This window comes from Achromobacter sp. (assembly GCF_032102605.1).
Classification (GTDB): Bacteria; Pseudomonadota; Gammaproteobacteria; order Burkholderiales; family Burkholderiaceae_B; genus Achromobacter.
The window spans coordinates 51,846-107,011 of sequence record NZ_DAMDGT010000001.1 but is presented as its reverse complement, the minus strand read 5'-3'; the positions used below and the strand labels follow the sequence as shown (position 1 = coordinate 107,011).

Annotated in this window: 61 protein-coding genes and 2 tRNA genes (1 of these 63 only partly in view); 34 read left to right on the top strand and 29 right to left on the bottom strand. The window is 64.0% G+C overall.

Going from position 1 to position 55,166, the window contains the following annotated elements:
* The 3 genes from RT614_RS00515 to RT614_RS00505 form a co-directional block, all read right to left on the bottom strand.
* Positions 1-744, bottom strand: the beginning of a protein-coding gene (locus tag RT614_RS00515) for a DNA cytosine methyltransferase (RefSeq protein ID WP_313619524.1). It extends 1,077 nt beyond the left edge of the window; 744 of the gene's 1,821 nt are visible here — the first part of the coding sequence; the start codon lies at positions 742-744; the stop codon falls past the left edge of the window.
* Positions 745-748: 4 nt separating this feature from the next.
* Positions 749-979: a hypothetical protein gene (locus tag RT614_RS00510; protein ID WP_313619522.1), complete on the bottom strand. Its 231-nt coding sequence runs from the start codon at positions 977-979 to the stop codon at positions 749-751.
* Positions 980-1,283: 304 nt separating this feature from the next.
* Positions 1,284-1,544 (bottom strand): hypothetical protein, encoded by a 261-nt coding sequence (locus RT614_RS00505; protein ID WP_313619520.1) that lies wholly within the window; start codon positions 1,542-1,544, stop codon positions 1,284-1,286.
* A gap of 74 nt (positions 1,545-1,618) precedes the next feature.
* Here RT614_RS00505 and RT614_RS00500 point away from each other — a divergent pair, with 74 nt between their 5' ends.
* From RT614_RS00500 to RT614_RS00475, 6 genes are all read left to right on the top strand, one after another.
* Complete coding sequence (locus RT614_RS00500; protein ID WP_313619518.1) at positions 1,619-2,050, top strand: helix-turn-helix transcriptional regulator; 432 nt, start codon at positions 1,619-1,621, stop codon at positions 2,048-2,050.
* Between the two features lie 64 nt (positions 2,051-2,114).
* Positions 2,115-2,534 (top strand): hypothetical protein, encoded by a 420-nt coding sequence (locus RT614_RS00495; RefSeq protein ID WP_313619516.1) that lies wholly within the window; start codon positions 2,115-2,117, stop codon positions 2,532-2,534.
* Positions 2,535-2,553: 19 nt separating this feature from the next.
* Complete coding sequence (locus tag RT614_RS00490) at positions 2,554-3,171, top strand: DUF3251 domain-containing protein (protein ID WP_313619514.1); 618 nt, start codon at positions 2,554-2,556, stop codon at positions 3,169-3,171.
* Between the two features lie 130 nt (positions 3,172-3,301).
* Positions 3,302-3,649, top strand: a complete 348-nt coding sequence (locus RT614_RS00485; protein ID WP_313619512.1) for a hypothetical protein — start codon at positions 3,302-3,304, stop codon at positions 3,647-3,649.
* A gap of 100 nt (positions 3,650-3,749) precedes the next feature.
* On the top strand, positions 3,750-3,953 hold the full coding sequence (locus tag RT614_RS00480; protein ID WP_313619510.1) for a hypothetical protein: 204 nt from the start codon (positions 3,750-3,752) through the stop codon (positions 3,951-3,953).
* Complete coding sequence (locus RT614_RS00475) at positions 3,950-4,234, top strand: hypothetical protein (protein ID WP_313619508.1); 285 nt, start codon at positions 3,950-3,952, stop codon at positions 4,232-4,234. Before RT614_RS00480 ends, RT614_RS00475 begins: the two co-directional genes overlap by 4 nt.
* Here RT614_RS00475 and RT614_RS00470 read toward each other — a convergent pair.
* Positions 4,216-4,386, bottom strand: coding sequence for a hypothetical protein (locus tag RT614_RS00470; RefSeq protein WP_313619506.1), 171 nt, complete (start codon positions 4,384-4,386; stop codon positions 4,216-4,218). The genes RT614_RS00475 and RT614_RS00470 overlap by 19 nt on opposite strands.
* A 46-nt stretch (positions 4,387-4,432) precedes the next feature.
* Between RT614_RS00470 and RT614_RS00465 the strand changes: the two genes are divergently transcribed.
* From RT614_RS00465 to RT614_RS00435, 7 genes are read left to right on the top strand one after another with little or no spacing between them, the layout of a single operon-like run.
* Positions 4,433-5,236, top strand: a complete 804-nt coding sequence (locus tag RT614_RS00465; RefSeq protein WP_313619504.1) for a PD-(D/E)XK nuclease family protein — start codon at positions 4,433-4,435, stop codon at positions 5,234-5,236.
* Positions 5,237-5,251: 15 nt separating this feature from the next.
* Positions 5,252-5,473: a hypothetical protein gene (locus RT614_RS00460; protein WP_313619502.1), complete on the top strand. Its 222-nt coding sequence runs from the start codon at positions 5,252-5,254 to the stop codon at positions 5,471-5,473.
* 2 nt (positions 5,474-5,475) lie between these two features.
* Positions 5,476-6,672 (top strand): hypothetical protein, encoded by a 1,197-nt coding sequence (locus tag RT614_RS00455; protein ID WP_313619500.1) that lies wholly within the window; start codon positions 5,476-5,478, stop codon positions 6,670-6,672.
* Between the two features lie 15 nt (positions 6,673-6,687).
* Positions 6,688-7,845: a recombination-associated protein RdgC gene (rdgC, locus tag RT614_RS00450; RefSeq protein ID WP_313619498.1), complete on the top strand. Its 1,158-nt coding sequence runs from the start codon at positions 6,688-6,690 to the stop codon at positions 7,843-7,845.
* 9 nt (positions 7,846-7,854) lie between these two features.
* Entirely contained in the window at positions 7,855-9,636 is a 1,782-nt protein-coding gene (locus tag RT614_RS00445) for an AAA family ATPase (protein WP_313619496.1), read from the top strand.
* Positions 9,637-9,651: 15 nt separating this feature from the next.
* Complete coding sequence (locus RT614_RS00440) at positions 9,652-10,266, top strand: 3'-5' exonuclease (RefSeq protein WP_313619494.1); 615 nt, start codon at positions 9,652-9,654, stop codon at positions 10,264-10,266.
* A 2-nt stretch (positions 10,267-10,268) separates the two neighbouring features.
* Entirely contained in the window at positions 10,269-10,763 is a 495-nt protein-coding gene (locus tag RT614_RS00435; RefSeq protein WP_313619493.1) for a hypothetical protein, read from the top strand.
* A 104-nt stretch (positions 10,764-10,867) separates the two neighbouring features.
* Here the strand turns inward: RT614_RS00435 and RT614_RS00430 are convergent, their stop codons facing one another.
* Positions 10,868-11,161 carry a hypothetical protein gene (locus RT614_RS00430; RefSeq protein ID WP_313619491.1) on the bottom strand — a complete coding sequence of 98 codons (294 nt, stop codon included), beginning with the start codon at positions 11,159-11,161 and terminating at the stop codon, positions 10,868-10,870.
* A 405-nt stretch (positions 11,162-11,566) separates the two neighbouring features.
* On the opposite strand from RT614_RS00430, the gene RT614_RS00425 reads away from it, so the two are divergent.
* Positions 11,567-12,715, top strand: coding sequence for a tyrosine-type recombinase/integrase (locus RT614_RS00425; RefSeq protein WP_313619489.1), 1,149 nt, complete (start codon positions 11,567-11,569; stop codon positions 12,713-12,715).
* Positions 12,716-12,809: 94 nt separating this feature from the next.
* On the opposite strand, the gene RT614_RS00420 is transcribed toward RT614_RS00425, so the two are convergent.
* Positions 12,810-12,886: transfer RNA gene (locus RT614_RS00420), tRNA-Pro, on the bottom strand.
* A gap of 29 nt (positions 12,887-12,915) precedes the next feature.
* Here RT614_RS00420 and RT614_RS00415 point away from each other — a divergent pair.
* Complete coding sequence (locus tag RT614_RS00415) at positions 12,916-13,128, top strand: hypothetical protein (protein ID WP_313619487.1); 213 nt, start codon at positions 12,916-12,918, stop codon at positions 13,126-13,128.
* A gap of 1 nt (position 13,129) precedes the next feature.
* On the opposite strand, the gene RT614_RS00410 is transcribed toward RT614_RS00415, so the two are convergent.
* The 8 genes from RT614_RS00410 to RT614_RS00375 form a co-directional block, all read right to left on the bottom strand.
* Complete coding sequence (locus RT614_RS00410; protein WP_313619485.1) at positions 13,130-13,564, bottom strand: MerR family transcriptional regulator; 435 nt, start codon at positions 13,562-13,564, stop codon at positions 13,130-13,132.
* Between the two features lie 58 nt (positions 13,565-13,622).
* Positions 13,623-13,949 (bottom strand): integration host factor subunit alpha, encoded by a 327-nt coding sequence (locus RT614_RS00405; RefSeq protein WP_008159916.1) that lies wholly within the window; start codon positions 13,947-13,949, stop codon positions 13,623-13,625.
* Positions 13,950-13,964: 15 nt separating this feature from the next.
* The gene (pheT, locus tag RT614_RS00400) at positions 13,965-16,382 is read right to left on the bottom strand and encodes a phenylalanine--tRNA ligase subunit beta (protein WP_313619483.1); all 2,418 of its coding nucleotides are present in this window, start codon (positions 16,380-16,382) and stop codon (positions 13,965-13,967) included.
* Positions 16,383-16,395: 13 nt separating this feature from the next.
* The gene (gene pheS, locus RT614_RS00395) at positions 16,396-17,418 is read right to left on the bottom strand and encodes a phenylalanine--tRNA ligase subunit alpha (protein WP_175124022.1); all 1,023 of its coding nucleotides are present in this window, start codon (positions 17,416-17,418) and stop codon (positions 16,396-16,398) included.
* 77 nt (positions 17,419-17,495) lie between these two features.
* A complete protein-coding gene (gene rplT, locus RT614_RS00390; protein WP_006218741.1) occupies positions 17,496-17,855 on the bottom strand; it encodes a 50S ribosomal protein L20 in 360 nt (119 codons plus the stop codon).
* 17 nt (positions 17,856-17,872) lie between these two features.
* The gene (gene rpmI / locus RT614_RS00385; RefSeq protein ID WP_008159912.1) at positions 17,873-18,070 is read right to left on the bottom strand and encodes a 50S ribosomal protein L35; all 198 of its coding nucleotides are present in this window, start codon (positions 18,068-18,070) and stop codon (positions 17,873-17,875) included.
* 363 nt (positions 18,071-18,433) lie between these two features.
* Positions 18,434-19,960, bottom strand: coding sequence for a YifB family Mg chelatase-like AAA ATPase (locus RT614_RS00380; protein WP_313619481.1), 1,527 nt, complete (start codon positions 19,958-19,960; stop codon positions 18,434-18,436).
* A 175-nt stretch (positions 19,961-20,135) separates the two neighbouring features.
* Positions 20,136-20,387, bottom strand: a complete 252-nt coding sequence (locus RT614_RS00375; RefSeq protein WP_313619480.1) for an accessory factor UbiK family protein — start codon at positions 20,385-20,387, stop codon at positions 20,136-20,138.
* Positions 20,388-21,059: 672 nt separating this feature from the next.
* On the opposite strand from RT614_RS00375, the gene RT614_RS00370 reads away from it, so the two are divergent.
* A complete protein-coding gene (locus RT614_RS00370; RefSeq protein ID WP_006218735.1) occupies positions 21,060-21,398 on the top strand; it encodes a P-II family nitrogen regulator in 339 nt (112 codons plus the stop codon).
* Positions 21,399-21,426: 28 nt separating this feature from the next.
* Positions 21,427-22,665: an ammonium transporter gene (gene amt / locus RT614_RS00365; RefSeq protein ID WP_313619479.1), complete on the top strand. Its 1,239-nt coding sequence runs from the start codon at positions 21,427-21,429 to the stop codon at positions 22,663-22,665.
* Between the two features lie 181 nt (positions 22,666-22,846).
* On the opposite strand, the gene ptsP is transcribed toward amt, so the two are convergent.
* The 6 genes from ptsP to thrS form a co-directional block, all read right to left on the bottom strand.
* A complete protein-coding gene (ptsP, locus tag RT614_RS00360; protein ID WP_313620617.1) occupies positions 22,847-24,556 on the bottom strand; it encodes a phosphoenolpyruvate--protein phosphotransferase in 1,710 nt (569 codons plus the stop codon).
* Positions 24,557-24,659: 103 nt separating this feature from the next.
* Positions 24,660-24,929 (bottom strand): HPr family phosphocarrier protein, encoded by a 270-nt coding sequence (locus RT614_RS00355; RefSeq protein ID WP_313619477.1) that lies wholly within the window; start codon positions 24,927-24,929, stop codon positions 24,660-24,662.
* 108 nt (positions 24,930-25,037) lie between these two features.
* Positions 25,038-25,439 carry a PTS mannose transporter subunit IIA gene (locus RT614_RS00350; protein WP_313619475.1) on the bottom strand — a complete coding sequence of 134 codons (402 nt, stop codon included), beginning with the start codon at positions 25,437-25,439 and terminating at the stop codon, positions 25,038-25,040.
* A 19-nt stretch (positions 25,440-25,458) separates the two neighbouring features.
* The gene (gene gshB / locus RT614_RS00345; protein ID WP_313619473.1) at positions 25,459-26,445 is read right to left on the bottom strand and encodes a glutathione synthase; all 987 of its coding nucleotides are present in this window, start codon (positions 26,443-26,445) and stop codon (positions 25,459-25,461) included.
* A gap of 163 nt (positions 26,446-26,608) precedes the next feature.
* A complete protein-coding gene (infC, locus tag RT614_RS00340) occupies positions 26,609-27,160 on the bottom strand; it encodes a translation initiation factor IF-3 (RefSeq protein WP_076812461.1) in 552 nt (183 codons plus the stop codon).
* Between the two features lie 20 nt (positions 27,161-27,180).
* Positions 27,181-29,133 carry a threonine--tRNA ligase gene (gene thrS, locus RT614_RS00335; RefSeq protein WP_313619471.1) on the bottom strand — a complete coding sequence of 651 codons (1,953 nt, stop codon included), beginning with the start codon at positions 29,131-29,133 and terminating at the stop codon, positions 27,181-27,183.
* Positions 29,134-29,721: 588 nt separating this feature from the next.
* Here thrS and RT614_RS00330 point away from each other — a divergent pair.
* Positions 29,722-30,459 (top strand): response regulator transcription factor, encoded by a 738-nt coding sequence (locus tag RT614_RS00330; RefSeq protein WP_313619470.1) that lies wholly within the window; start codon positions 29,722-29,724, stop codon positions 30,457-30,459.
* 58 nt (positions 30,460-30,517) lie between these two features.
* Here the strand turns inward: RT614_RS00330 and hemN are convergent, their stop codons facing one another.
* The gene (hemN, locus tag RT614_RS00325) at positions 30,518-31,948 is read right to left on the bottom strand and encodes an oxygen-independent coproporphyrinogen III oxidase (RefSeq protein ID WP_313619468.1); all 1,431 of its coding nucleotides are present in this window, start codon (positions 31,946-31,948) and stop codon (positions 30,518-30,520) included.
* 162 nt (positions 31,949-32,110) lie between these two features.
* Between hemN and RT614_RS00320 the strand changes: the two genes are divergently transcribed.
* The 11 genes from RT614_RS00320 to RT614_RS00270 all read left to right on the top strand — a co-directional run bounded on the left by RT614_RS00320 (position 32,111) and on the right by RT614_RS00270 (position 43,797).
* Positions 32,111-32,377 carry a hypothetical protein gene (locus RT614_RS00320; protein ID WP_313619467.1) on the top strand — a complete coding sequence of 89 codons (267 nt, stop codon included), beginning with the start codon at positions 32,111-32,113 and terminating at the stop codon, positions 32,375-32,377.
* Between the two features lie 180 nt (positions 32,378-32,557).
* Complete coding sequence (locus tag RT614_RS00315) at positions 32,558-33,295, top strand: FadR/GntR family transcriptional regulator (RefSeq protein WP_313619466.1); 738 nt, start codon at positions 32,558-32,560, stop codon at positions 33,293-33,295.
* On the top strand, positions 33,292-34,536 hold the full coding sequence (locus RT614_RS00310) for a Zn-dependent hydrolase (RefSeq protein ID WP_313619465.1): 1,245 nt from the start codon (positions 33,292-33,294) through the stop codon (positions 34,534-34,536). The genes RT614_RS00315 and RT614_RS00310 overlap by 4 nt, the downstream gene beginning before the upstream one ends.
* A 22-nt stretch (positions 34,537-34,558) precedes the next feature.
* On the top strand, positions 34,559-36,058 hold the full coding sequence (locus RT614_RS00305) for an aldehyde dehydrogenase (RefSeq protein WP_313619463.1): 1,500 nt from the start codon (positions 34,559-34,561) through the stop codon (positions 36,056-36,058).
* Between the two features lie 239 nt (positions 36,059-36,297).
* Complete coding sequence (locus tag RT614_RS00300) at positions 36,298-37,872, top strand: ABC transporter substrate-binding protein (RefSeq protein ID WP_313619462.1); 1,575 nt, start codon at positions 36,298-36,300, stop codon at positions 37,870-37,872.
* Between the two features lie 83 nt (positions 37,873-37,955).
* Positions 37,956-38,963 (top strand): ABC transporter permease, encoded by a 1,008-nt coding sequence (locus RT614_RS00295; protein ID WP_313619461.1) that lies wholly within the window; start codon positions 37,956-37,958, stop codon positions 38,961-38,963.
* Positions 38,960-39,799: an ABC transporter permease gene (locus RT614_RS00290; RefSeq protein ID WP_313619459.1), complete on the top strand. Its 840-nt coding sequence runs from the start codon at positions 38,960-38,962 to the stop codon at positions 39,797-39,799. Before RT614_RS00295 ends, RT614_RS00290 begins: the two co-directional genes overlap by 4 nt.
* A 9-nt stretch (positions 39,800-39,808) precedes the next feature.
* A complete protein-coding gene (locus RT614_RS00285; RefSeq protein WP_313619457.1) occupies positions 39,809-41,440 on the top strand; it encodes an ABC transporter ATP-binding protein in 1,632 nt (543 codons plus the stop codon).
* Positions 41,441-41,478: 38 nt separating this feature from the next.
* Positions 41,479-41,775: a cupin domain-containing protein gene (locus RT614_RS00280; protein WP_313619456.1), complete on the top strand. Its 297-nt coding sequence runs from the start codon at positions 41,479-41,481 to the stop codon at positions 41,773-41,775.
* A gap of 54 nt (positions 41,776-41,829) precedes the next feature.
* A complete protein-coding gene (locus RT614_RS00275; protein WP_313619454.1) occupies positions 41,830-42,894 on the top strand; it encodes a histone deacetylase family protein in 1,065 nt (354 codons plus the stop codon).
* A 15-nt stretch (positions 42,895-42,909) separates the two neighbouring features.
* The gene (locus tag RT614_RS00270; RefSeq protein ID WP_313619452.1) at positions 42,910-43,797 is read left to right on the top strand and encodes a DMT family transporter; all 888 of its coding nucleotides are present in this window, start codon (positions 42,910-42,912) and stop codon (positions 43,795-43,797) included.
* Between the two features lie 22 nt (positions 43,798-43,819).
* On the opposite strand, the gene RT614_RS00265 is transcribed toward RT614_RS00270, so the two are convergent.
* Positions 43,820-44,845, bottom strand: a complete 1,026-nt coding sequence (locus RT614_RS00265; protein ID WP_313619451.1) for a LacI family DNA-binding transcriptional regulator — start codon at positions 44,843-44,845, stop codon at positions 43,820-43,822.
* A gap of 128 nt (positions 44,846-44,973) precedes the next feature.
* Between RT614_RS00265 and RT614_RS00260 the strand changes: the two genes are divergently transcribed.
* The 4 genes from RT614_RS00260 (at position 44,974) to RT614_RS00245 (ending at position 49,782) form a co-directional block, all read left to right on the top strand.
* The gene (locus RT614_RS00260) at positions 44,974-45,531 is read left to right on the top strand and encodes a TRAP transporter small permease (protein ID WP_313619450.1); all 558 of its coding nucleotides are present in this window, start codon (positions 44,974-44,976) and stop codon (positions 45,529-45,531) included.
* Between the two features lie 46 nt (positions 45,532-45,577).
* Positions 45,578-46,858, top strand: a complete 1,281-nt coding sequence (locus RT614_RS00255) for a TRAP transporter large permease subunit (protein ID WP_313619449.1) — start codon at positions 45,578-45,580, stop codon at positions 46,856-46,858.
* 31 nt (positions 46,859-46,889) lie between these two features.
* Positions 46,890-47,906: a TRAP transporter substrate-binding protein gene (locus tag RT614_RS00250; protein WP_313619448.1), complete on the top strand. Its 1,017-nt coding sequence runs from the start codon at positions 46,890-46,892 to the stop codon at positions 47,904-47,906.
* Between the two features lie 94 nt (positions 47,907-48,000).
* Positions 48,001-49,782: an IlvD/Edd family dehydratase gene (locus RT614_RS00245; RefSeq protein WP_313619447.1), complete on the top strand. Its 1,782-nt coding sequence runs from the start codon at positions 48,001-48,003 to the stop codon at positions 49,780-49,782.
* A gap of 93 nt (positions 49,783-49,875) precedes the next feature.
* Here RT614_RS00245 and RT614_RS00240 read toward each other — a convergent pair whose 3' ends face one another.
* Both RT614_RS00240 and RT614_RS00235 read right to left on the bottom strand, forming a co-directional pair.
* Positions 49,876-50,271 carry a YbaN family protein gene (locus RT614_RS00240; RefSeq protein ID WP_313619446.1) on the bottom strand — a complete coding sequence of 132 codons (396 nt, stop codon included), beginning with the start codon at positions 50,269-50,271 and terminating at the stop codon, positions 49,876-49,878.
* 65 nt (positions 50,272-50,336) lie between these two features.
* Positions 50,337-51,050 (bottom strand): hypothetical protein, encoded by a 714-nt coding sequence (locus tag RT614_RS00235; RefSeq protein WP_313619445.1) that lies wholly within the window; start codon positions 51,048-51,050, stop codon positions 50,337-50,339.
* Here RT614_RS00235 and RT614_RS00230 point away from each other — a divergent pair.
* Positions 51,028-51,441, top strand: a complete 414-nt coding sequence (locus RT614_RS00230) for a hypothetical protein (protein ID WP_313619444.1) — start codon at positions 51,028-51,030, stop codon at positions 51,439-51,441. The two genes, RT614_RS00235 and RT614_RS00230, sit on opposite strands and share 23 nt — an antisense overlap.
* Here RT614_RS00230 and RT614_RS00225 read toward each other — a convergent pair.
* The 5 genes from RT614_RS00225 to RT614_RS00205 all read right to left on the bottom strand — a co-directional run bounded on the left by RT614_RS00225 (position 51,436) and on the right by RT614_RS00205 (position 54,769).
* Positions 51,436-51,512, bottom strand: a tRNA-Val gene (locus RT614_RS00225). The two genes, RT614_RS00230 and RT614_RS00225, sit on opposite strands and share 6 nt — an antisense overlap.
* Positions 51,513-51,702: 190 nt before the next feature.
* The gene (locus RT614_RS00220; protein WP_313619442.1) at positions 51,703-52,380 is read right to left on the bottom strand and encodes a phosphoribosylanthranilate isomerase; all 678 of its coding nucleotides are present in this window, start codon (positions 52,378-52,380) and stop codon (positions 51,703-51,705) included.
* A gap of 55 nt (positions 52,381-52,435) precedes the next feature.
* Entirely contained in the window at positions 52,436-53,656 is a 1,221-nt protein-coding gene (locus RT614_RS00215; protein ID WP_409558413.1) for a TRAP transporter substrate-binding protein, read from the bottom strand.
* A gap of 51 nt (positions 53,657-53,707) precedes the next feature.
* Positions 53,708-54,517 carry a tRNA pseudouridine(38-40) synthase TruA gene (gene truA / locus RT614_RS00210; RefSeq protein WP_313619441.1) on the bottom strand — a complete coding sequence of 270 codons (810 nt, stop codon included), beginning with the start codon at positions 54,515-54,517 and terminating at the stop codon, positions 53,708-53,710.
* A 3-nt stretch (positions 54,518-54,520) separates the two neighbouring features.
* On the bottom strand, positions 54,521-54,769 hold the full coding sequence (locus RT614_RS00205) for a hypothetical protein (RefSeq protein WP_313619440.1): 249 nt from the start codon (positions 54,767-54,769) through the stop codon (positions 54,521-54,523).
* Positions 54,770-55,166 lie beyond the last annotated feature (397 nt).

Genomic DNA, 55,166 nt, shown 5'->3' with positions numbered 1-55,166 from the left:
AATTCGGTGCATCGGGCCCGCGCGCAGGTCGCCCGGCAGGTGCATGCGGCCCAGAATCTCGCCAACCGCGCGCAGCGGACGTTTGGGCGGCTCGTAGATGAACGCCGGCACCTTATCCGCGTGGCGCGCGACCATGAGGAAGCGCTTGCGGCTCTGCGCCAGGCCGCCCAGCTCGCCGCAGTCGTGGGTCGTCTCGCGCACCACGTAGCCGTAATGGCGCAACAGCTGGACGATCTGATCCAGGAAGTGACGACCGCGCGAGGCGATGCGCGGCACATTCTCGAACAAGATCACCTCGACGGGGTCGTCCTTCCAAGCCTCCAGCGCCAGCCAGATGCCGCGCAGCGTCAGCTCGTTGAGCGCCTGATACTTGGCGGTCAGGCTGCGCGAATGCGACAACAGACCGGAAAAGCCTTTGCACGGCGCCGACAGGAAAAGAATGTGCGGACGGCGGCCGCCTGCAGCTGCCCGGATATCGTCCGGCATGGCCTCGGCCCAACCGTCCGGGGGCTGCTGCCCATGGAATGCGGTGTACTGCTGGCGACTGAACAGGTCGCGCACCGTGCAACGTACGCCGGTGAAGCGAAAGAAGTCCGCGGCGCCGGCGGCGTCCACGTCAATCCCGCCCAAGCAGACCATGCGCCCGGACAGTCCCGGGATCTCCGGCCGCGCGTCTTGCATGCCTGCCGCGCCAACGCCCGCGCCGGAAAACAGGTGGAAATGGTTGATGTCAGAGAGGGCCATAGCGTCACGCCACCGGATTGGCGCGTGCGCGCACGTAGCCCAGCGCGCCAAACGCATGCTGCTCGAGCACCGCGCGGGCGTATTCGGCCTTGTTCTTGCCGCTGACCGTGGCCAGCGCCGCGATCGCGTCGTACAGGTCGCTGGTGCAGGGAATATCCAGGCGCTCAGTGCATTTGCCGGCCGCGGAGGTTTCGGCGGGCCGCGATTCGAGAGAGTGCAGGACGGGGTTGGTCATGGGATTCCTATCGGAAGTTGTTCGGCTTGGCCCCGCTCGGCGCGGTGGGCAGAATGCCGACATGGACATAGATCAAGGGGAAAGATCCAAACGGTTGGGCATGAAACCAACGCGTCTGCTTTCGTCGACGTTTCGCACGGCGATCACCGCCAAATCCGGTGTGCCGGCCAAGTCGGCGCCAGGCCAGGCCGGTACGGAGCACGACGCGCGGGCGCGGGCGAATGCGAAACGGCTAGCGGCCACAGGCGCCATTTCCATAGCGCCGAGCATCTGTCGCCTGGAAGCAATGGCCGGCACCGAAAACTCAGGCATGGCCCGGAACTTGCTCCGCGCGGGTCAACTCACGTTGGTCGGACTGCTCCGCCGCAGCAGTGTTGTCCTTACGTTCGAAGTAGTCGTACAGGGCTTGAACAGTTTGGATACGAGGGTTCTTCACTTCCCCGTATCGAAGCTTGCGCACCGTGCTCTCAGGAACGCCGGAGCCCTCAGCGACGTTGTGCAGATCGGGAAATCGAACGGCGCTCAGGCGTGCGAGGACCGCAGCAAGGAATGTCGGATGGTTCATGCGCCGCATTTTCAACCCATATTTGGGTTGCGTCAACCCGCAAATGGTCTGCCTGCCGGGGCATAGTTCCATTTATGGGTAAAAAATCCGCAGCCGAAATCGTTGGCGAAAATCTCGATCGCTTGATGACCGATGCTGGTCTTTCCAACGTCACGTTGGAAAACCGGCTTTCTCGCCGTGTCACGAAATCGACCATTGGTCGCATACGAAATGCAGAGAGCAGCGCGGGAATTGGGAATATTGAAGAGATTGCGCGAGCGTTTGGTCTAGACGCGTGGCAATTCCTCATCCCGGATGTCTCGACCCACAGCAAGCCTCGGCTGGCGAGCTCTGCAGCCCCCGCCAACACTGCGGGTCCGAGCGCGGCTGACGCCGAATTGTTGGCCCTCTTTCACCAGTTGGATGACACCTATAAAGCTTTGCTGCTTGCAGACGCTAAGAAGTACATGCAGGTGCAGCAGCCAGCGGTCAAAAGTGCCAATCCCAAGAGGGCTAATGCGTCCTAGCATTCGTCTCGTGTGGTCCGACGGGAAAAAAATTTGGCCGCGATGAAACAAAATTAGTCAAAACATGAGAAAAATCAAATTCCTTTTATGTTTGGTTTTGGTCGTGTGGGTTACGACTGCATGTACTTCCCCTTCGCCCGCCGACCGTAAATTTGAGGCGCTTTCGATCTGGAGAGCGGACGCATCGGCCCGCGAAGCCCGCGGGGAGCTAACGAAAATCGACAAGCTAAAGGAGCTTTACGCGCTACTGGCCACGGACCCGGTCTCCAGTTCGGATGCGGCAGGCATGCGGTGGGCTAGCACCGACATCGATACGCTGGAAGCTTTGCATGCAGGCAAGATCGACAGATCGCAAGCGGAGAGCCGTTTACGCCAAAGCGAGACCGCTTGGCGCGCCGAAAGCGCTGCGCGGGATGCGGCCTCCAAGCCCATCAATACACGGTGCATCACGTGGCAGGGATTTACCCAATGTGGGACACAATAAAAAGGAGTGTTTGCAAACCATGAAACGAATCACTGCGGCAGCTGCTTTGGTGAGCATCACTGCAGTCCTTGCCGGCTGTAAACCCGATGCTGAAACCGTAGCGGAATTGCAGTCGCTGCGAAACATAGCCACCGACCAAGGGAAAGCGCTCAATCAACTTGAGGCAGCGCGAGCCAAATTGGCGGCTGATCTTGAGAAGCTGCAGAGCGAGGTGCTGAACCTCCAAATCGAAAATGCTCTAAACAATAGCGCCGGCAAAACCGCGACCCTTTCGGTGACCGAAAAGGGCTATAGCGTCGCGCAAATGGACATTGGCAGCATCACACTCGCGGTCAAGGACGTTGCGCCCTATGCGAACGGCGTCAAGGTTAAGCTCAACATCGGCAACCCAACGTCAGCCACCTTCCCGGGTTTGAAGTTAAATGTGGTTTGGGCGAACGCGGCGCCGGGCACCAAGAACTACGATCCAAGCACGCGTCAGTCGAAAGAGATCAATATCCCGGGTGAGATCAAACCGGGAATGTGGAACACGGAAGAGATCGTGCTCGCGCCGGCCAAACCTGATCAGATCGACTACCTGACCATCAAACCATCTGCGCCCAGCGTGATTCTTAGAACGCCCGCCGAGAGGAAGTAGGAACAAATCGCCCCATGCTCGGGGCGAACTTTTGCGCGGGACAACCCATTTTCGGGTTGACTAACCCGTTTTCGGGTTGTAAATTCCTTTTGTCGACCCATTTATGGGTCACTCACGACGATAGGAAGCCATGCTATCCCTCAATCCGGCAAACACGCCGACAAGCCCTCAACTCCAGGCGGCGACCGAAGAGGCCGTGATTCGCGTAGGCCAGCCCGAGTTCACCGACGCAGACATCCTCAGTGTCCTCTGCGACCTGTTCGCAGGTCGCGCGGCCCGCGCCTTCGGCGAGCCCATCGATTGGTGGACCGAAACGCTGCAGTGCGACTTGACGCCAACGGCGGCCGCCGGCGTCGCACTGACCGCCATCAGCAAGTGGCAGTTCGACCGCGACGCCGGCGCCGCCGGTGTGAAGCAACTGCAGGACGAACTGGTCCTGCGCGCCCGGCAGATCCTCGGCAAGGGCGGCCAGCCGTGATTACCGCCGCCCTCCTCCTCCTTCCCATCGCGTTCTGCATGGCTCGCGCCATCGACGCGTACGCGGCCCATCGCCGCCACACCGATCCGTGGGGACGCGCATGACCGCCGCCACGCTCTGGGTCCTGCTGGCCCTCCTGCCCGCTGATCACGACCGTCAGCCCGCCATGGTGATCGAGCGCTTCCGCACCCAGGCCGAATGCCTGGACCTCCTCGCCACCTTCCCGCCCACCGCTCGCGTCACCTTCGAGTGCCTGCCCTCGCTGCGGATCGACGCGCGCATGCTCCTGGAGCCTTCGCAATGATGCACATCCGAAAACTGATCCGCGCTGACGGCGCTGAAACCCTGCTGCACGGGCCCCACGCCATCCAGGACGTCTGCCAGATGATCGGCGCCGAAGCCTTGGACACGGTCAGCCTGGCCGACCGCCTGCACGTCATGCTGGTTGATGACGAAGGTATCTCGAAGAACCTGCCGGTCAATCCTGCTGCGACGCGCCTGTACCAAGACGCCCGCGGCATCCCCTACCAGATCCGCGGCGACGTGGTGATCGTGCCCGACTCCGACTACGCGAGGGATGCGTGAGCGCTCGTCAGATCGTCGCGCTCTGGCGCCGAGTGCGCCGCTCCGGTCGGGATCTGGACTTGGCCGGATATGCCGCGGTAGCCGCTGGCGCGGTGATGTTGATCGCGACCGGCATTGTTGGCCCAACGCTTGACGCGCAGCAGCACCGCCATGCGGACGCCGAGCGCCACGCCGCCCGCTGATGGGAGCCAAGACACAATGCAACCCAACATCTTCACCGTCCGCGCCTCAAGCTGGGGCCGCCTGTTCGACTGCGCGCACGCCTGGGAGGGCACGCACATCCTGGGCATGAAGAAGCCCTCGGGCACGCGCGCGCTCCTCGGAACGGCTGTGCACGCAGGCACTGCCGCCTACGACCTCGCGCGCCTGGAAGGAAAACCCTGCACGCCGGACGAGGCCGCCGACGTTCTGGTCGACGAATTGCATAACCCCGCCTACGAGGTCGACCATGCGCAGGACGGCCTGCCGCTCGCCAAAGCCGAGCAGATCGCCTTGACCATCCTGGTCAAGTACTGCGCGGACGTGGCCCCGCAGTTCTCGTACATCGACGTCGAAACGAAGCTGGACCCGCTGGACATCGACTGCGGCAACGGCATGACCGTGCGCCTGACGGGCACGATGGACCGAGCGCGCGTCGCGGAAACCGAGGGCGGCATCGTCGTGCCCGACGTGAAGACTGGCGCCCGCGTCGTGCAGGACGGCAAGGCAGTCACGCAAGGCCGCGCCGCGCAGACCGGCACCTATCAGCTCATGTACGAGCACACCAAGAAGGTGCGCACGGTCGGCTCCCAGATCATCGCCCTATCCACCAGCGGCAGCGCGGCCACGGCCGTAAGCCCCGTTTTCGACGCCCGCCGCGTCATGGTCGGCGAGCCCGACCAGCCCGGCCTGCTCGAGCACGCGGCCGCCATGTTCCGCACCGGCCTATTCCCTCCGAATCCCTCCAGCGTTCTTTGCAGCCAGAAGTACTGCGCGCGCTGGTCCTACTGCCTTTTCCGATAACCAGAGGAGCCCCGCATGTCCCTCCACCCCGTCAGCCGCGACGTGTTCGTCCGGCGCACCGACAAGGCCGGCAAATCGGTCGTCACCCAGCACCTGGCCTGGGACCCGGCCGAATTTCTGGTCAGCCAGGTCAAGCAGTACGACAAGGACGCCAAGCCCGACGAGCGCCAGACCGTCGCTATGGCCACGGCCACCGAGTACCACTCCTATCGCGCCCAACAGAAGAAAGGAAACTGATCATGAACCAAAACACGACCGTCCAGAGCCTGCGCGCGGCGCCCGAATCGCAAATGCCGATGGTGGCGCCTGGCTTCGGCAGCCTGCAGGGGTTCGAACTCATGCAGCGCGCGGCGCGCCTGCTGTCGAGCAGCACCCTGGTGCCCGTCGCTTACCGCCAGACGATCGAGAAGCTGGACCGCTACGGCAACGTCAAAGAGTCGCGCGAGAATCCCAACGCGCTGGCGAACTCCGTGGTCGCGCTGAACATGGCCCAGCGCATGGGCGCCGACCCGCTGATGGTCATGCAGAACCTGTACATCGTGGAGGGGCGACCTTCGTGGTCGTCGCAGTGGATCATCGCCGCGATCAACGGCTGCGGCCGGTTCTCTCCCTTGCGCTTCGACATCCAGGACCTGGGCGACAAGGAGGTTTCCTACACGACCACCAGCTGGAACAACGGCCAGCGCGAAACCAGCAGCCGCACGGTCAAAATCCGCGACAAGGTTTGCGTAGCATGGGCCGTCGAGAAGGAGACGGGGGAGCGCCTGGAGTCTCCCAAGGTCACCATTGAAATGGCCGTCAAGGAAGGCTGGTACACGAAGTCGGGTAGCAAGTGGCAGACCATGGAAGAAGTCATGCTGCGCTACCGCACGGCGAGCTTCTTCGGCAAGTTGTACGCGCCCGAGCTGTTGATGGGCCTGCAATCGGTCGAGGAGGCGCAGGACATTATTGAAGCCACCACCGGGCCGGACGGCACCATCAGCGTCAATGTGGACGAGTTGCGCTCCGCCGCTCAGCCGAGCCAGCGCCAGCCAACGGCCGCGCAGGCGGATGCGACGGACCTGGAAGCACGCGACGCCGCCACCAACGACGACACGCCCGCCGCGAAGGCCCAAGCCGAGGCCAGTAACCCGGCGCAGGGCGCGGCAGCGGCCGCCCGTGCCTCTGAAGAGGATCCGGCCGACGAGACGCAAGACAACCTGCCCGGCGTCGACGAAGACTCCGGCTTGGATCCTGCTGCGGTGGAACACCAGATCGTCAGCGCCAAGTCCCTGGATGTCCTGGACCTGGCCAGCGATTCGATCGAAGGGGTCAGCGACTTGGCTGAGCGTGCGCGACTGCACAAGCTGTATCAGTCGCGCCGTGTCTCCATGACCGCAGAGCAGCAACGCGCGCCGGCTTCAACGTCGCGTCGTCGCATGGCCGCACCCGAATAAAGCCCGGGGACCGACATGGTGTTTTTCCGCAACCTCTCGGTCTACTCCCTGCCCGCTGGGTGGGTGGTGACCCTCGCGCGCCTGACCAGCATGCTCGAGCGTTTCTTGTTCGTGCCCACTACGGACCTGCAGGCCGAGTCTACAGGGTGGGCGCAGGTGCATGAGGGCTTCGGCGTGGTGCATGCCGTGCAAGGCCACCTGTTGCTGCGCATGCGTACGGAATCGCGAGTGATGCCTGCCAAGGCAATCGAACTGCAACTACAGGAACTCGCCGAAAAGGTGGAAAAGTCCCAGGGCTTCAAGCCTGGGAAGAAGCAGCGCAAGGAGATTCGCGAGCAGGTGATCATGCAGATGCTGCCCGCGGCGTTCCGGCAGCAGGATGACGTCCTGATATGGATCGACACGCACGCTGGCCGCCTTTGCATCGACAGCGCTGCGAGTGGCCCGCGGGATACCGCTATCAGTCTACTGTGCAAGAGCATCGACAACTTCGTCCTGGAACGCCTGACCGTCAAGACCGCTGCGGCTGGCGCAATGACGGGCTGGCTTGCCGAAGACGAAGCGCCGGAAGGCTTCACCATCGACACGACGGCAGACCTGCGCGCCGCGGGTCAGGGCGCGGGCGCTGTGCAGTACGTCAACCGTCCGCTGGAGGCCGACGAGATCCGCCGCCACCTTCAGAACGGCATGCAATGCACGCGCCTGGGCCTTACCTGGAACGACAAGGTGTCGTTTCTGCTGGACGACGAGCTGGTGCTGAAACGCGTCCTGCCCTGCGAGGCCCTGCACAAGGACGTGGAGCGCGTGGCAAAGACCGATGCCGAGACGTTCGAAGCCGATTTCTTCCTGATGGCCAGCACGTTGCGCCCGCTGATCGCCGACCTCGTCGACGTCCTGGGTGGCGAATGCGTTGACGACCGCCAAGCCGACATGTTCCGCCCAGCTACGGGCCCGGCGCTCGTCACTGGCGACGACGAGGCCAATTTCGATCCGCTTCTGGCGCAGGCGCGCAGCATCGTCGTCCAAAACGGCCGCGCCTCTATTTCTCTCGTTCAACGCCATCTTCGCATCGGCTACAACCGCGCCGCGTCGCTCCTGGAATCCCTGGAGCAATTCGGCGTCGTTACGGCGATGCGCCCTGATGGCTCTCGCGAAGTGGTTTTCCCAATCTGAGGAGCGATCATGCGAATCAACCGTATCACCATCGAAAATTTCCAAGGCGCTCGCGCCGTTGATCTTGAGCTGGGCACGCCCGTTGCCTTGATCGCCGGTCCCAATGGTGCCGGCAAATCCAGCATCGCCGAGGCAGTGCGCCTGGCAATGCTGGGCAGCCCGGAGCGCGTCGGCCTCAAGAAGGAGTTTGCCGCCCTCGTCACCGATGGCGCGAAGCTTGGCGCCGTTACCCTGGATCTGGACGAAGGCGCAATCGGTATCAGCTTGCCCAAGGGCACGCAGTCTGGCGAGGCACTGGTGCCGTCATCACCGGCCCTCCCGTACGTTTTGGCGCCCGAGCGGTTCGCCGCCGCCAAGCCGGATGATCGCCGCACTTTGCTGTTCACGCTCATGGGCACGAAGATCAAACCGGACGACATCGAACGCCGCTTGGTGGAGCGCGGCTGCGATGCGGCGCTGGTGACGCAGATCAAGCCAATCCTGCGCAGTGGCTTTGCCGCCGGCGCCGAGCACGCCAAGCAAGAGGCGACTCAAGCCAAGGGCGCTTGGAAGACCGCGACCGGCGAGCAGTGGGGAAGCCAGAAGGCAGAAGGATGGGCCGCGGAGATTCCGCCGTTTGACCAGGCCGCGCTGGTCGGCGAGCGAGCCGCTCTTGCCGGCGTGGATGCGAAGCTGGAGCAGCACACTAAAGCCCTGGGTGCCCTGGAACAGAAGGCGCAAGCCTACACCGCCGCCCGCGATCAGTTGGCCGCGCGCCAGGGGTTGGCGGCCAAACTGCCGGCCCTGCGCCAGAAGCTCGAATTCGATCAGACCCAGCACGCTGAACTGGCCGAGCGCGTCGCCGCGCTGGAGGCAAAAGCCGGCACCGGGCCGCGCTTGGGACTGGTACATGATCTGGCGCTCTGCCTTTCGCAACTTTGGAAATCCGAAGCATCGAAGAATGTCGCCTTTGGCATCGGCCTGGATATCAAGGAAGTGCTGGCGGCATACGAGCGCCAATACGGCAAGATCGGCGCCACGGGCGACGCCGAAGCCGCAGCCGCGCTACCCAAGGCCATCGAAGCCCGCGACTTGATGGCGCGCAGCGTCGAAAACGACCGCCGCGACATCGCGGCAGCCGAAGCGGCGGCTGCCCAACTGCAGGACGAGGACGCGCCCGAGGCCATTCAGCCCGCCGACGTCGAAGCCGCCCGCGCCAAGGTGACGGCGGTGCGCGCTGAGCGCAAGGCCATCGACGAACGCGTCCAGGCGCTGTTGAACGCCAAGCAGGCCGCCGCCAGCGCCGCCGAGCGCACCGAGAACGCTGCGCGCTACCACGGCGAGGTGCTGGCCTGGCTGGCAATCGGCGATGCGCTGTCGCCCGACGGCATCCCCGGCGAGATCCTGGCCGAAGCGTTGCAGCCTTTCAACGACAAGCTGTCCGAACTGGCCGGGTTGGCCGGGTGGCATGTGCCCGCGATTGGCGCCGACATAGGCATCACCTGGGCAGGTCGACAGTATCGGCTGCTTTCCGAGTCCGAACGCTGGCGCGTCGACGCTCTCATTGGCGCCGCGCTGGCCGAGGTTTCTGGTTTGGGCTGCCTGATCCTGGACCGTTTCGACTGCCTGGACATGCCCGGCCGCGGCGATGCGCTGGGCTTGGTCGACGCGCTGGCAGCCGACGGCCACCTGCACACCATCCTGGTGCTGGGCACGCTCAAGACCGCACCCGCAGCCCCTTCTGACGTCTTTACCACCTTCTGGATTGAAAACGGCACGACCGAGCAGCCCAAGCTGCGCGCCGCCGCCTGACACAAGGACTACGACATGCAAAACCTGGGATTTTTCTACGACACCGAGACGACCGGCCTGCCGCAGTTCGGCCAGCCGTCCGAGCACCCCGACCAGCCCCATATCGTGCAGCTGGCCGCCGCGCTGGTCGACCTGGACACCCGCGAGACGGTTGCCAGCCTGGACGTCGTCGTGCGTCCGGACGGCTGGACCATCCCCGACGAGGTCGCGGCTGTGCACGGCATCACGACGGAGCATGCGGCCGCCGTCGACGTGCCCGAGTCGCTGGCGCTCTCGCTGTTCCTGGAGCTGTGGGGCCGCAGGACCCGCATCGCGCACAACGAACAATTCGACGCCCGAATCATCCGCATCGCCCAGCACCGCGCGGGCGAGCTCGAGCGGGAGCTTGACGCATGGAAGGCGGGAATTGCCCAGTGCACGGCGCGCATGGCCACGCCCATCGTCAAATGCCCGCCGACGGCCAAGATGATCGCGGCCGGCCGCAAGCACTACAAGACGGCCAACCTGGGCGAGGCCGTGCAGTTCTTCACGGGCAAGCCCTTGGAGAATGCCCACAGCGCGATGGCGGATGTCAAAGGCTGCATGGACGTCTACTTCGCCATCCAGGACATGCAACGCCCGGAGGCCTGACCATGCATCCCTACATGAACCGAAAGGATCGCCGGCTGGTACAGCGCATCGAAAGCCGTCGCCGTAGCCGCACGCGCCGCGAGGAGCGGCCCAAGGTTGCACACATGATGGTCGGCGCTGAGATCGTCATGCGCCCGCTCGAGCAGCTGTTCGACGAACTGGACCGCACGGGCAAAGTGTCTGTCAATGCGCGCGGCTACCCGGATTTCCTCGCGTGCGACGGCTATCGGTACGAGGCAGCCCCCGCGATCGAGGGCCTGATATGGCATTTCGAAATGTGGGAGACGCGCCACGGGAAGCAACTGCCGTTGCAACCGTTGCGCGACCTCCACGTCGCCCTGCACTACCTGGTACCGATTCAGGAGCGCACCGTAGAAGCTCTCCGCCAGGCGCTTCCCGTGCTGCGTAATGTGATGGCCACCGGCAAGCCCGAGGATCAGATCGACCTGCTTCAGCAAACCCGCATCAAGGCGGCGTTGGAGGGCCCGCGCGTATGACGACGACTACATGGCGCCTGGTGCCAGCCAAATCCGATCAGGCTCCGACCGTTGCATTTGCCGCGCGCGGCCCGCGCATCGGCGGCGCGGCCAGGAACGCGCTGTTATTGGCCGCGCACCGATTGCGCCCGTCTCCAGGCGACGAACAGGGCAAAGGCCTTGTGCCGCACTTGTTGCGACAGGGCCTTGTTGTCCGACGCAGCTTCAAGAAGACCCGCAATTTCCACATCGATCGGAAATCCTTCTTCCAACCAGGCAATGGCGAGAGAGGGCCAATAGTCCGAAAACCCATGCGGGCCCAAGCCTTCCACGACCATCAACCGGTCTGCTTTACCGGCATCTTGCGCAACGGCGAGCGGGCTTTCAAGGCCAGTTACAAGCGAGGGGGTCCTATCCATGGTGCCCGTCCATTCTGAAACCAGCATCCTATCCGAATGGGCCAGGTCACGGCCGCGCGTCACGCGCCGGGAGCTGAAGGGGGAAGTAGACAGCGCCTACGCGCGGGTCCCCAACCATAGGACGCAGTTCAAGAGGATCAGATAAATGTCCGACATTCCTCCGCGATTCATCCGAGTAGGCAAGGCACCCGCCTACCTAGGCATGTGCCGCCGCGTATTCGACCAGGCGGCACGGCCTTTTCTTCGAGAAATCAGCATTGGAAAACAAGGAATCGCCTTCGATCGCAAGGAGCTCGACCGCTTTGCGGACGAGTATGCGGAGCGGATGGCGATTGACAAGGACGCACCTGCGGGCAACGATTCCCACCGCAGCGAGCGCCCACGTAGCAACGGAGCATCAAGTCTATGGGGCAAAAAACAATCACCGGGCTCACGCTCAAAGACGGCATCTGGCACATCGACAAACTCGTCCGCGGCTACGGACGAATTCGAGGCAGCACTGGCACAAGCGTTCGCGCGGAAGCCGAACAGGTCCTCCTCGAGCGAATCGTCCAAGCCGGCGCGGAGCGGAAGGAGCGCGCCCACTGGCGCCCGACTTTCCGCACCGCGGCAACCCGCTACCTAAAGGAGTACGCGCAACAACCATCCATTTGGCTGACGGCCACCTATCTCAAGCAGCTGGATCCGTACATTGGCGACTTGCATCTGGATGAGGTCGACAACGAAGCGCTGCAGGCCTATGTCGATGATCGCCTCGAGGCCGGCCGCGCCCCTCGCACAGTCAACATTGCGCTGCAGCGCGTCGTCCGCGTCCTGAACGTCGCCTCTCGCAAGTGGCGCGACGACAACCGAAAGCCCTGGCTCGCTGTGGTGCCAATGATCGAAATGCTGAGCGAGAAGTCGCGGCGCCAGCCCTATCCCCTCTCATGGGAGGAACAGGCGGCGCTGTTCAAGGAGTTGCCGGAACACCTACAGATCATGGCGCTTTACAAGGTGAATACCGGCTGCCGCGAGCAGGAAGTCTGCAAGCTGAAATGGCAGTGGGAGATCGAAGTTGAGGGGCTCGGAACCAGCGTGTTCCTCATCCCAGCAGAGTTCGGCGGCCGGTTCGATGATTCCGGCGTGAAAAACCGGGAGGAGCGGCTTGTTGTGCTCAACGAAGTCGCCCGGTCCATCATCCGCAAGCAACGGGGACAGCATCCCGAATGGGTCTTTCCGTATGAGGGCCGCGCCCTGCACCGGATGAACGACACCGCTTGGCGGAATGCGAGAAAGCGAGCCGCCGCGCAGTGGAAGAAGACCCACGGCACGGCGCCGCACCCGGGGTTCGCAAGCCTGCGTGTGCACGATTTGAAACACACGTATGGTAGGCGACTGCGGGCGGCCGACGTGCCAGAGGAGGATCGCAAGGCATTATTGGGACACACGGACGGGAGTATCACCTCGCATTATTCGACGGCCGAGCTGGCGAAGCTAATTGAGTATGCGAACCGGGTCTCCGCAACCGACACGCGCAGTCCGGCGTTGACGGTTTTAAAGCGGAAAGTGGCATAGGGGATATGGGATTCGCGGGGATGATGTCCCCACGAAAGTCCCCACAATGAGAAAGGCCGTTAGTGAGTACTCTCACTAACGGCCTTGGAACTACTGGTCGGGACGGCGGGATTCGAACTCGCGACCCCTTGCACCCCATGCAAGTGCGCTACCAGGCTGCGCTACGCCCCGAAAGAAAAAGAGTATAGCAGAACAAAAAAATGTTTGCACGCATTGGTGCAAAAAAAGTGCTGAATACTCAAAAAATTTTGCGCTTCACGTTCGCCGTTCACGATGCTGCTTGTGATGTTCCGGCGCGCGCAAAGCGCATAGCACTGCTGCTTGCGACGCGCGTGACCTTCAAGGTCATTGCGTGTCGCAAAGGTACTGCTATGAAGCGTTGGAATTCAAACGTTGTGGACGCGATGCCGTGACTCAGGCCGCGGGAATTGCGCTGCCTGCGCTTGCGGCAGCAGGCGCGTTTGCCGTCGTGCCCAGGGCCTCGGCAAGCAATGCCGACACGTTGCTCAGTTCATTGCGCAGAGACTGCATCTCGGTGCCCGACAGGCGCACGGCGGCGTCCTGGTCATGCGGCACGTCGCGCGCATCGCCAAGGCGATTGCGCGCGCCGCTGATCGTGAAGCCCTGTTCGTAAAGCAAGGAACGGATGCGACGAATCAGCAGCACTTCGTGATGCTGGTAGTAGCGGCGATTGCCGCGGCGCTTCACGGGTTTGAGCTGCGTGAATTCCTGTTCCCAGTACCGCAATACATGAGGCTTGACGCCACACAGGTCGCTGACTTCGCCGATGGTGAAGTAACGCTTGGCGGGAATGGGCGGTAGGGTAACGGTGGATTCAGTACGTGTCATAAGCGGATTTTATGCGCGCGGTGCATCGAGCGCCGATAACAATTACCGACAAAGCGTATCACTCCGCGGCGTCGGGCGCAGCGGGCACTGCCTGCTCCACCACGCTCTTGAGCTTCTGGCTGGCGTGGAACGTGACCACGCGCCGCGCAGCGATGGGAATGGTCTCTCCGGTTTTGGGATTGCGACCAGGGCGCGGCGGCTTGTCGCGCACCTGGAAGTTGCCAAAGCCCGAAAGCTTGACGGAATCGCCGCGCGCCAGGGCGTCGCGGATTTCCTCGAAGAACGTATCAACGATGTCCTTGGCTTCGCGCTTGTTCAGGCCGACCCGCTCGAAGAGCAGTTCGGCCAGCTCGGCCTTGGTCAGGGTGCGTTGCTCGGCAAGCATACTAGTCCCCTCGGTTCAGACACGCTGGCGCGCGTCGTGCGCGCCAACCAAGGCGTCCTTGATGCGTGCCAGACAATCCGCCACGCGGGCTTCGTCCAATGTGACCTCAGTGTCCTGTAGCCAGAATCGGAACGCAAGGCTTTTCTCGGCGACGGGCTCGCTGCCCTGGGCCTTCTCGCGCCACACGTCGAACACGCGCGCATCCTGCACCACTGCGAGTTGCGCGTCGGCCTTCACGGCTGCGGCCACAGTGTCCAGCATGGATTGCGCAGTGACGTCTTCGTCGACCCACAGCGCCAGATCGCGCACCACCACGGGCTGGCGAGACAGCTCGCGCACCTGCGGCAGTTCACCTTCGGACAGCGCGACCACGTCCAGTTCGAACACGACCGGCGCATGCGCCAGATCGGCCTGCTGGGCCCAGCGCGGATGCAATTCACCGAGCCAGCCCACTTGCTTGCCGTCCAGCATGACACGAGCGCCGCGTCCAGGATGCAGCGCGGGATGCGCGGCAGCCTCGAAACGCAGACGACGGCCGCGGGCGCCGAACAGCGCCTCGACGTCCATCTTCACATCGAAGAAGTCGACGTGGCGATTGGGCACGCCCCACTGCTCTTCCACTGCCGGCCCCCAGGCCGCGCCTGCCAGCTTCATGGGCTGGCGCACGCCGGCCACTTCCAGCGGACCGTCCTGGGCGGCATCGTCGCGCATGAACACGCGGCCCAGTTCGAACACGCGCACGCGTGACTGCTTGCGGTTGGCGTTGTGACGGACGTTTGCCACCAGGCCGCCGATCAGGCTGGAGCGCATGACCGACAGATGGCTTGCGATCGGATTGACCAAACGCACGGGATTTTCGTTGCCAGCGTAGTCGCGTTCCCAGTCGGCTTCGACAAAGCTGTAGTTGACGACTTCCTGGTAGTCCTGCGCGGCGGCAAGGCGGCGCAGCGCATGCGCGCCGCGGCGCACTTCGGGTTGCGAGAACATCTTCGCGCGCGCCATCGGCGGCACGTCGGGAATGCTCTCGAAACCGTAGATGCGAGCCACTTCTTCGATCAGGTCTTCTTCGATCTCCAGATCGAAACGGTACGACGGCGGATTGACGACGAAGTCGTCGCCTTCGACCGTGAACTCCAGGCCCAGGCTGCCGAAGATCTTGGCGACCTGTTCCTGCGTGACCGGCACGCCCAGGACCCGGTGGCAACGCGCCAGGCGCATGCGCACGGGCGGGCGCTGAGGCAGGTTGACGATCTGGTCGTCGATGGGGCCCACCTGGCCGCCGCAGATATCGACGATCAGGCGGGTGATGAATTCAAGGTGTTCAGGGATGCTGGCATAGTCCACGCCACGCTCGAAGCGATGGCTGGCTTCCGAGCTGAACTTGAAGCGGCGGGCGCGGCCGGCGATGGCCTGCGGCCACCAGAACGCGGCTTCCAGATAGATGTTCTGCGTGTCCAGCGTCACCGACGTGGCTTCGCCGCCCATGATGCCGGCCAGGCTCTCGACCTGGTCGCCCGCGACGACAACGCCCACCTTCGGATCCAGCGCAACGGTCTGGCCATTGAGCAGTTCCAGGGACTCGCCTTCGCGCGCCCAGCGCACGCTGATGTCGCCGCCGATCTTGTCCAGATCGAAGACATGCGACGGACGGCCGAGTTCGAGCATGACGTAGTTGGAGATATCCACCAACGCGGACAGCGAGCGCTGGCCGGCGCGCTCCAGGCGCGTCTTCATCCAGTCGGGCGTCGCTGCGCGAGCGTTCACGCCGCGGATCACGCGGCCGCCAAAACGGCCGCAGAGGTCAGGCGCCTCGATCTTGACGGGCAGGCGCTCGTCCAGGGTCACCGGCACCGCAACCGCGGTGGGCACCGACAGTGCCGCGCCAGTCAGCGCCGCGACTTCGCGAGCCACGCCAAGGATCGACAGGCAGTCTGCGCGGTTGGGCGTCAGCTTGAGCATGAAGAGCGTGTCGTCCAGGTCCAGCGCTTCGCGGATGGACTGGCCGGGAACCATGTCCGACGGCAGTTCCAGCAGGCCGGCGTGGTCTTGCGACAAGCCCAGTTCGCGGGCCGAGCACAGCATGCCGGAAGACTGCACGCCGCGCATCTTCGCCACGCCGATCTTCATGCCGCCGGGCAATTCCGCGCCCACGCGGGCCAGCGGCACTTTCAGGCCGGCCGCAGCATTGGGCGCACCGCAAACGATCTGCAGGCGCTCGCCGGAACCATCGTCGACTTGGCAAACGCGCAGCTTGTCGGCGTCGGGATGCGGAGCAATCTCGACGATGTGAGCCACCACGACGCCGGTGAACGCCGGGGCCGCGGGCTCGGTCTCTTCGACTTCCAGGCCGGCCATGGTGAGCCGGTGCGCGAGTTCATCGGTTGCGATCGGAGGATTGACCAGCGTACGCAGCCAGGATTCGGGAAATTGCATGATCAGCCGTCTGTTATTCGTTGAACTGGCGCAGGAAGCGCAAATCGCCTTCGTAGAACTGGCGCAGATCGTTGACGCCGTAGCGCAACATCGTCAGGCGCTCGAGTCCCGAGCCGAAGGCAAAGCCGATGTAGCGCTCGGGATCCAGCCCGAAGTTGCGCACCACTTGCGGATGCACCTGTCCGGAGCCGGAGATTTCCAGCCAGCGGCCACGGTTGGGACCCGAAGTGAACATCATGTCGATCTCGGCGGACGGTTCCGTGAACGGGAAGAACGACGGACGGAAACGCACGACGAGGTCGTCGCTTTCAAAGAAGCAGCGAAGGAAATCGGTGTACACGCCCTTCAGGTCGGCGAACGAGATGTCCTCGGCGATCCAGAGCCCTTCCACCTGGTGGAACATGGGCGAGTGCGTGGCGTCGCTGTCGACGCGATAAGTGCGCCCGGGCGCAATGACCTTGATGGGCGGCTTGTTCATGCGGGCGTAGCGCACCTGCATGGGGCTGGTGTGCGTGCGCAGCAGCAGCGGCAGGCCGTCGGCGTCGTTCATGTCGACGTAGAACGTGTCCTGCATGGAACGCGCCGGATGGTCCAACGGGTTGTTCAAAGCGGTGAAATTGGTCCAGTCGTTTTCCACTTCGGGGCCGTCGGCCACGTCGAAGCCAATGGAACGGAAGATCTCTTCCACGCGTTCCCAGGTCCGGATCACCGGATGGATGCCGCCCGGCGCGCGACCGCGGCCCGGGAGGGTGACGTCAATGGTTTCGGATGCCAGACGAGCATCCAGCTCCGCCTGCGCCAGTTCGGCGCGGCGCGAGTTCAGAAGCTCTTCGATCTTTTGCTTGGCCTGGTTGATCCGCGCACCCGCCTCGCGCTTTTGCTCGGGATCGAGCTTGCCCAGGCCTTTGAGCAGCACCGTAAGTGCGCCTTCCTTGCCAAGGAAGCGAGCCTTTGCGTTCTCAAGCGCGGCGGCGTCCGAAGCCGCGGCGAACCGTTCTTGCGCCTGGTCTACCAGGTCGTCAACCAATCGAGTCATGAAATCCAGCCTTCAAAACGCAAACGGGGCCATTACAGCCCCGTTTGCAGCGATGCGCGATGAGTTAAAGCGCGCGATCAGGCAGCCAAGGCAGCCTTGGCTTGCTGCACGATGGCGGCAAAGCCGGCCTTGTCGCGCACGGCCAGATCGGCCAGGACCTTACGGTCGAGTTCGATCGAAGCCTTCTTCAGGCCAGCGATGAACACGCTGTAGCTAACGCCATGCTCGCGGACGGCCGCGTTGATACGCGTGATCCACAGAGCGCGGAACGTGCGCTTCTTGTTACGACGGTCGCGGTAGGCGTATTGGCCAGCGCGCATGACTGCTTGCTTGGCAATACGGAACACATTACCGCGGCGGCCACGGTAACCCTTGGCGGCGGCAATGACTTTCTTGTGACGTGCGCGGGCAGTTACGCCGCGTTTGACGCGAGGCATAGTAGATCTCCCTTAGATCAAGCGAAAGGCATCATGGCCTTGACGGAGGCCACGTTGGAGTCATGAACCGCCGCAGAGCCGCGCAGTTGACGCTTGGCCTTGGTGGTCTTCTTGGTCAGGATGTGACGCTTGAACGCCTGACCACGCTTGATGGAGCCGCTGCCGCGCACCTTAAAGCGCTTCGAGGCGCTTTTCTTGGTTTTCATCTTGGGCATGATGATTCCCTAAACTAAAACACGCATTGTTGATTTACATGACGCCAGGTGCTTGGCGCGCGCTTGAGCCAAAGCCTTCACGCGACGGCAAAACTTGGGGACCTGTTGCCACTTCTTGGGGGTACTGCTTTGGGGTACTTCTTGGGGGTACTGCTGGGATAGTGCTGTCGGGCCACGCTTGCTGGATACCCACACAATCCGGGTACTTGATCCAGCGGCCTTCGGGCACAGGACTTCGCCCGTTGCCGGCAAAAAATTAGCCAGATCCGGGAAAGCCTTTGATTATATGGTGATTTCTGGCGTTTTGTCGAGTCGGCAGGCGCTCGGGGGGCAAACGGGGGACGCGACGCACCACCTCGCGGATCATACTCCCGGACGCCGGTACTGCACCGCCTGGGCAACATGGCGGGCCGCCAGCTTGTCCTGGCCGTCCAGATCGGCGATCGTGCGCGCCACGCGCAGCGCCCGGTGCATGGCTCGGGCCGATCCCCTCAGGCGCCGCATGGCCTGTTGCATCAGGGCCAGCGCGTCTGCGTCCATGGCGCAGAACTCGTCTAGTTCGGCCCCAACTAGGCCCGCGTTAGGCTTGCCCTGTCGGTTGTGTTGACGTTCCCTGCACTGGATCACGCGCGCCCGAACCGCATCCGACGCCTCGCCGGGCGGGCCTGCCATCCAGTCCGGGTCGGATGGCGGCAGGGCCACGTGCAGGTCGATGCGGTCCAGAAGCGGACCCGAAATCTTGCCCGCATAGCGCGCCACTTGATCAGGTGTGCAGGCGCAGGCGCGCGCCGGGTGGCCTCGCCACCCGCATGGACAAGGGTTCATCGCGGCGACCAGTTGAAAGCGTGCCGGAAACTGCGCCGCGTGCAGGGCTCGGGCAATGATCACCTTGCCGGCCTCCAGGGGTTCGCGCAGAGCTTCCAGTGAGCGGCGGCTGAATTCGGGCAGCTCGTCCAGAAACAGCACCCCATGGTGCGCCAGGCTGATCTCACCCGGCCGCGGGCGCCCGCCCCCGCCTACCAGCGCGGCCACCGACGCCGAATGGTGAGGCGCCCTGAAAGGCGGATGACCTGTCAGGATATCGGATAGCCCCGCCGTCGCCGCCACGGCCGCGGCTTCCAGCGCCTGACCGCGGTCCAGCGGGGGCAGCAAGCCCGGCAGGCGGGCGGCCAGCATGCTCTTGCCCGCGCCGGGCGGCCCCACCATGAGCAGACTGTGGCCGCCTGCCGCGGCGACCTCCAGCGCGCGGCGGGCGCCGGGCTGCCCTCTCACGTCGGACAGGCAGGGAATGGGCGCCGCGGGCGGCCAAGGTTGGGGAATCGCGTCGGGAAGCAAACAGGCGCCAGCAGCATGAGCCGCCACATCAGCCAGGCAGCGCGCCGACAATACCCGCAAACCAGGCACCCACGCGGCCTGCTCGGCGCTGCCCGCGGGGAGGATCAGCGTGGCGTCCGGGGCATCCCGGGCAACGCTCAATGCGATGACCAGCGGCGCGGCGACGGGCACCAGCGCCCCGGTCAGGGACAGCTCTCCGGCCAGCACCAGGCGCGCAAGCGCAGGATCCGGCGCGGACGGATTCGCATCGTCAGACCCGGGGGCCGCCAGCTGGCCGGAGGCCAGCAGCAGACCCAGCGCGATGGGCAGGTCGAAGCGCCCGGACTCCTTGGGCAGGTCTGCCGGCGAGAGATTGACGGTGATTCGCCCGGGAGGAAAATCAAACCCGCTGTTGATGATGGCCGCCCTGACCCGCTCGCGGCTTTCCCGCACCTCGGTATCGGCCAGACCCACCACATTGAAGCCCGGCAGTCCCGGCCCCAGGTGCGTCTCGACCCGGACGGCATGGGCGTGCATGCCGCAAAGGGCCCTGCTGGCTAGAACGGCAAGCGTCACGGCGGTCTCCGAATGAGTGCGGGCCCGCCAGTATCCGCAAAAAAAAACGGCCGCAGGTGCGGCCGTGACAAAACGCTCTCTTGAATAGGCGCCCCGTTCAGGGGTGATCGCCCGGGTTGTGGCTTGCCGACCGCACTGGCCGGCCGTGCTAGCCGGCCGCGCCTGGCCGGCCGCGCTACTTATCCAGGCCGGACAGGCGCGATTCCATTTGTTGGACCTGAGCGGCCAACTGATCGACCCGGGCGCGGGTGCGTGCCAGCAGATCAGCCTGGACGTCGAACTCTTCGCGCGTGACCAGATCAAGCTTGGAAAACGCCTGCGTCATCATGGCCCGCACGTTACGCTCGACATCCGCGGCGGGACTGCGGGCGATCAGGTCGGAGATGTTCTTTTGAAGGTCTTCCATCCATTGGGTGCGATTGTTCATACAGGCCTCTCGATGTTCTTGATGCCTCAAGTGTAGTGCGTCGGATCAATCGTTTCAGGGCGGTCCGCGGCGCAGCGCCAAAAAAAAGGGCGGGCCGCATGCGGTAACCGCCCTTCAAAGCACAGGAGAAAACCGGGCTGCCGCAGAGCAACCCCCTACCAACACCGCTAGCCTCGCCGCCGGCGGAACCGGCAACGCCTTGCCATCAGCCAAATGCCTGATGCGCATCCTGAATCCGATTCTTCTCGACCCCGACGAGGGCAACAAGCCGGTCCGTGTAAACCCTCGTATCACGGTCGCTCCCCAAATTTTGGCCGCTCCTGGTCCGACGGACTCTGCAAAAGGTGAGGTGTCGCGGCCGTAGAACCGCAGCCTGCAAGGCTCCGCCGCGTGCGCGCTATTGAACGCGGAGCCGCGACACGCGCCTTGTGTGGCAAAGCAAGCAACCAAGTTCGCATCAAATCGCTACAAATCCTCCGCGCGGAACATATTTGGTTGCACTCCCCGAAACAGCGCACTCCGCACCGAATTGAGGCCGCTGGCCGTGCATGACGCACCACTATGGTGCTCAAGCGCACAACTCCTGCGCGTCCAGGACGCTGCGACGGCCTGAAGCAACATGGCACGGATATTGCTTGAACCAGGGTGCGTGCAACCATGAGAGGAAATGCCATGAAACTCATCATCGCCATCATCAAGCCCTTCAAGCTCGACGAAGTGCGGGTGGCTCTGTCCGGAATCGGGGTCCAGGGACTGACTGTCACCGAAGTGAAGGGATTCGGCCGCCAAAAAGGCCACACCGAACTCTACCGAGGCGCCGAATACGCCGTCGACTTCCTGCCGAAGCTGCGGGTCGAAGCCGCGGTGCCCGACCATCTTGTCGATCAGGTCATCGAAGCGATCGAACAGGCCGCCCGCACCGGAAAGATTGGCGACGGCAAGATCTTTGCCGCCCCCCTCGAACAAGTGATCCGTATCAGAACGGGCGAAGCCGGCGAAGCTGCGCTGTAAATAAATAAAGACTCAATGGAGCCTGAAAATGGATAAAGCAGATATCTCCTGGTTGCTCGTCTCTACCTTGCTTGTATTGATGATGGCCGTACCCGGCCTGGCGATGTTCTATGCCGGCCTGGTGCGCAGCAAGAACGTGTTGTCGGTATTGCTGCAAGTGCTGTGCACGTTCGTGCTGGGCCTGGTCCTCTGGTTCATCTATGGATATTCCCTCGCGTTCACCGAGGGCAACGCCTTCTTCGGTGGCCTGTCGCGCGCCTTCTTCTCCGGTATGCTCACTCCGGCGGACGGCTCGTATGCGATGTCCAACACGTTGACCGAACTGTTGTTCGCCTCGTTCCAGGCAACGTTTGCCGGCATCACCTGCGCCCTGGTCGTCGGCAGCTTCGCCGAGCGCGCCCGCTTCTCGGCCGTGCTGGTGTTCACGGTGATCTGGTTCACGTTTGCGTACGTGCCGATCGCTCACATGGTCTGGTTCGCGTCGGAGACCGCGCCTGGGTTGCTCAACGCCAAGGGTGCTTTGGACTTTGCCGGCGGCACCGTGGTGCACATCAACGCCGGCGTGGCCGGGCTGGTGGGCGCATACGTAGTTGGCAAGCGCGTGGGCTACGGCCGCGAAGCCATGCAACCGCACAACCTGCCGATGACCTTCGTGGGTGCAGCCCTGCTGTGGGTGGGCTGGTTCGGCTTTAACGCCGGTTCTGCGCTGGCCGCAAACGAGAATGCCACGCTGGCCTTCTTCAACACGATGATCGCAACGGCCGGCGCCGTCCTGGCCTGGCTGTTCACGGAATGGGCCATCAAGGGCAAGCCCTCGATGCTGGGCGCCGCTTCCGGCGCCGTCGCAGGCCTGGTCGGCATCACCCCCGCCGCCGGCCTGGTTGGCCCGGTGGGCGCACTGATCATCGGCGTGGTCGCAGGCGTGGTCTGCGTCTGGGGCGTGAACGGACTGAAGCGCTTGCTCCGCGCCGACGACGCGCTGGACGTGTTCGGCATCCACGGTGTCGGCGGTATCGTGGGCGCCCTGCTCACCGGCGTGTTCAACGCCCAGGTTTTCGGCGGCCCCGGCCTGGCCGAGCCTGGCATGATCGCCCACCAACTGTGGGTCCAGCTTGAAGGCGTGCTGCTGACCATCGTCTGGTCTGGCGTGGTGGCGTGGATTGCCTACAAGATCGCCAACGCCCTGTGCGGCCTGCGTGTGCCGGAAGACCAGGAACGCGAAGGCCTGGACGTCACGAGCCACGGCGAATCGGCCTATCACAGTTGACCCACCCCCGAGGCGCGTTCGCGCCTCCCCCTCAAGGGGGCGCCGCGCAGGGCCCGGCAAAGCCGGCTCCCTGGCGGCCCGGATCGGGGGGACAGCGATTGTGTGTGGAGTATGTAAAAAGCCCGGACCTTGCGGTTCCGGGCTTTTTACATTCCACGGCCTGGCGGCGCCGAAGCGCGTTTCAGGTCGGGCCCAGCGCGTCCAGGTCCACGGGCAGCGCCCGGTTCAACGCCGCGGCCACCTTGATGCGCAGCGCATTGGAGTGCGCGCGGCGGACTTCCCGCTTTACGTCCAGCAACTGCTGCGGATGCATCGAAAATTCGGTCAGGCCCAAGCCCAGCAACAGCCGCGTCATGCGGGAATCGCCCGCCATTTCGCCGCATACCGCCACCGGCTTGCCCGCTCGCTCGCCGGCGTTGATGGTGTTGGCCACCAGCCGCAGCACTGCGGGATGCAGCGGATCGTACAGAGACGCCACGTCGTGGTCGCCACGGTCGATCGCCAGCGTGTACTGGATCAGATCGTTGGTGCCGATGGACAGGAAGTCCAGCGCCTGGGCGAACGGTTCAATGGCGATCGCGATCGCGGGGACCTCCACCATGGCGCCCACTTCCATATGGGCGGCGTAGGCTTGCCCCCGGGTGTCCAGTTCGCGCCTGGCGGCCTCGATGGCGGCCTTTGTCGCCACGACCTCGTGCATGTGGGCGATCATCGGAATCAGCAGGCGCACCGGCCCGTGCGCGGAGGCCCGCAGGATGGCCCGAAGCTGGGTCGCGAACATTTCAGGACGCGCCAGGCAATAGCGGATGGCGCGCTGTCCCAAAGCCGGGTTGGTGGCCACGGTGGCTTCGCCATCCAGCGTCTTGTCCGAGCCGATGTCCAGCGTGCGGATCGTGACGGGCCGGCCGGCCATCACCTTGACGACCGAGGCGTAGGCCTCGTATTGCTCTTCTTCGCCAGGGAGGTCCGGGCGCCCCATGAACAGGAATTCGCTGCGGAACAGGCCGATTCCGTGCGCGCCGGACGCCAGCGCAAGCGCCGCCTCGTCCGGCAGTTCGATATTGGCATGCAGGACGATGTCGATCCCATCCAGGGTGACGGAGGGCTCATCGCGCAACAGGCTGAGTTCGGCGCGCTCGTCCGCGTACGCGGCTTGCCGGCGGCGGTATTCCTGGAGGATACGGTCGGATGGATTGACCACAACCGCGCCGGCAGCACCGTCGATGATCAACATGTCGCCGTCGCGAACCAGTTCGCGCACGTTGCCCATGGCAACCACCGCGGGCACGCCCATGCTGCGCGCAACGATGGCGGTATGCGAGGTCGGCCCACCCAGATCAGTCACAAACGCGGCGAAACGTCCGCCGCGCAGGCGCAGCATGTCCGCAGGCGAAATATCGTGCGCCACCACGACCAGGGCGTCGTCGCCGCCCATGTGGGACATGTCGGGGAGGATCGCGGACGTGCCCGCCAGGACATGCAGCACCCGCTCGATGACCTGGCGCACATCGGCCCCGCGCTCGCGCAGATACTCGTCCTCCATCGCGTCGAACTGCTGGCCCAGGATCTGGCCCTGCGTGGTCAGCGCCCATTCGGCGTTGTAGTGGCGTTCGGCGATCAGGGCGAGGGTCTGCTCCGCAAGCAGCGGATCGCCCAGCAGCAGACTGTGGACATTGAGCATTGCGCCGAGCTCGCGCGGCGCGTCGGCCGGCAAGGTGTCGGCCAGCTGCAGAAGCTCTTGTTGCGCCGAGGCCAGGGCTTCGGTCAAGCGGCTGCTTTCGGCGGGGATGTCTTCCGGCGAAATGCGATAGTGAGCCACTTCTAGCGCCGCGGCGCCCATGACGACCGCGCGTCCGATGGCGTAGCCCTTGGCGACTCCCTTGCCGTACAGACACACAACGGGGCTGGCAGAGCCAGCCCCGTTGCGGGCGTCGATGGGGGACGCGGACGAACCGCCCAGAGCGGGGCTCTGGGCGGACGCTTCGGAAGAAACTCTATTCCTGCTCACCGAATTTGCTGTCGAACAAGTTTTCAATTTCGGAAAGAGCCTGGTCGGCATCGCTGCCGGAGGCTTCGAGCTTGACAGTCACTCCCAGCCCAGCGGCCAGCATCATCACGCCCATGATGCTCTTGGCGTTCACGCGTTGCGCGCCGCGTGAGATGAAGATTTCGCTGGAAAACTTGCTCGCAAGCTGCGTAAGCTTGGCCGCGGCCCGGGCGTGCAATCCCAGTTTATTGCTGATGACAATGTCAGTATTAGGCATAGGAAAGATTATGACCGCGGACTACGCCGCGGTGTTGATCGCAGCCAATCGTCGAACCGATCTTCGGCTTGAAATAATAGCCGACATAATAGGGCAATTTTCCGCTGGTCAGTCTACTCGCAAGACGCCTTGAACACCGCCGGCAAGGGCCTTCTCCCGAGTTTCGGCCAAAGGCAGGTTGCGGTAGGTCAACGCGCGCAGCAGCATGGGCGTGTTCAGCCCCGCGAGCACACAGCACTGGATACCCTGCGCCTGGGCATCGGCGACTGCGCGCTTGGAGATATTGGCGGGCGTGGCGCCGATCAGGTCGGTCAGCACGAGCACGCCCCCGCCGTGATCCTGTTCCAGGATGTCTTTCAGGACATCCGGCGCCAGATCGTCGGGAAGGTCTTCGGGCAGGATGTCGTGGATCGCAAGCATGCCGTCGAGATTGCCCATGACGTGGCTGGCGCATTCGCGCATTGCCGCGCCCAGAGGCGCGTGCACGACGATCACAATACCCGTGGTCATGTCTGCGGTTCCGAAAGGATCAGGCTGCTGCGGCGCTGGCTGCCACGGGTTTACCCGCTACTGCCTGTTCCAGCGCCTGGACAAACATGTCCGCGACGTCAAAGCCGGTCTGCTCGGCGATTTCCACGAAGCAGGTGGGGCTGGTGACGTTGACTTCGGTGACGAAGTCGCCGATGACATCCAGGCCCACCAGCAGCAGGCCGCGCGCCGCCAGCTTTGGCGCCACGACCTCGGCGATCTCGCGGTCGCGCGGGGACAATTCCTGCGCCACGCCGCGACCGCCAGCCGCCAGGTTGCCGCGCGTTTCGCCAGCCAGCGGAATGCGGGCCAGCGAATACGGAACGGGCTTGCCGCCGATCAGGAGGATGCGCTTGTCGCCTTTGACGATGTCCGGAATGTAACGCTGCGCCATGATGGTGCGCGCGCCATTGTCGGTCAGCGTTTCCAGGATGGCGTTCAGGTTGGGATCCTTGGGCTGCAGGCGGAACACGCCCGTGCCGCCCATGCCGTCCAGCGGCTTGACGATGACGTCCTGGTGGAGATCGTGGAAGGCCTTCAGACGAGCCATGTTGCGTGTCACGAGCGTGGGCGCCGTGAACTCGCTGATTTCAGTGATGGCCAGCTTTTCGGGGTGGTTGCGGATGGCCGCACCGCGATTGAAGACGCGGGCGCCCTGGGCCTCGGCGTATTCAAGCAGATGGGTGGAATACACGTATTCCATGTCGAACGGCGGATCCTTGCGCATGACCACGGCGCCGAAGTCCGCCAGCGGCAGATCACGGCCGGCGGATTCCCGCCACCATTCATGACCGTGCAGGTCGGCATCGGCCACCAGTTCGATGGGCGTTGTCAGCGCCTTGACGACGCCGGCCTCGATATAAAGGTCGCCCTGCATGGCCACGCTGAGCGTATGGCCGCGCGCCACGAGGGCGCGCATCATGGCGACAGAACTATCCTTGTACGCCTTGAGCAGCGGCAAGGGATCCAAAACGAACAAAACGTGCATCGCGACACCCCGAACGGACGCCGCCTCCCCTTGCGGGAAGGCGGCTTTGCTTTGTGACATCGTAGCCCAGAGCCGCCCAATAAGCGAACCCGCCGGTCACGAGACGGACACGGCGGGTTGCAGGAATGGAAGGCGGGGCCTTGCCTGACCGGGAATCCGGCGCTCAGGCAGCCGATTCAGGCTTGCCCGCAGGCACGGCCTTTTTCTTCGGCGCCAGCACCATGACCATCTGACGGCCTTCGAGCTTTGGCATGGCTTCGACCTGGGCAAGCTCCAGGAGGTCGTCGCGTACGCGCTCAAGCACCCGCATGCCGAGTTCCTGGTGGGCCATTTCCCGACCACGGAAACGCAGCGTCACCTTGGCCTTGTCGCCTTCCTCGAGGAAGCGGCGCAGATTGCGCAGCTTGACTTGATAGTCGCCCTCGTCGGTCGCCGGGCGGAACTTGACTTCCTTGACCTGGATGACCTTCTGCTTGGAGCGGGCTTCAGCCTGGCGCTTCTGCTCTTGGTACTTGAACTTGCCGTAGTCCATCAAACGGCAGACCGGCGGCTCGGCGTTCGGCGCGATTTCCACCAGATCCACGTCGTTTTGCTCGGAAAGACGGAACGCGTCGGCGATCTTGACGATGCCCAGTTGTTCTCCGTCCAGACCTATCAGGCGCACCTCGGGGACGCGGATTTCACCGTTGATGCGATTGGCTTTTTCAGTGGCGATGTTGAAAGCTCCTAGAAATGTTAAGCAGCGCTGCTATCGGGTTGATTGACGTCTCGGCGGGTGGCTACGTCCTCGGAAAGTCGCGCGACGAATTCGTCGAATGCGATGGCGCCAAGGTCCAGCCCACCCAGTCCGCGTACGGCGACAGTGCCGTTCTGTTTTTCCTTGTCGCCGACGACAAGAATGTACGGCACCTTCTGCAGGCTGTGCTCCCGAATTTTACGAGTGATTTTTTCACCGCGCAAATCGGACTCAACTCTAAAGCCTTGTTTTTTCAGGCTTTGCGTGATTTGCGCCGCATAATCGGCAGACGGTTCGGAAATGCAGCATACAACGGCCTGCACCGGAGCCAGCCAAGGCGGCATGGCGCCAGCGTGGTTTTCGATCAGCATGCCGATAAACCGCTCGAGCGAACCGAGAATCGCGCGGTGCAGCATGACGGGCGGACGGCGCTGGTCGTTCTGATCCACGAATTCGGCGCCCAGGCGCACGGGCATGGAAAAGTCCACCTGGATCGTACCGCACTGCCAGTGGCGGCCGATGGCGTCCTTGAGCGTGTATTCCACCTTCGGGCCGTAGAAGGCGCCCTCTCCGGGCGAAATCTCGAACTCGCAGCCCGTACGACGCAGGCTTTCCATCAGGGCGGCCTCGGCCGTGTCCCAGACCTCGTCCGTGCCGATGCGCTTTTCAGGGCGCGTGGCGACCTTGTACAGGACCTCGGTGAAGCCGAAATCACGATAGACCTTTTGCAGCAGTGCCGTGAAATCGGCGCATTCATCCTGCAATTGCTCTTCGGTACAGAAAATATGGCCGTCGTCCTGCGTGAAACCGCGCACCCGCATCATGCCGTGCAGGGAACCGGAGGGTTCGTTGCGGTGGCACTGGCCGAATTCGCCGTAGCGCAGGGGCAGTTCGCGGTAGGAATGCAGGCCGGCGTTGAAGATCTGCACGTGACCCGGGCAGTTCATCGGCTTCAAGCCATAGACGCGGTTCTCGGACTCGGTCGTGAACATGTTTTCACGGTAGTTGTCCCAGTGCCCGGTCTTTTTCCAGAGCGAAATATCCAGGATCTGCGGCGCCTTGACTTCCTGGTAGCCGTTGTCGCGGTACACCGAACGCATGTACTGCTCGACCTGCTGCCACAGGGCCCAGCCCTTGGGGTGCCAGAAGATCAGGCCGGGCGCTTCGTCCTGGAAGTGGAACAGGTCGAGTTCCCGGCCGATCTTGCGGTGGTCGCGGCGCTCGGCCTCTTCAAGCATGTGCAGGTAGGCATCCTGCTCGTCCTTGGTAGCCCAGGCGGTGCCATAGATGCGCTGGAGCATTTCGTTCTTGCTGTCGCCGCGCCAGTAGGCGCCGGCCACCTTCATCAGCTTGAAGACCTTGAGCTTGCCGGTGGACGGCACGTGAGGGCCGCGGCAAAGGTCGATGAAGTCGCCTTCACGGTAGAGGCTGAGCGGCTCGTTGGACGGGATCGAGGCGATGATTTCCGCCTTGTACTTTTCGCCAATGCCCTTGAAGAATTCGACGGCGTCGTCGCGGGTCCATTCTTCGCGCGTGACCACTTCGTCTTTCTTGGCCAGTTCGGCCATCTTCTTTTCGATGGCGGCCAGGTCTTCAGGCGTGAACGGGCGCTTGTACGAGAAATCGTAGTAGAAGCCGTTGTCGATCACCGGACCGATGGTGACCTGGGCGTCCGGAAAAAGCGACTTGACGGCATAGGCCAGCAAGTGCGCCGTGGAATGGCGAATCAGATCCAGGCCATCCGCGTCCTTGGCGGTGACGATTGCCAGGCGGGCGTCGCCTTCGATGCGGAAACTGGTGTCCACCAGACGCGATTCCTCGCCTTCGACCGTGACGCGGCCGCCCAAGGCGGCCTTCGCCAGGCCCGTACCGATCGATTGCGCCACTTCGGCAACCGTTACCGGCCCCGGAAATTGGCGCTGCGAACCATCGGGCAATGTGATCTGTACCATCGGGAGTGCTTCCTGGGTTCTTGGAACGAAAAAACGAAAAACGGAAACGAAAAACGCGGCTTGAAAGCCGCGTTCATTTGATTGTCTTGATGAGTTCTACCGCTGACCTGACACGGTGAAACCCGACGCACGAAAAACTAACGCGACATGGGGCGAAAGTTCCGGGTGGTAGTTCGTGCGAACGGGAGAAACATGGTCTTTGTGGCCGGTTGGTACGCGCGGTGAAATGGCGCGCAAAAGATACAGCAGAACGACTGCAGCTACGGATGCTGCGCTTATGGTTGCGTATTGTAGCACCCTTTGCATGCCCCCCGTGGCGAAAACGCGACGGTGGTGGCGTGCAGGCTATGCTGACCCCCGTATAACGCCACGGTGGCGTTTTACGAATCTCTCCAAACCCTGCAAATCAATGCGTTCCCAATATCTATCAGGCACGGCCGTACTTCAGTCCGATTTTTCCTCGTTTCACGTCCGCACCGTCCCGCTAGAACGTAATCTGCCCACCAAATTTTAAGATCACTCGCGACCCGCGCCCGGGCCATTCGTGTCGCCGAGGCCCTCTTATCCTTGTCCGCTCGTGGAGCAACGATGAAGCCAGTTTCAGAGTCAGCAAGCCAGGCGCCCTCGCCCCACGACGCCTCCGTCCTGCAGAGCCACTACGCCGGCGCGCGGCGGCATCTGCTTTTGTCCCGCCCGCCTCCGCTTATCAGGGTGGCGGTCCTGGATGATCACCCGGTTGTGGCGCTCGGCGTCGGAGCTTACCTGGAAAGCTGCCCGGGCTTCCAGGTTATCCATCGCGAAACCTCGGCCCGCGAACTCCTGGAAAAACTGGCCCAGTCCGCGTGCGACGTGGCGCTGATCGATTTCTATCTGCCGCTGGAGCCCTGGGATGGCGTCAACTACCTGCGTCGGGTCCGCCGCTATCATCCGAACATGGCGATCATCACGTTCACCGCAGGCAACCGGCTTGAAACCGAATACGCGGCGTACCGCGCCGGCGCCAATGGATACCTGGCCAAGCAATCGGGCATGGTCTTGCTGCCGGACATGATTCGCGGAGTGGTCAGTTCCATGGGCCAGTTCCTGACAGTGCAGGAAGGCAAGATCCGCAGCGCGCTGCCGTCCCCGCCGCACGCGCTGCTGACAACCTCTGAAGTGGAAATACTTCGGCACATCCGGCAGGGCCTGTCGGTGACGCAGATTGCCGACCGGCTGGTGCGCAGCAAGAAAACCGTCAGCACGCACAAGCGACGCGCCATGCGCAAGCTACAGTTGTCGGATGATCTGTCGCTGGCGCTCTATCTGCGCGACAAGTTCGCCGAATGAATTTGCCGAACGAACAGGCACGCGCCGCCACGTGGCGGCGCGTTGATCTTGAAAGACCTTAGATGATGCGCGAGTAGCTGGCGATCGTAATGGCCTTGCGCAGATAGCCGTCGAAAACCATGGCCACCGCCCGCACGAAATACCACCCCAGGCCCGTCACCTGAATTTCATCCAGTTTGATATCGACCAGGCCCAGTTCCGCCAGGCTGGCCATCTGGGTGAGCTCGCGGCTGAAGTACTCCCCAAACCGCAGGCCGTGGCGTGCCTCGATGCGAGCGTAGTCCACGCGTCCCTGGCACATGATGTCCATGATGACTTCGCGGCGGACCAGATCGTCGGGGCTTAGCGCCAAACCTCTTTCAACCGCAAACTTGCCGGCCTCGATGGCTGCGTAGTATTCGTCGAGCACCTTGGCGTTTTGGCTATAGGTGTTGCCAATTCGGCCGATGGCCGACACGCCCAGCGCGATGAGATCGCGATCGGGCTGCGTGCTGTAACCCTGGAAATTGCGGTGCAGTTCGCCGCGCTGCTTGGCGATCGCCAAGGCGTCGGTGTTCAACGCGAAATGGTCCATGCCAATATAGGTGTAGCCCTGCTTCAGGAAGCCCTGAATGGCTGCACTGAGCAGGCCCACGCGCGTCGCGCGGTCGGGCAGGTCGGCTTCCTGGATGCGGCGCTGGGGCTTGAAGCGTTCGGGCAGGTGCGCGTAGGCATAGAGCGCGATGCGATCGGGCCGCAGGGCGATGACCTGTTCGATCGTGCGAGCAAAGGATTCGGCGGTTTGCAACGGCAGGCCGTAGATCAAGTCCACGTTGACCGATGCATAGTCCAGCGCCCGCGCGCTTTGCATCAGCGCGGCGACGTCTTCATAGGACTGCACGCGATGCACCGCCACTTGCACGCGCTTGTCGAAATCCTGCACGCCAAAACTCAGCCGATTGAAGCCTAGCTGCCGCAGATACGCCAGCCGTTCGGGCGTTGCCGTGCGGGGATCGACTTCGATCGAAACCTCGGCATCGGGTTCAAAACGGAAAGCGCCTTGCAGATCCGACATCAGGCGAGCGAGTTCTTCATCGGACAAGAACGTGGGGGTTCCGCCCCCGAAATGCAGTTGCGAAACCGGCACGCCCTGCCCCAGTTCCTGCACGTGCAGCGCGATTTCGGCGGCAAGCGCGTCCAGGTAGCGAGCAGCCCGGTCGTGGTGGCGCGTCACTACCTTGTTACAGGCGCAGTAGTAACAGACGGACTCGCAAAAGGGAATGTGAACGTAGAGCGACAAGGGCTCGGCGGGACTGGCGGCGCGACGCTGCCGTAGCCCCTGGCGGTATTCCTGTTCACCGAAACCGCCGTGATAGCGGTCTGCGGTGGGGTATGAGGTGTACCGCGGCCCGTTTTTGTCCAACCGGGCCAGCAGTTGAGGTGGAAAAAGCGGCTCGGCGGTGGCGGGCGCCGGCGATTCCGAAGATTGTGGGCGTAGAGCGGCTTGCATGTGCCCGATTATTCGCCTGTGCCGACACGCGCATATTGATCTTGCGCAAACCGCGGACACCACTTCTGCCGCCGGGCAAGTCGCGACGTGCTCACCAGCGGGCGCGACCGCGCTCTGCGACCCTTAAAATGCGGCCAATCCCAACGCAAAAAGGACCTTTCCATGGACTCAGAACTGGACGGCCGCCTGTTGGCCATTCGCCAGGCCGTGGCGATCGCGATCGCTCTTTCCACCCGCAGCAGTCCCCAGGCCACCGATATGGCGCTGGAGTTGCTGGGCGACCTGAAGGCGAATCTGGACAGCACGCCGTCGGACAGCCCGTTCGAGAAGCCGGAGTGGGTGCTTGGCGCCCATGATGAGCTGGACGGTATCGCCCGTCTGGTGCGAGCCTTCACGCAAACGCCCGAGCCGGACGAAGACGGACAGTAGTTCGGCCGCGTCCAGTGTTACGTGCGGGGTCACGGCCTACTGGCCTGACCACTCCACGAAAAGAGGTGGAATCCCTCACATCGTTATCCCTGAATTCGGTGAATTAGCCTTTTATTTCAATATGAAGGTGCCTATATTGGTGGCCTGACCACCAGGCCATCCCATTGCGCAGAACGCCCAATGAGCACCTTCCAAGCCGTCGCCGTCACGCGTCTTTACCGAATGATCGCCGACCAGATCGCCGGCCGGATCCGGGCGGGCGACTTTCCCCGCGGGCGGCGCCTGCCCTCGGAACGGGATCTGGCCGAACAGTTGCAGGTCAGCCGCGCATCGATCCGGGAAGCGCTGATCGCGCTGGAGATCGAAGGGTATGTAGAGGTGCGGGTAGGCACGGGTGTCTTCGTCACCGACACGGTGAACGCATCCGCGGCAGCGACGACCGCGTCGGACAACACGGCGGCGCGGGGGGACGACATCGGTCCGTTCGACCTGCTCGAAGCCCGTCTCATCATCGAACCCGAATGCGCCGGCATGGCCGCGCAACATGCAACACCCTCCCAACTTGCGGCGATCCGCAACGCGCACGACGGCATGTCGCTGACGGAAGCGCCTGGTCGCCATGATCGCGAATTCCACGGCGCCATCGCCGCAGCCTGCGGCAATGCCGCGCTGGCAGCCTCGGTGGCGCATTTGTGGAACCTGACCATGTCCAGTTCCGTTTACCGCCGGATGCAGGACTATTTTGTGGACGCCAGGGTCTGGGCCGTGGCCCACGCCGAACACCAACGCATTCTTACCGCCGTACTGGCGCGCGACCCCATTCGCGCCCGCCACGCCATGCATGCGCACCTGCTGGGCATCCTGGCGCGGCTGCGCGAAGACTTTGGCGATGTTTCCAACCACCGAGGCGACCTATGACTTCCCCTACCCTGTCCATCGACGGCAACCGGCTCTGGCAGTCCTTGATGGAGCTGGCCCGCATCGGCGCCACCCCGAAGGGCGGCAATTGCCGCCTTGCCCTGACCGCGCTGGATGGCCAGGGCCGCGACCTGGTGACGGGCTGGATGCGCGAGGCCGGCATGACGGTTCGCGTGGACCAGGTAGGCAACATCTTTGCCCGACGGGCCGGGCGCAACGACGCCCTGCCGCCAGTCATGACGGGCAGCCACATCGACACCCAGCCCACCGGCGGCAAGTTCGACGGCTGTTTCGGCGTGCTGGCGGGACTTGAAGTCATCCGCACCTTGAACGACGCCGGCGTGCAGACCGACGCCCCCCTGGAAGTCGCCATCTGGACCAACGAAGAAGGATCGCGTTTCGTGCCCGTGATGATGGGCTCGGGCGTCTTCGCCGGGAAATTTCCGCTTGAAACCGCCCTGTCCGCGCGCGATGCGCAAGGGATCAGCGTGCGCGACGAATTGCAGGCCATCGGCTACGCGGGCGCCGAGCCGGTGGGTGGACGGTCCGTGGACGCCTACTTCGAAGCGCATATCGAACAAGGTCCGATCCTGGAACACGAAGAGAAGACCATCGGGGTGGTGACCGGATCGCTGGGCTTGCGCTGGTACGACATCACGGTGACCGGCATGGAAATGCATGCAGGCCCCACCCCCATGCCGATACGCCGCGACGCGTTGTTTGCAGCCAGCTTCCTGCTGCAGGCCGTCGTGAACATCGCCAACACCCACCAGCCGCACGGGCGCGGAACGGTGGGAGAAATCCATGCCCATCCCGGTTCGCGCAACGTCATCCCGGGGCAGGTCCGCTTCACCACCGACCTTCGGCACGAAGATGAAGCCACGTTGACGCGCATGGACCAGGAATGGCGGCGCATCTGCGACGACATCGCGGTCGCGCATGGCGTGCGCGTCGACGTAAAGGATGTGCAGTACTTCCCGCCGACGCCCTTCGATCCCGACCTGGTGGACAAGGTGCGCAAGGGCGCGGCCAGCCGCGGACTGCCGGCCATGAACATCGTTACCGGAGCAGGGCACGACGCGGTCTACATGGCCGCCGTGGCGCCCACGGCAATGATCTTCGTGCCCTGCAAGGACGGCATCAGCCACAACGAGATCGAAGACGCGCGGCCCGAACATCTGGAGGCCGGCTGCAACGTATTGCTCGACGCCATGGTGGCGCGGGCCAACAGCGCGCGCTAGCGCCCTTTCCAAGGTTCACGCGATGTCACTGCACACTCTTGAATACTGGCAGCAAAAGGCTGAATCGCTGGTCTTGCGCGGCCAGGCCTACATCGACGGTAGCTACGCCGATGCCGCCGACGGCGCCACGTTCCCCGCCACCAGCCCCATCGATGGCCGCAAGCTTGCCGACGTGGCCGCATGCGGCGATGCTGACGTCGACCGCGCAGTGGCCGCCGCGCGCCGCGCGTTCGAAAGCGGCGTCTGGTCCGGATTGGCGCCGCGCGAGCGCAAGGCCCGCATGCTCAGGTTGGCCGAACTGATCTCCGAACATACCGAGGAACTCGCGCTGATCGAGACGCTGGACATGGGCAAGCCCATCCGCGATGCGCTGGCGTTCGACCTGCCTGAAACCATCCAGACGTATGCCTGGTACGGAGAGGCCATCGACAAGCTCTACGACGAGATCGCGCCGGCGGGCCCGGGCGTGCTTGCCACCGTCACGCGCGAGGCAGTGGGCGTCGTGGCGGCCGTGGTGCCCTGGAACTACCCGATGCTGATGGCCGCCTGGAAGGTGGCGCCTGCGCTGGCTGCGGGCAACAGCGTCATCCTGAAGCCGGCTGAGCAATCGTCGCTGAGCGCCTTGCGCCTGGCGGCGCTGGCGCAGGACGCCGGCATTCCGCCCGGCGTCTTCAATGTGGTTCCTGGCGCGGGCCCTGTGGCTGGCCGCGCATTGGGCATGCATCCCGACGTGGACTGCCTGGCCTTCACCGGATCGACCGCCACCGGCAAGCGCTTCATGAGCTACTCAGGCGAATCCAACCTGAAGCGCGTCTGGCTGGAATGCGGCGGCAAATCTCCGCACATCGTGTTCGAGGATTGCCCCGACCTGGACCGCGCCGCACTGATTGCAGCGCTGGCCATTTTTTCGAACCAGGGCGAAGTCTGCATCGCGGGATCCCGCTTGTACGTGCATGACTCCATCTACGACGTCTTCATGGACAAGGTGGCAACGCACGCCGCCGCCATGAAGCCCGGCAACCCGCTAGACCCCGACACCACGCTGGGCGCCATGGTGGACGAACGCCAGACGCGTTCCGTCATGGCGCGCATCGAAGCCGGCAGAAGCGAGGGCGCGAGCCTTCGCATCGGCGGCCGCCAGGTCCGAACCGAAACGGGGGGCTTCTATATCGAGCCCACCATCTTTGACTGCGCGGACGCAGGAAGCGCGCTGGTGCGCGAAGAAATCTTCGGCCCCGTGCTGGCGGCCCAGCGCTTTCACTCCGAGGACGAAGCCATCGCGCTGGCCAACGATTCCACGTACGGCCTGGGCGCCGGCCTGTGGACCGCGAACCTGGGCAGGGCCCATCGCCTGTCGCGCCGGCTGCGCGCGGGCCTGGTATGGGTCAATACCTACGCCGCCGGCGACATCACCGTGCCCTTCGGCGGCGTCAAGCAATCCGGCTTCGGGCGCGACAAGTCGCTGCATGCGCTGGACAAGTACAGCGACCTGAAGACCACCTGGATCGATATCACCGTGTAGCCCGTCGAGTCCCGCCCGCCATGGCGCGGCGGGCCGGCGACGGCGACAAGGAGTTGCACCGAAGTTTTCGCCGCATTGGTGCGCGGCGCCGTAACCAGCACCTAAACGAAGCATTGTTGCAGCAGCTCCATCCGCAATACCCGAGAAACGCAGGTGGCATGAGGTTTGCTTGATCCGGCACGGCATCCGCCGCGTCCAGGCGGCCGCCTGCCAGACACTTTCCAGCCCGGAGGCTCGCAGTGAAATCGAAAAAATGGTTCTCCCTTAGCATCGGCGCCCTGATCCTTGCGGCCGCCCTGCCCGCCACGCCAGCCCTGGCCCAGACCAAGGGCGGCACGCTGAACATGATCGTCCAGCCCGAACCTCCCGTCATCGTCACGGCCATCAACCAGCAGGGGCCGACGCAATTCGTCGCGGGCAAGATCTACGAAAGCCTGCTGACCTACTCCACCGAGCTCAAGCCGCAGCCGGGCCTGGCCAAATCGTGGGAAGCGTCCGCCGACGGACTGACCTACACCTTCCATCTGCAGGACAACGTGAAATGGCACGACGGCAAGCCATTCACGTCCGAAGACGTGGTGTTCTCGCTGGCGGACATGCTGCCCAAGACCCATGCACGCGCCCGCGTGATCCTGAACAAGTTTGTCGATTCGGTGCAAGCGCCGGACGCCAAGACGGTGGTCATCAAGCTGAAGACGCCGTTCCCGGCGTTCATGCTGATGTTCGAGCCGGGCTTTGCGCCCATGATGCCCAAGCATCTCTACGCGGGCACCGACTACATGACCAACCCGGCCAACCAGAAGCCGGTGGGCACCGGTCCGTTCATGTTCAAGGAATGGAAGCGCGGCGAATACATCAAGCTGGCGCGCAATCCTGATTACTGGAAGCCCGGCATGCCGTACCTGGACGAGCTGGTGTTCAACGTGATCCCCGACGCGGCCTCGCGCGCCGTGGCGTTCGAGCGCGGCAGCGTGGACGTGCTGCGCGGCGGCGACGTGGACAACGTCGACATCAAGCGCCTGCGCGGGCTGCCCAAGGTGGAATACACGACGGCCGGCTGGGAGATGTTCTCGCCGCAGGCGTACCTGATCTTCAACATGCGCAAGCCGCCCTTCGACAACCTGAAGGTGCGCCAGGCCGTCATGGCGGCCATGAACCGCAACATGGTGGTCAACAACATCTTCTTCGGTCTGGGCAAGGTGTCCACCAGCCCCTTCGTGACCACCGAAATGTTCTACGACAAGAACATGCCGGCCATGCCGTTCGACATGAAGAAGGCGCGCGCGCTGATCAAGGAATCCGGCATCAAGCCAGAGGACTACACGATCCGCCAGTTGAGCTTTCCCTATGGATCGACCTGGGACCGCCTGGGCGAATACACCAAACAGGCGCTTGAACAGCTGGGCTTCAAGGTGAACGTGGAATCCACCGACGCGGGCGGCTGGGCCAGCCGGACCGGCAACTGGGACTTCGACCTGACGACCACGTTCACCTACCAGTACGGCGACCCCGCGCTGGGCGTGCAGCGGCTGTATATCTCGTCGAACATCGTGAAGGGCTCGCCCTTCGCCAACGTGCAGGGATACAGCAACCCCGAGACCGACAAGCAGTGGGAAGCCGCGGCCTCGGAAGTCGATCCGGCCAAGCGCCAGGAGCTCTATAGCAAGCTCCAGACGACGCTGGTCAACGAGGTGGCCAACGGATTCCTGGTGGACATGGAATTCCCGACGCTGTACCGCGCCAACGTCAAGAACCTGGTGAAAACCGCCATCGGGCTGAACGAGTCCTTTGACGACGTCTACATCGAGAAGTAAGCGCCACAAGACGCCGCCGCGCTTTTTATCGCGGCGGCGGACTCGCCTGAACGCTCCGCGCCCGACCTGAGGGAACCCCGAGCATGAGATTCCTGTCGTTTTTCCTTTCCCGCGTCGGCAAGGCCCTGATGGTCGTGCTGGGCGTGGTGATCATCAATTTCTTCCTGATCCGCCTTGCGCCCGGTGACCCCGCCGCCGTGCTGGCGGGCCAGGCAGGCGCCGGGGACGCCGCCTATGTCGAACAGCTGCGCGCGGCCTTCGGCCTGGACAAACCCATCCTGACCCAGCTTTTCCTGTACCTGAAGGGCGTGGTCCAGCTTGACCTGGGCTTTTCCTACCGCAATCACGTGCCGGTGCTGGACCTGATCGTCGAACGCCTGCCGGCCACGTTCCTCCTGATGTCCTGCGCCTTCGTGTTTTCCATCGTGCTGGGCGTTCTGCTGGGCGTGGTGGCCGCCAAGGCGCGCTACCGCAACAAGCGCCGGTGGATCGACAGTTCGGTGATGACCGGCGCGCTGCTGCTGTACGCGACGCCGCTGTTCTGGCTGTCGCTGATGGGCATCCTGCTGTTTTCGGTGGTGCTGGGATGGCTGCCGGCGTTCGGCATGGAGACCGTGGGCGGCGGGCTGACCGGGTGGGCGCGCGCGGGCGACATCGCCTTGCACCTCATCCTGCCCACCGTCACGCTGGGCTGCTTCTTCATGGCCGTCTACGTCCGGTTGACCCGCGCATCGATGCTGGAAGTGATCGGCATGGACTTCGTGAAGACCGCCCGCGCCAAGGGCGTGAGTCCCAGCCGGGTGATCCGGGCGCACGTGCTGCGCAATGCGCTGCTCCCCGTCATTACCTTCGCCGGCATCCAGCTTGGCCAGATGGCGGGCGGCGCTGTCCTGACCGAAACCGTGTTCGCCTGGCCCGGCATCGGCCGGCTCATGTTCGACGCCCTGCTGCAGCGCGACTACCAGCTGCTGCTGGGCATCTTCCTGGTCACTTCCATCATGGTGGTGGTCTTCAATCTGCTGACCGACGTGCTGTACCGCCTGATCGATCCGCGCATCGGCGCAGGCGCGCAGCAAGGAGCCTCGGCATGAAGTCATTCGCCCAACGTTACATGCGCAATTACGGGGCGGTGGCCGGCCTGATTATCATGCTGATCGTGGTCGCCGTAGCCCTTGCGGCGCCCCTGCTGTACGAGGAATCCCCCTGGATGATGGTGGCCGATCCCCTCATCCCTCCATTTACCAATGCGGACTACCCGTTCGGCACCGACATGCTGGGCCGCGACATCACCGCCGGCCTGGTGTGGGGCGCGCGGGTGTCCCTGATGGTCGGCCTGCTGTCGACCGCCGTGGCGCTGCTGTTCGGCATCGTCGTCGGTTCGGTGGCGGGCTATTGCGGCGGACGCGTCGACGACGCGCTGATGCGCTTTACCGAGTTCTTCCAGACCATTCCTCAACTGGCGATGGCTGTGGTGCTGGTCGCCATCCTGAGTCCGTCGGTGTATTCCATCATGGGTGCGATCGCGGTGGTGTCCTGGCCGCCGGCCGCGCGGCTGGTGCGATCGGAGTTCATGACGCTCAAGCAGCGTGAATTCGTGCAGGCGGCCATCGTCATCGGCCAGACCCCCGCCCGCATCGTGGGCACCCAGATCCTGCCCAACGCCATGTCGCCCATCATCGTATCGGCTTCCTTCATGGTGGCCACCGCGATCCTGACGGAGTCCTCGTTGTCGTTTCTGGGCCTGGGCGACCGCAACCTGATGAGCTGGGGATTCATGATCGGCGCGGCGCGCACCATGATCCGCGAAGCCTGGTGGATGAGCGTGTGGCCCGGCGTGGCGATTCTGCTGACCGTGCTGGCCATCAACCTGATCGGCGAAGGGCTGAACGACGCCCTCAACCCCCAACTGCGCAAGCGCGGCGAATAGGAGGCCCCCATGAACGAGACCCCGCCGCTGCTGTCCATCCAGAACCTCAGCATCGCGCTGCCCAAGGGCGGCGACCGCCCCTACGCTGTGGAGGACGTCTCTTACGACATCCAAGCCGGCGAGATCCTGTGCATTGTCGGCGAGTCCGGCTCCGGCAAGTCCATGAGCGCGAACGCCATCATGGGACTGCTACCCGACTACCTGACGCCGCAGCAAGGCCGCATCCTGTTCCGAGGGCAGGACCTGCTCAAGCTGGACGAGCCCGCCCTGCAGGCCATGCGCGGCAAGGACATGGCGATGATCTTCCAGGAGCCGCTGTCGGCCTTGAACCCGCTGATGACCGTGGGCGATCAGATCAGCGAAGTCATGCGCGTGCATAACGCGTATCCGGGCCCCGAGCGCATGAAGCGCACACTGGATCTGCTGGAATTCGTGGGCCTGCCGGACCCGGCCACGCTTTATCACGTGTACCCGTTCCGGCTATCGGGCGGCCAGCGCCAGCGCGTGATGATTGCGATGGCGCTGGCGCTGGAGCCGGCGCTGCTGATCGCCGACGAACCCACCACCGCGCTGGACGTCACCACCCAGGCGCAGATCCTGGCGCTGATCGCCCGCATCCAGAAGGAAAAAGGCATGGGCGTGATGTTCGTCACGCACGACTTCGGCGTGGTGGCGGAGATCGCGCATCGCGTCGCCGTCATGGAAAAGGGCGTGCTGGTGGAACAGGGGCCCGCCAGCGAGGTCCTCAACCGCCCCCGTCATCCCTACACGCAGCGCCTGATCGCGGCGGTGCCGCACCGACGCGGCGAGGAACGCGCCGACACCCCGCACGACAGGCCCGTGCTGGAAGTGAAGGACCTGAAGAAGACCTACGTGATCGGCCACGGCTGGCTGGGCAACAAGCGCGAGATCCATGCCGTGGACGGCGTCAGTTTTTCCGTGCACCGGGGCGAAACCCTTGGCATCGTGGGTGAATCGGGTTCGGGCAAGTCCACCATCGGAAAATGCCTGCTCAAGCTCGTGGGCATCAATGGCGGCCAGCTGCTCTTCAACGGCCAGGACATCGCCGCGCTGTCAGAGTCGCGCTTCCGGCCCATGCGGAACGAAATCCAGATGATCTTCCAGGATCCCTTCGCGTCGCTCAATCCGCGGCACACGGTGGGGCGCATCATCAGCGACGGCCCCGTCGCCAACGGCGTTCCGCGCGCCCAGGCGCAGGCGCGGGTGCGCGAACTGCTGTCGCTGGTGGGGCTGGACCCGTCCGCCTTCGACCGATATCCCAACCAGTTTTCGGGCGGCCAGCGCCAGCGCATCGGCATCGCGCGCGCCCTGGCGCTGGAACCCAAGGTGCTGGTGGCCGACGAGTCGGTGTCGGCCCTGGACGTTTCCGTGCAGGCGCAGGTGCTGCAACTGCTGCATGACCTGCAGCAGCGGCTGAAGATCGCCCTGGTGTTCATCACCCACGACCTGCGCGTGGCCGCCCAGATCTGCAACTCGGTGCTGGTCATGCATCGCGGCAAGGTGGTGGAATATGGATCGCCCGCGCAGATCTTTGACAATCCCCAGCATGCATATACCCGGCAGCTCATCGCGGCCGTGCCGGGCCAGCACTGGGATCCGACCAAGGCGCAGGTCGCCTGAATATTCTTCCCAGATCATCCGGAACCAGGAGACATACGATGCAACGCCCCCCCGCCGTACCGACCGTGCAGATCGACAATGAACTGGTCACCGTCACCGAATGGCGCTTTCCGCCCGGCGGTGAGACGGGATGGCACCGCCACGGCATGAACTACGTGGTGGTGCCGCAGACAACCGGCCCCCTGCTGCTGGACACGCCCAGCGGCCAGGTGACCAGCCAGCTGACGACGGGCGTGGCGTACTACCGCCCGGTCGGCGTCGAGCACAACGTCATCAATCCCGGCGAGACGGAATTCGTGTTCGTCGAAATCGAGCTCAAGGCGGCCAAGCCCTAGGGCCAGGCGATTTCCGTTTTTTCAAGGATGGACCCGGTTCCAGCGAGGATATCCATGAAGGCGTTTTTCTCTGAAGAGCAGTTGTTGCACAACCCCCGGCAGTTCATGCGGTTGGGCCGCATCAGCGCGCCGACGGACCTGCCGTCGCGCGCCGAAAGCCTGCAGGCCGCGCTGGCCAGCCGGGGCGTCAAGGTGGAGGCTCCGGCCGACTATGGCCGCAAGCCGCTGGAACACGTCCACAGCCAGGATTACCTGGACTACCTGGAGACCGCCTACGCGCGTTGGCAGGCGCTGAAGGCGCCTGGCGTCGATCCGGGGCCCGAGGTGCTGCCGAATCTTTCGCCCTACTACAACGGCCGCGTCGAACTGGCCGGGCGCGGGCCATGCCCGTCGCCCTCCATCGTGGCGCAGACCGGCTACTACCTGAGCGACCTGTCCTGCCCCATCGGCCCGCAGACGTGGCGGTCGGCATTGCGTTCCACCCACAGCGCCGTCGCGGCGGCGGACCACGTCGCCGGCGCCGCGGGCCTGGCCTACGCGCTGTGCCGGCCGTCCGGGCACCACGCGCATCGCGACCGCGCCGGCGGCTTCTGCTATCTGAACAGCAGCGCCGCGGCAGCCAGCAGACTGCTGCAAACCTGGTCCAGGGTCGCGGTGCTGGACGTGGACGCGCATCACGGCGATGGCACGCAGAACATCTTCTACCAGCGTGCGGACGTGATGACGGTGTCGCTGCATGCGGATCCCGCGGGCTACTACCCCTTCTACACGGGGTACGCGCACGAACGCGGGCATGGCGCAGGCGAGGGATACAACCTCAACCTGCCGTTGCCCCACGGCAGCGGCGACCAGGACTTCCTTCGCGCACTGGACACTGCGCTGGCCGCGCTGGCGCAATATGCGCCGGAAGTGCTGGTCCTGGCGCTGGGTTTCGACACCTACAAGGACGACCCCATCAGCGTGCTCAAGCTGGACATCGGCGCCTACCGCGATATCGGCGCGCGTGTCGCCAGCCTGGGCGTCCCCACCGTGGTGGTCCAGGAAGGCGGCTACATGGTCCAGGCGATCGGGCCGGCGCTGGACGCGTTTCTGGAGGGCATGGCCCGTGCCGGCGCTTGACGGCCCGCTTGCCCCATGAGCGCCCTTCCCGCTTCGCTGCCCGTACGGTCCGCCACGCGCCAGACCGGCATCCTGCTGTTTTTCGCGGCGCTGGTCGCGTTCGCCACTTTCGACGCCGGCGCCAAGCAGATGCTGGAACGTTACCCCGCGCCCTTTCTCAACGTGATGCGCTACCTGGCGGTGGTGACGCTGGCGATAGCGATGCTGTGGCGGCATGGCCGCGGCCTTCGGTTGCGCGACGCGCCCGAAAAGCCGTTGCTGGTGCTGCGCGGCGTCATGCTGGCCACGGTGGCTACCTGCTTCATGACGGCGCTGATCTGGATGCCGCTATCCGAGGCCACCGCCATCTACTTCACCGCGCCGCTGATCATGGTGGCGCTGTCTCCATGGATGTTGGGCGAGCGCGTGCGCGCGGCGCAATGGGGAGCCGTCGCCGCCGGCTTTGCCGGCATGCTGCTGATTGTGCGTCCCGGCGCCGACCTGCCCTTGCTGGGCACCCTTCTGATGGCCATTTCGGCTGTCAGCTACGCCATTTTCCAGGTGCTGACGCGCAAGCTGTCGGGCAAGGTGCCGGGGCCGGTGCAGTATGCGTACACGGCCTTCATCTGCCTGATCGTGACGGCGCTGCCGGCGCCGTTTTTCCTGCCCGACCCGTGGCCCGACGTGGTCGACACCGTCGTCATCATCAGCCTGGGAGCCTGCAGCGGCCTGGCGCAGATCCTGTTGATCGCCGCCTTCCAGCGCGTGTCCGCCGCAACGCTGGCTCCCTTGAACTACTTTCAGCTTCTGCTGGCCGTGGGCTTCAGCACGTTCTGGTTCCAGCGCCCGCCCGACGCGCTGGCGCTGGCCGGCATGGGGCTGATCATGGCGTCCGGGGTGTTCCTGGCGCTGCGCCGGGGCTGACGCGTCGCAAGCCGCGCCGCGCTCAGCTCGTTTCGCGCTGGACCAGCGTAAAGCCCAGGTCCACGTGCCGTTCGGTCACGGCCTCGCCCGACAGATGGCGCATCAACAGCTGAGCCGCCGACACGCCGATCTGGTAGCGAGGCGTCGCGATGGTCGACAGCGGTGGCGTGGTCCACGCCGTGCCCGCCAGGTCGTGGAAACCGACGATGGCCATTTCCGAAGGCACCCGCAGTCCCTCACGGCCGCATTGGAACACCGCCCCCTGCGCCAGGTCGTCGTTGCAGAAGAACACCGCGTCGCAATCGGGATGGCGCGCATGCAGGTCATGCATCAGCGCGGCGCCCAGGCTGATCGACGATTTCTCGGGCGTCATGATTTCCAGCGCCGCGTCATAAAGGCCCGCGTCGCGCAACGCCTGCCGGCAGCCTTCGCAACGACGTAGCGAACGCGGATCGAGCTGGGCGCCCACGATGCCGATGCGGCGGTAGCCGCGTTCGACCAGATGGCGGCCCGCGGCATAGCCGGAGTCGAATTGCGAGAATCCGACGCTCATGTCCTCGCTGCCCTCCAGCGTCTCGATCGTGTGGACGGTTGGAATCGCCTGCGCGCGCACCAGCTTCCACACGCCCGGATTGTGGTCGATGCCTGTCAGGACCAGCCCGTCCGGCGAATGCTGCAGGTGCTTGCGCAGCAGCGCCTCTTCTTCGTCGGGCGAATAGCCGGTGACGCCGATCAGCATGTGGTAGCCGTTGCTGTCCAGGACCTCCTTGATGCCGGAGATGATGTCCACGAACACGACGTTGCTCAGCGACGGGATCAGCACCACGATGGTCTGCGAGCGCGCCGAAGCCAGCGCGCTGGCGGCGTGGTTGGGCACATAGCCCAGTTCCTGGCAAACCCGCGCGATGTGCTGGCGCAGGTCTTCCCCCACCTTGTCCGGCGTGCGCAACGCGCGCGACACCGTGATCGCGCTGACGCCCACGCGGCGCGCGACGTCCTGCATGGTGACGCGGCCAGCCCGCGAGCTTCGAGGTTTACGGACGGACATGGGCTCTCGCAATCGGTGGAAGCGCGTAGTCTGACGCAAAAATAAGGGGTTGCCAAAGCAAAAATGTTAGCGCTAACATCTTTCGCAGCATAACCCTAAAAAAACCGGGAAACGGATAGGAGACAAGCATGCAAGCTACCCCACCGGGGCGGCCAGACCCTTTGCGGCCGGACCGTTCGCCGCTGGCGCGCGCCGCCGACTGGTGCTTCGCGCTGCAAACCTGGCTGATGGTCGTCTGTCTGATCGTCATGGTCGTGCTGCTGTTCGGCAACGTGGCGCTGCGCTACCTGTTCAACTCCGGCATCAACGTTTCCGACGAGGTCTCGCGACTGGCCTTCGTGTGGATGATCTTCCTCGGGTCGGTGATTGCGCTGCGCGAACATCAGCACATCGGCGTGACCATGATGGTGGAGCGCTTCGGCCCCGCCGCCCGGCGGATTTCGCACATCGTCTGCCAGTTGCTGGTCTTGTGGGTGCTGTGGCTGATGGCCGAAGGCGGCTGGGTGCAGACGGTCATCGGCATGGACACCGTGCTGCCCGTCACGGGCATGCCCCTGGCCGTGTTCAACGCGGCCGGGTTCTACGCCGCCGTGGCCATGGGCATTCTGACTCTCATCGATCTGGTCCGCGTGATTGCGGGCGGTCCCCTGCCGGCGGAATCCAGTCCGGAAGACCCTCTGGTCTGACTCGGCCGACTCGCCCCCGCCCTCATTCATCCGCCGGATACCTGCAATGATCCTGACCGTCTTCCTCGTCGTTTTGCTGGGGCTGATCGCCCTGGGCATGCCGATCGCCTTCGCGCTGATCATCAGCGCCATCGTCATGATGTTCCAGCTGGATTTCTACGATACCCAGCTGCTGGCCCAGAACATGCTTTCGGGCGCCAACAGCTTCACGCTGATGGCGGTGCCGTTGTTCATGCTGGCTGGCGAACTGATGAACGCAGGCGGCATTTCACGCCGCATCGTGCACCTGGCCAACACGTTCGTGGGCCACATCCAGGGTGGCCTGGGCTACGTGGCCATTTTCGCGAGCGTGCTGCTGGCCTCGCTGTCCGGCTCCGCCGTGGCGGACGCGGCGGCGCTGGGATCGCTGCTGATTCCCATGCTACGCGAGAAAGGCTACGACGCTGGCCAGGCGTCGGGGCTGATAGCGGCCGGCGGCATCATCGCCCCGATCATCCCGCCGTCGATCTCGTTCATCATCTTCGGCGTCGCGACCAACGTGTCGATCACCAAGCTGTTCTTCGCGGGCATCGCGCCCGGGCTGATGATGGGCCTGACGCTGGTGGCCATGTGGGCCTGGGTGGCTCGCAAGCACGGCAGCATCGAGCCCGCGCCTCGCGAGCCGTGGCGCAACCGCCTGAAAGCGCTGCGCGGATCCCTTTGGGCGCTGATGCTGCCCGTCATCATCATCGGCGGGCTGCGCGGCGGCATCTTCACACCCACGGAAGCAGCGGTCGTGGCGGCCGTCTATGCGTTGCTGGTGAGCCTGTTCGTCTACCGCGAGATCGGCCTGCGCGACCTGGGACCGCTATTCATCAACGCCGCGCGCACCACCGCCGTCGTGATGTTTCTGGTGGCGGCCGCCATGGTCTCGTCCTACATGATCACGCTGGCGGACATGCCGCAGGACCTCATCGCGCTGCTTGAACCCGTAATGGATCAGCCGAAGCTGCTGATGTTCGCGCTGCTGATCCTGCTGACGCTGGTGGGCACCGTCATGGACCTGACGCCGACCATTCTGATCCTCGCGCCGGTGCTCATGCCTGTCATCACCAAGGCCGGCATCGATCCCGTGTACTTCGGCGTGATGTTCGTCATGGTCGGCAGCGTGGGCCTGCTGACGCCCCCCGTGGGCACGGTGCTCAACGTCGTCTGCGGCGTGGCCCGCATCAATATGGAAACCATCTGCAGGGGCGTGTGGCGCTACGTCGTGGCCTACACGCTACTGCTGGTCCTGCTGGTGATCTTCCCTGAACTGATCACCGTACCCGCACGCTGGATGCACTAGCGGCACCTGAAAAACCCCAAGGAGAAACACCATGATCAAGCACTTCAAGACCCGAATTGTTGTCCTGGCGGCGGTGTTGTCCTGCACCGTCGCCGGCGTGGCCGCGGCCGCCGACGTCAAGCCGCGGCTGATCCGCTTCGGCTACGGCCTGAACGAGGAAAGCGTGCAGGGACGCGCGTCCCGCTTCCTGGCGCAGGAACTGGAAAAGGTCAGCGGCGGCAAGCTGAAGATGAAGACGTTCGGGTCGGCCAACCTGGGCTCGGACGAACAGATGCAGAGCGCCCTGGTGGGCGGCGCGCAGGAAATGATGGTGGGATCCACCGCGCCGCTGGCCGGCATGGTCAAGGAATTCGGCGTCTTCGACCTGCCTTTTCTGTTCAACAGCGAAAAAGAGGCCGATGCCGTGCTGGATGGGCAGCTAGGCCAGGACCTGCTGAAGAAGCTGGAAGCCAAGGGACTGGTGGGCCTGGTCTATTGGGAAAACGGCTTTCGCAACATGACCAATTCCAAGCGTCCCATCACGCGGGCCGAAGACCTGCAGGGCATCAAGCTGCGCGTCATGCAGAACCAGATTGCGCTGGGCGTCTTCAACACGCTGGGCGCCAACGCCGTCCCCATGCCGTTCTCGGAACTCTTCACCGCGCTGGAAACGCGCACGGTCGACGGGCAGGAGAATCCCATCACGACCATCCAGAGCAGTAAATTCTATGAAGTGCAGCCCTACCTGACCATCACGCGCCACGTGTACACGCCGTGGGTGGTACTGGCGTCCAAGAAGTGGTGGGACACGCTGTCGCCCGACGAGCAAAAGCTGATCCGCCAGGCCGCCGCGGCATCCCGCGACTTCGAGCGGCAGGACAGCCGCGCGGATTCCACCAAGGCCATGGGCACCCTCGAGAAGAACGGCATGAAGATCAACACCGTCTCGCCCGAGGAAGTGGCCCGCATGCGGCAGAAGGTTCAGCCCGTGGTGGACAAGTACACGCAGGAACTCGGCCCTGAACTGGTGAAGCAGCTGAACGACGAAATCCAGAAGGCGCGCAACTAGCGCCGACGGCCCGGATGGGTTCGGGACGCGTTCCGGGCCCGTATTCCTTGGCCGTATTCCGGACCTGTAAGCAACCGAAGCAAGCGAGACCGCCATGCCTCAGAATCCACGCAGACTGCGCAGCCAGAAATGGTTCGACGACCCTTCGCACGCCGACATGACGGCGATCTATGTCGAGCGCTATCTCAACTACGGCCTGACCCGGCAGGAATTGCAGTCGGGTCGGCCGATCATCGGCATCGCCCAGACCGGCAGCGACCTGGCGCCGTGCAATCGCCATCATCTGGCGCTGGCGGAACGCGTCAAGGCGGGTATCCGGGACGCTGGCGGCATCCCCATGGAGTTTCCGGTGCACCCGCTGGCCGAGCAAGGCCGGCGGCCCACCGCCGCGCTGGACCGCAATCTGGCCTATCTGGGGCTGGTGGAAATCCTGCACGGCTATCCGCTGGACGGCGTTGTGCTGACGACCGGCTGTGACAAGACCACCCCGTCCTGCCTGATGGCTGCGGCCACCATCGACATTCCCGCCATCGTCCTGTCGGGCGGTCCCATGCTGGACGGCTGGCACGAAGGAAAGCGCGTGGGATCCGGCACGATCATCTGGCATGCGCGCAATCTGATGGCCGAGGGCAAGCTGGACTACGAGGGGTTCATGACCCTCGCCACCGCGTCTTCGCCGTCCATCGGCCACTGCAACACCATGGGGACCGCCCTGTCCATGAATTCACTGGCCGAGGCGCTGGGCATGTCGCTGCCCACCTGCGCCAGCATTCCCGCGCCCTACCGGGAACGCGGCCAGATGGCGTACGCGACCGGTTTGCGTATTTGCGATATGGTCCGAGAGGACTTGCGGCCATCCCATATCATGACCCGCAAGGCATTCGAAAACGCCATCGTCGTCGCCTCGGCGCTGGGCGCATCCAGCAACTGTCCGCCACATCTCATCGCCATTGCCCGGCATATGGGTGTCGACCTGAGCCTGGACGATTGGCAGCGGCTGGGAGAAGACGTGCCGCTGTTGGTCAACTGCGTGCCGGCCGGCGAATACCTGGGCGAAGGCTTTCACCGGGCCGGCGGTGTTCCGGCCGTGCAGCATGAGTTACTGGCCGCCGGCCGGCTGCATCCCGATTGCCCGACCGTATCCGGCCGGACCATCGGAGACATCGCCGCCACCTCCAAGACCCATGACGTCGACGTGATCCGCAGCTGCGATGCGCCGCTCAAGCATCGCGCCGGCTTCATCGTGCTGTCGGGCAACTTCTTCGATAGCGCCATCATCAAGATGTCGGTCGTGGGCGACGCGTTCCGCCGCGCCTATTTGTCCGAACCCGGATCTGAAAATGCCTTCGAAGCGCGCGCCATTGTGTTCGAAGGGCCGGAGGACTACCACGCGCGGATAGAAGATCCCGCGCTCAATATCGACGAACATTGCATGCTGGTGATCCGCGGCGCCGGCCCTGTGGGCTACCCCGGCAGCGCCGAGGTCGTCAACATGGCCCCCCCATCGCACCTGCTGAAACGCGGCATCGATTCATTGCCCTGCATGGGTGACGGCCGCCAGAGCGGCACGTCTGCCAGCCCGTCGATCCTGAACATGTCGCCGGAAGCCGCCGTGGGCGGCGGACTGGCGCTGCTGCGCACCGGAGACAGGATCCGCGTCGACCTGAATCAGCGGACGGTCACGCTGCAGGTGGATGAAGCCGAAATGGAAAGGCGCCGTCGCGACCCGCCCTACCAGGCGCCGCCATCACAAACACCGTGGCAGGAGCTCTTCCGTCAAACCGTGGGACAGTTGTCGACGGGGTTCTGCCTGGAGGCGGCAACCTTGTACTTGAAGGTTGTGGAAACGCGCGGGGATCCGCGGCATTCGCACTGAAAAGGGCTAAGGGCGCCTGCCAGCCGGCCACAGATTCCGGCATCAGGCGGGCGCGTTCGAACCATCGCGTTGCACACGGCCAAAACGAGAAACCTACTCGCCGGGAGGCTCGTCAGTCGAACCGTGGATTTTCGGGCCGGGCCGGCTGACGACGTACGCCGCGCTGGCCAGAAAGAAGATGCCCACGCCAATGGCGAGCAGCAGCGAAGGATGCGCGCTCCAGTAAAACAGCAGATAGCCTGCCGCCATGCCAACACAGGCATAAGTCTTGCCTTTGCGCGACACCGCGCCCTCTTCACGCCACGCGCGCAACGAAGGGCCGTACGTCGGGCTGTCCAGCAGCCACTTTTCAAGCCGCGGCGACGAACGCGAGAAGCAGGCCACCGCCAGGATCAGGAAAATCGTCGTCGGCATCACAGGCAGGAAGGCGCCGATGACGCCCAACGCCAGCATCAGGCAGCCCAGGCATAACCAAAGTGCTCTCATCATGATGGTGTGCAGGATATCGCAAATGCCCGGTCATGTTGCCGGATTGCGCCGGCGCACGGCGCGACTCACGATGGCGCGGGTTCCGGCATTCTGGCGCGCAGCATTCTTACGAAGTCCTCGCCGGGACTGCCGCCCGCGGCGCGCGATTTGTGCACCATGGCCCACGCTTCGCCGTACTGACCGCGCCAGTAATAGGCGGCCGCCCACGAGGCATACAGATACCCCTTGTCTGGTTCGACGGCTTCGCCCTTGCGATACCACTCATCCGACCGCGTCGTGGCCGCGATGCGCGCTTCAGGCGGCAACGTCCTGTCTTCGGCGGCGCAACGCGCCGCGATGCGGCCCGCGTCCGCATAAATGCCGCGAAAGGTGGGCGGATGCAGGCTGATTGCCCGGTCCATCATGCTCATTGCCTGGCAGATCTTGCGCTGGTCTTCCAGGACCACCGCAAACCCGGCATACACCTCGGGATTGTCGGGGTTCAGCAACCAGGCCTGATTGAAGCTGCGCATCGCCATGCCGGGCTGGCTTTCGCGATAAAGGCGGTAGCCCTGCTCGACCTTTGCCTGGGATGCCGCGTTTGGCGAGCCAGACGACTGGGTTGCTTCGGCGGCCAGCTGCTCGTCGCTTGCGCGCAGCGTGGCGGCGGCGCTGCGGTCAATGCCGGCATACATCGGCGCGACGTCGGTTCGGGCGTGCGATTGCGGCAGTGGCTTGATCGCGCAGCCGGGCAGCCACAGCACCTGGATCAAAACGATGGCGTTGAAAACTGAACGCATGGCGGGCTTTGAAATGGGGAAGATGGAATATACCGGCGCTCGTCAGAAATGCGCGGATACCAATGCGTTTATCCAACGTATCCGTTACCGGTATTCGGTTCCAGCGTTCGCGTGGACATTGGGGCCGAGCCTTTCGATTATCTCGCCGGCCAGCGCCCGGCAGCTTGCACGGCGGATTCGCGCCGCGCAATTCGATGCGCAGATCACTTTTCACGGCCCGCGCCGCCGACTGCGATGTGCGCCAACACGATGTGCCCCAACATATGGGCAGGAAAAATGCGCGAACAAACACGCACAAAAGCAAAAAGCCGCGAAGTCGAAAGACTTACGCGGCTTTTCAGGTCTGTGTTCGACTAGCTCTATCGAACACACCTTTGCAGGAATTTGGTAGGCGGTATTGGAATCGAACCAACGACCTCCACGATGTCAACGTGGCGCTCTAACCAGCTGAGCTAACCGCCTGCAAAGAAGAAGAATTATATAGTGCTTTTTTAAACTATGCAAATCGTCTTGGAAGATTTTTTGCATTATTTATTGCGTTTGGGGTTTTGCTTCTAACTTCACGCAACACCCTTCGCACAACACATCCAGAAGTCGGTTTCAACGCGCGCTTTTGAGCCACCGCCAAACTGATTTCGAACGCCTTGCAGCACTACTTATTTCCCTTCAACTTCGCGTCTGCGTCATGTGCCGCAGCAACGAAGAACGAGATTCTATCAGAACTTTTTATTCCTTGCTCGATCTCGACGCCGCTGCTGACATCGACTGCCCACGGCCGCACGAACTGCACGGCGGAACCGACGTTTTCGGCGTTCAATCCGCCTGACAGGATCAGGGGACGCGACATCGCATCGGCGCGGACTTCGTCAAGCAGACCGTAATCGAATCCATGCCCGCTGCCGCCATAGCCCGCGCTGTAGCTGTCGAACAGCCAGCCCGCTGCCTCGCCATACGCGCGGCAAGTGGAAGCCAGACTTTCTGCCGAGTCCAGGCCCGGGGCTCCGACGCGAAAGGCGCGCAGGTAACGATGCGCATAGCGCGCGCATTCCAGCGGCGATTCGTCGCCATGGAACTGGAGCAGATCAGGGCCGACTTCGTCGAGCACCGCCTGGACTTGCTGTTGTTCAGCATTCACGAAGAGCGCCACGACATCGACGAACGCCGGCACCGTGCGGCGCAGCTGGGCGGCGCGCGTCGGCGTGAGGCAACGCTTGCTCTTGGGATAGAAGACCAGGCCGATGGCGTCCGCGCCCGCGGCGACGGCGGCGTCGACGTCCTCTTCGCGGGTCAGCCCGCAGATCTTGATTCGTGTACGCATGGCATTTTTCACTTGTGTCGCCCCGCGGCGACTTGCCGGGTCAGTATATTCGGGACGGAAAGACGTCCTAAGCGCCCGACGCTCCAAGCGTCGCCACCATATTGTCGAAGCTGCCTTCGGCCATCCGGAACCAGGGGACTTGCTTGGTGCGGAAGGCCAGCATGCTGTCGTAGAGCTTCTTGAAAGCCGGATCCTTGGCGCTCAATTCATTGTAGGCCGCCAATGCAGCGTCGTTGCAGGCCTGCAGCACCGGCCGGGAAAACGCCTTCAGCTGCGCCCCATGCGTGACCAGCCTGCGCAGCGCGTCTGGATTGTTGGCGTCGTACGTGGCGATCATGTTGCTGGAGGCCATGGCGCAGGCCAGCGACAGCGCCGCCTGGTATGGCTTGGGCAATTCATTGTAGGCATCGCGGTTGACGTACAGCGACAGTTGCTGCGTGCCGGCCGACCATCCCGGAAAATAGTAGTTCCGCGCGACCTTGTAGAGGGCAAGGTGCTCGTCGTCGAAAGGCCCCACCCACGCCACCGCGTCTACCGCGCCCTGCTCCAACGCGGCGTAGGCTTCTCGGATGGGCATGTCGACGGGCGTGGCGCCCAGTCGCGCCAGGACGTGGCTGGCGAAGCCGCCTGCTTTCACCTTGAGCCCGCGCAGGTCATCCACGGTCTTTATCTCGCCACGGAACCAGCCTCCCATCTGCGCGCCGGTATAGCCGCAAGGGAAATTCAGGATCCCGTATTTGTCGAACGCTTCACGCGTGAGCGACAGGCCTTCGCCCTGATTCATCCACGCGTTCATTTGGCGCGTGTTCAGCCCGAAAGGCACACCGGCATCAAAGCAAAGGGCCGGGGCAGTGTCGAAATAACGGTCAGAGGACGTGTGCCCACATTCGACAAGGCGGTCCCGAACTGCGTCCAGTACCCGATGGTCCTGAATCGATTCGCCGGCGGGAGCAATATCAATGGTGAAGCGCCCGTCGGTGACTTCGGCCACGTATCGGGCAACGTCTTCGGCGCCTGCGAACATCGTGGCCGATTCGTTTTGAAAGCTGGAGGCCAGCCGCCATGTCACTTGCGGGGGGCCACTGGCAACGGCCGGCGCATCCTGCGCGACTGCCGGCGTGTCCGGCCCGGCAAGCGGCGTGTCTTGTGCGACGTCCGGGCTATCCGGCGCAGCGTCCGGAGCAGCTTGCGCAATGTCCGGCGTGTCTTGCGCGGCGGCCTTGGCTCCCAGCACTGCGCTGCCTGCGGCGGCCAAGGCGGTTTGCTTCAAAAACGCGCGGCGTTGCATGACGCATGCCTCCGTAAGGCGCGGGAGCGCGCCGCGAACGCGGCGCCAGCCCTAATAGGTTTGAGTGAAGGGCGACAACAACGTCGACCCGCCATCGAGCTCTTGCAGGCCGAACTCCGCGGGATAGTCGATTGCCGAGAGGTAGAGACCATCGGGCGCAAAGGTGGGCGCGCCCAGCTTGCGGTCACGCCACGACAGAAGCTGCGACATCCAGTCCACCGATTCCCTGCCCTGCCCGATCTGCAGCAGCGCGCCCATGATATTGCGCACCATGTGATGCAGGAAAGCGTTCGCCTTCAGGGTGAACACCAGGAAGGGCCCGCGCTCCTCGATTTCCAGCCGATGCATGTGCCGCACCGGATGCTTGGCCTGGCACTGCGAGGACCGGAAGCTGGAGAAATCGTGCTCTCCAACCAACGCCTGCGCCGCCGCGCGCATGGCGTCCACATCAAGCGGCTGGAAGCACCAGCCGGCGCGTCCGGCCCACAGCGCCGGGCGAACCCGGCCGCGCCACAGCAGATAGACGTACGTGCGTGCGCGCGCGGAAAACCGCGCATGGAATTCATCGGAGACTTCCTGCGCCCACTGCACCGAAATGCTGGCCGGCAGGAACGCATTCACGCCGCGCACCCATGATTCCATCCTGCGGTTCAGCGCCGTGTCCAGATGGACGATCTGCATCGCGCCATGCACACCGGTATCGGTGCGGCCGGCGCAGATCGTGGGCACGGGCTCGGCGGCCCCGCAAAAACTGGCCAGCGCGGACTCCAACGAATCCTGCACCGTCTGCCGGTGCGGCTGTGTCTGCCAACCCTGCCAGGCGGACCCGTCATAGGCCAGCCCCAATGCAACTCTAGACATGCTTCAAACCCGAGGACCGCTGACTCGGCGCGGTTCGTCCGTGGGCGGTTCGTCCAGGTCGAGATTAATGGTGTCGAGCTTGCGATTCAGCGCTGCCGTGTCCAGCACTGGCTCGTTGTAGGTGTAGGAGTCCTCGTCCTCGTCATCGCGCCGGGCGCCCGCCCTGCGCAACAACCATGCGATCGCGAACGCAACCAGCGCCAGCACCGCGGTAACGATGACGAGCAGATTGTCGGCCAGCCAGCCTGGCATGCCCGTCTGCACAGTCTTGTCCGGCAGCGTGCCGACCGGCTTGTCGGCGGCGGCGGGGGTCGAAGAGCCCGTTGCGCCCGACGTGCCGGCCGCGCCCGAGGAGCCTGTCGGGCTCTGCGCACCAGCGGCTCCGGTTGCGCCCGCTGCGCCGGGCGTGCCCGATGCGCCGGAGGGTCCCGTTGCGCCCTGCGAACCGGCTGGGCCAGTAGCGCCAGGTGTACCTGCTGTGCCAGTTGCTCCGGCTGGACCAGAGGTGCCTGCTGCACTAGAAGCACCTGCTGCGCCAGGGGTGCCTGCTGCGCCGGGGGTGCCTGCTGCGCCGGGGGTGCCTGCTGCGCCAGAGGTGCCTGCTGCGCCAGAGGTGCCTGCTGCGCCAGAGGTGCCTGCTGCGCCAGAG

Coding starts and splice junctions, on each gene's coding strand:
- rpmI (WP_008159912.1), bottom strand. CDS start 18,070: ATGCCCAAGATGAAAACCAAGAAAAGCGCCTCGAAGCGCTTTAAGGTG.
- RT614_RS00285 (WP_313619457.1), top strand. CDS start 39,809: ATGAACGAGACCCCGCCGCTGCTGTCCATCCAGAACCTCAGCATCGCG.
- RT614_RS00240 (WP_313619446.1), bottom strand. CDS start 50,271: ATGATGAGAGCACTTTGGTTATGCCTGGGCTGCCTGATGCTGGCGTTG.
- pheT (WP_313619483.1), bottom strand. CDS start 16,382: ATGCAATTTCCCGAATCCTGGCTGCGTACGCTGGTCAATCCTCCGATC.
- RT614_RS00305 (WP_313619463.1), top strand. CDS start 34,559: ATGTCACTGCACACTCTTGAATACTGGCAGCAAAAGGCTGAATCGCTG.
- RT614_RS00485 (WP_313619512.1), top strand. CDS start 3,302: ATGCTATCCCTCAATCCGGCAAACACGCCGACAAGCCCTCAACTCCAG.
- RT614_RS00230 (WP_313619444.1), top strand. CDS start 51,028: ATGGCGTTGAAAACTGAACGCATGGCGGGCTTTGAAATGGGGAAGATG.
- RT614_RS00445 (WP_313619496.1), top strand. CDS start 7,855: ATGCGAATCAACCGTATCACCATCGAAAATTTCCAAGGCGCTCGCGCC.
- RT614_RS00290 (WP_313619459.1), top strand. CDS start 38,960: ATGAAGTCATTCGCCCAACGTTACATGCGCAATTACGGGGCGGTGGCC.
- RT614_RS00500 (WP_313619518.1), top strand. CDS start 1,619: ATGGGTAAAAAATCCGCAGCCGAAATCGTTGGCGAAAATCTCGATCGC.
- RT614_RS00215 (WP_409558413.1), bottom strand. CDS start 53,656: ATGCAACGCCGCGCGTTTTTGAAGCAAACCGCCTTGGCCGCCGCAGGC.
- RT614_RS00440 (WP_313619494.1), top strand. CDS start 9,652: ATGCAAAACCTGGGATTTTTCTACGACACCGAGACGACCGGCCTGCCG.
- RT614_RS00455 (WP_313619500.1), top strand. CDS start 5,476: ATGAACCAAAACACGACCGTCCAGAGCCTGCGCGCGGCGCCCGAATCG.
- RT614_RS00490 (WP_313619514.1), top strand. CDS start 2,554: ATGAAACGAATCACTGCGGCAGCTGCTTTGGTGAGCATCACTGCAGTC.
- RT614_RS00435 (WP_313619493.1), top strand. CDS start 10,269: ATGCATCCCTACATGAACCGAAAGGATCGCCGGCTGGTACAGCGCATC.
- RT614_RS00465 (WP_313619504.1), top strand. CDS start 4,433: ATGCAACCCAACATCTTCACCGTCCGCGCCTCAAGCTGGGGCCGCCTG.
- RT614_RS00350 (WP_313619475.1), bottom strand. CDS start 25,439: ATGACCACGGGTATTGTGATCGTCGTGCACGCGCCTCTGGGCGCGGCA.
- RT614_RS00295 (WP_313619461.1), top strand. CDS start 37,956: ATGAGATTCCTGTCGTTTTTCCTTTCCCGCGTCGGCAAGGCCCTGATG.
- RT614_RS00375 (WP_313619480.1), bottom strand. CDS start 20,387: ATGAACAATCGCACCCAATGGATGGAAGACCTTCAAAAGAACATCTCC.
- RT614_RS00430 (WP_313619491.1), bottom strand. CDS start 11,161: ATGGATAGGACCCCCTCGCTTGTAACTGGCCTTGAAAGCCCGCTCGCC.
- RT614_RS00275 (WP_313619454.1), top strand. CDS start 41,830: ATGAAGGCGTTTTTCTCTGAAGAGCAGTTGTTGCACAACCCCCGGCAG.
- RT614_RS00355 (WP_313619477.1), bottom strand. CDS start 24,929: ATGCCTAATACTGACATTGTCATCAGCAATAAACTGGGATTGCACGCC.
- RT614_RS00320 (WP_313619467.1), top strand. CDS start 32,111: ATGGACTCAGAACTGGACGGCCGCCTGTTGGCCATTCGCCAGGCCGTG.
- RT614_RS00480 (WP_313619510.1), top strand. CDS start 3,750: ATGACCGCCGCCACGCTCTGGGTCCTGCTGGCCCTCCTGCCCGCTGAT.
- RT614_RS00235 (WP_313619445.1), bottom strand. CDS start 51,050: ATGCGTTCAGTTTTCAACGCCATCGTTTTGATCCAGGTGCTGTGGCTG.
- RT614_RS00270 (WP_313619452.1), top strand. CDS start 42,910: ATGAGCGCCCTTCCCGCTTCGCTGCCCGTACGGTCCGCCACGCGCCAG.
- RT614_RS00265 (WP_313619451.1), bottom strand. CDS start 44,845: ATGTCCGTCCGTAAACCTCGAAGCTCGCGGGCTGGCCGCGTCACCATG.
- RT614_RS00510 (WP_313619522.1), bottom strand. CDS start 979: ATGACCAACCCCGTCCTGCACTCTCTCGAATCGCGGCCCGCCGAAACC.
- RT614_RS00250 (WP_313619448.1), top strand. CDS start 46,890: ATGATCAAGCACTTCAAGACCCGAATTGTTGTCCTGGCGGCGGTGTTG.
- RT614_RS00425 (WP_313619489.1), top strand. CDS start 11,567: ATGGGGCAAAAAACAATCACCGGGCTCACGCTCAAAGACGGCATCTGG.
- amt (WP_313619479.1), top strand. CDS start 21,427: ATGGATAAAGCAGATATCTCCTGGTTGCTCGTCTCTACCTTGCTTGTA.
- rplT (WP_006218741.1), bottom strand. CDS start 17,855: ATGCCTCGCGTCAAACGCGGCGTAACTGCCCGCGCACGTCACAAGAAA.
- RT614_RS00310 (WP_313619465.1), top strand. CDS start 33,292: ATGACTTCCCCTACCCTGTCCATCGACGGCAACCGGCTCTGGCAGTCC.
- RT614_RS00415 (WP_313619487.1), top strand. CDS start 12,916: ATGTTTGCACGCATTGGTGCAAAAAAAGTGCTGAATACTCAAAAAATT.
- RT614_RS00370 (WP_006218735.1), top strand. CDS start 21,060: ATGAAACTCATCATCGCCATCATCAAGCCCTTCAAGCTCGACGAAGTG.
- RT614_RS00280 (WP_313619456.1), top strand. CDS start 41,479: ATGCAACGCCCCCCCGCCGTACCGACCGTGCAGATCGACAATGAACTG.
- RT614_RS00260 (WP_313619450.1), top strand. CDS start 44,974: ATGCAAGCTACCCCACCGGGGCGGCCAGACCCTTTGCGGCCGGACCGT.
- RT614_RS00470 (WP_313619506.1), bottom strand. CDS start 4,386: ATGGCGGTGCTGCTGCGCGTCAAGCGTTGGGCCAACAATGCCGGTCGC.
- truA (WP_313619441.1), bottom strand. CDS start 54,517: ATGTCTAGAGTTGCATTGGGGCTGGCCTATGACGGGTCCGCCTGGCAG.
- RT614_RS00255 (WP_313619449.1), top strand. CDS start 45,578: ATGATCCTGACCGTCTTCCTCGTCGTTTTGCTGGGGCTGATCGCCCTG.
- RT614_RS00475 (WP_313619508.1), top strand. CDS start 3,950: ATGATGCACATCCGAAAACTGATCCGCGCTGACGGCGCTGAAACCCTG.
- pheS (WP_175124022.1), bottom strand. CDS start 17,418: ATGACTCGATTGGTTGACGACCTGGTAGACCAGGCGCAAGAACGGTTC.
- RT614_RS00330 (WP_313619470.1), top strand. CDS start 29,722: ATGAAGCCAGTTTCAGAGTCAGCAAGCCAGGCGCCCTCGCCCCACGAC.
- thrS (WP_313619471.1), bottom strand. CDS start 29,133: ATGGTACAGATCACATTGCCCGATGGTTCGCAGCGCCAATTTCCGGGG.
- RT614_RS00245 (WP_313619447.1), top strand. CDS start 48,001: ATGCCTCAGAATCCACGCAGACTGCGCAGCCAGAAATGGTTCGACGAC.
- RT614_RS00505 (WP_313619520.1), bottom strand. CDS start 1,544: ATGAACCATCCGACATTCCTTGCTGCGGTCCTCGCACGCCTGAGCGCC.
- RT614_RS00410 (WP_313619485.1), bottom strand. CDS start 13,564: ATGACACGTACTGAATCCACCGTTACCCTACCGCCCATTCCCGCCAAG.
- RT614_RS00460 (WP_313619502.1), top strand. CDS start 5,252: ATGTCCCTCCACCCCGTCAGCCGCGACGTGTTCGTCCGGCGCACCGAC.
- RT614_RS00495 (WP_313619516.1), top strand. CDS start 2,115: ATGAGAAAAATCAAATTCCTTTTATGTTTGGTTTTGGTCGTGTGGGTT.
- RT614_RS00405 (WP_008159916.1), bottom strand. CDS start 13,949: ATGCTTGCCGAGCAACGCACCCTGACCAAGGCCGAGCTGGCCGAACTG.
- hemN (WP_313619468.1), bottom strand. CDS start 31,948: ATGCAAGCCGCTCTACGCCCACAATCTTCGGAATCGCCGGCGCCCGCC.
- RT614_RS00315 (WP_313619466.1), top strand. CDS start 32,558: ATGAGCACCTTCCAAGCCGTCGCCGTCACGCGTCTTTACCGAATGATC.
- rdgC (WP_313619498.1), top strand. CDS start 6,688: ATGGTGTTTTTCCGCAACCTCTCGGTCTACTCCCTGCCCGCTGGGTGG.
- gshB (WP_313619473.1), bottom strand. CDS start 26,445: ATGCACGTTTTGTTCGTTTTGGATCCCTTGCCGCTGCTCAAGGCGTAC.
- RT614_RS00205 (WP_313619440.1), bottom strand. CDS start 54,769: ATGCCAGGCTGGCTGGCCGACAATCTGCTCGTCATCGTTACCGCGGTG.